Origin of the sequence: Sulfuracidifex tepidarius (assembly GCF_008326425.1) — an archaeon.
Lineage (GTDB): Archaea > Thermoproteota > Thermoprotei_A > Sulfolobales > Sulfolobaceae > Sulfuracidifex > Sulfuracidifex tepidarius.
On sequence record NZ_AP018929.1, the window covers coordinates 2,455,085 to 2,512,755 of the forward strand.

The window sequence follows — 57,671 nt, forward strand, 5'->3', positions numbered from 1 at the left end:
GGATCGATCTGAGAGTTAACGCTAAGGTAAGAGAGATAGACGTCTCTTCCAGGGTAGCTAAGATAGGGGATGAGAACGAAACCGTTGAGTTCGATTACTTGATCATTGCAACAGGGTCAATTCCGTCGGAAATCAAGACTGATGGAAAGGACAAAGTGTTCTTCGTTCACCATCCTGCACATGCAGAGGAACTCCGAAAGGCACTTTGGTCCCTCGAAAAGATTGCGGTTATAGGAGGAGGGATTCTAGGAGTTGAGACGTCCGAGGCGTTGGTGTCAAAAGGAAAGAAGGTAGTCATGATACACCACGGAAGCCGTCCCCTCAACAGGATGTTGGACGATGATATGGCGTCTTTCATTTCTCCTAAGATAGCGAGAGACCTAGACATGAGGCTATCTGAGTCGGTGCTGGAAGTAAGAAATGGAGGAAGAACTGTGATCACTAACAAAGGAGAATACAAGGTGGACGGAACAGTTGTAGCAATAGGAGTAAAGCCTAACTCTTCCCTTGTGAAAGGACAACTAGAACTGGGAATTCATGGATCAGTGGTCGTAAACGATAAAATGGAGACATCAGAGAAGGGTATCTACGCTGTCGGAGATGTAGCACAGTCGACAAACGTGATCACTGGGAAACCAGATTGGGTTCCTTATGCTCCAGTGGCTAATAAGATGGGTTTCGTAGCAGCGTTTAACGTAGCAGGTTTGGAAAAGAAGTTCCCTGGGGTTGTCGGTACTATGATCACTAAATATAAAGAGACCCAAGTAGGCAAAGTAGGTCTAACCTACGAAGAAGCTTTGAAGACTAACATGAAGGCAGTAGAAGCTAAAGTTCAGCACAAAACTAGAGCTAGATATTACCCGGGTTCTAAAGACATATGGGTGAAGCTGATAGCTGAGGAGAGTTCCGGCAGAGTGTTGGGGGCTCAGATAGTTGGTGACGAAGAGGTATTAGGAAGGTTAGACGTTCTAGCCTTAGCAATGATGAAAGGGCTAACTGTAGAGGACTTATTCTTCATGGAGAACGCTTACCTTCCAGCTGTAGCCAGGGTATGGGATCCTATAGTTCTAGCTGCGAGGAAGATATACGCTGGAGACTAGGAAAAAGAGGTATTACCGACTTTAATCGCACCATATTTAAATATTTCGATCATTAAATATGTTTTGTACAATGACGTTGCAGAGGCTAGACTTAAGGACTGTCTTGTATGACGTGGTAGAAAAATACATTGCGGGGTACTTCGATAACGACGTCCTTGAGAAAGGAGAGACCGAATGGTATGAAAGTGAAGTTTCGATCCCAGCTACTGACGTAGATGACCTCATCAAAGAGGCGTCTATTTCTTCGATCCCTGACGTGTTTGCTGTTGATGGGAGTAGCAGGACGTTCATTTCCTCAAAGGGAGTAGTAAGTATAGCCTCTGTATCGATCTCTTCAAACCGTTACCCTTTAGTAGGAGTTTACCCATCCGTCTCGGGCTTACCTAATTTAGATCTCTCGGTTCCATTCATAGCCCTCGCATCGTCATTCAAATATCCCGGAATAACGCCTTTCCTTTACTGTAACAACATGATTTCCACTGTCTCCATCGACGGAACTCCATTCAGCTCATTCCAGAACCCCGAAACTATAGAAGCTGAGATAAGATTGGCTCTGGAGACCGAAGCTATTTTGTCAAGTAAAATAAACAGCGGTTCCCTCCTGATTGTAGATGGACCTATTTTCCCTCCTTCAATCTTCCTGAGATATCAGGTTAAGGAAAAGTTAAGTCGAAGGAGGAAAACTATATTGAACGACAAGAAAGTTGTAGGCATAGTGAAGAGGCTAGACAAGTCTCAGTTCTTGAGGTCGTCCCTTAGGGAAGATTTCAGAAAAGAGTTCGTCATTAGGTACAAGGTTGATCCGTTAGCGTTCCTGAACGATGAGGCATTCCTTTTGAGACTTTACGATACTGTAGAATCAAGACCTTACAAACCTATAGTCGTGGGACCTTTCAGAAAGGAAGATGAGACCGAGGTGTTCATTAACTATTTAGTGTACCCTTTTCACCCTTACGTTAAGAGGTTCTCAGTCCTGAGGATTGAGACCACCACGAAGGACATGGAGGTTCCAAACATAATCTCCTCGTTAGACTTCACAAAGGACGGAATACCCTCTGTCCTAGCTATGGCAGACTCTTCGGCTAAGGCTGTAACTTCCGGTATACTGAGAGTCATTTCAACGATCATGGAAAGAATAGGGGTACAAGCGAGTTTCAGCTCTAGAATAGGGGTGGAGACGTGAACGATGAATCGCTATTCAACGATATAAAGGAGAGGATATCTCAGGCTAACACTCTAGCTGTGACCCTCGGATCTCAGGTCATAGGAAAAGTAGCACGACACATGCCTTCCAAAGTATCTCCAGAAGATATAACTGTGAATGTTTCAGTTGACCCGGTAACATACTACAAGCTACCATTTCTAGGTAGGGTTGGTCTATTCCTGGGTGCTGTAGATATAAAAACTCTGTACTTCGTGTTGCTCAGAATAGTTGGTTATGAAAGGACTGATGCGACGTCTCTTTTTGTAGGAGACTCTAGCGTATTGAGTGCGTCCTCTACCAACGAGGACGAACCTGGCTCGCTCATCACTAACGTTACCGTAAAATGCGAACCCTTGACGAGGATGGACGTCCTCTCAGGAGGAGAGCTGGAAGTAGCTGACTTAGTCCTCGAACCGCAGTCTCCAGTCTTTCTTCCTTACTCCGACATTATAGAGAAAGCCTTAGACACAAAGAGGGGGAAACTATATCTAGGCTATCTGGATAACGCTTACACGAAAGTCAAGGTAGGGATTTCCCCTGAAGACCTCAACTTTCACGTTTCTGTGCTCGGAACTACTGGTGCAGGAAAGACCTCTTTCATCAAGGACGTAATCGGAGGAGTTTACCTGACCGAGGCCGACTCCAAGACCTTCGTCCTTGATGCCACTGGAGACTATTATAACGTGTTTTTACCGCCTAACATGAGAGACGTAGCTGTCTCGAGAGGGATCTCGGAGTTCTCAAGTCTTTATGGTTCATCAATACGTGACTTGAAGGTCAACATAGTGTTCCCGTTGACTTGGAAATGGAGAAGGAAGAACCAAGTGAAGACAGTTGAGGACATCACAAATCTGTACTTCAACACTTACGTGAAACCCCTAGTAGATTTCATTCAATCCAGGGGGATATCTCTGAAGACTAAAGTTGATGGGAACGAAATAACGCTGAAAACAGATTACTGGGAAGCCTCTGCATCAATTCATCCATTCTTCTTCAGGTTTTCAGAAATAAGAGGACTTTTCCATAGGTTAAATCCGTACTTCACAGAACAAGCTTCTCAGTTCCTGAGGCAATACATTTCAACCCATAAGGATATAAGAACACTGGACCAACTAGCGGATTCATTGGATGATGAGGAGTTCGAGAATTACAGCGTTCATAAAAGTACTAGAGACAATATAAGGAGAGGACTTTATATCCTACGTGATACGGGTCTATTCGACGTCCCCGCTGAGAAGGATAAGTTCAAGGACTTCCTGGAGGGGAGCCAACGGCTTGTAATAATAGACTTATACAATAGCGAAATAGATGAGTTCTCTCAAAAGATCTTGGCCTACTTTTTCTTGGACAGAATCTTCGATCATAGGGAAAAGCAAATGCGTACCGGAGCAGTAAAAGGGAGGTTCCTGATTGTAATAGACGAGGCACACAGATTCTTTCCGTCAGGTAAAGGCGGAGACGACGACACATATTACGTGAGGAGGGTGGCCGGGAAAATAGCCACCATGATGAGACTTGGCAGAAGAAGGAAACTGGGTTTCATGTTCGCAACCCATAACCCTATGGACCTAAGCGATATTGTCATTCAGCTCTCAAATACCAAAGTACTCTTCAGGATTAAGCAAGAGGTAGGTGAAGAAATGGGGCTCTCTAGATCAGAAGCTAAAGCTCTCTCATGGGAGAAGAACGGAGTAGCTTACATACTTTCGCCTTGGTTCAGAGAGGGGAAGGTAAAGCTCAAGGTTCCAGTGCCTCCTCCTTTGGGTCACTATGACATTTCTAGAACGTAAATGGAAAAAGGAAGCATGATTAATCGCGTTTTTACTCTGGAAATATCTCTATACCTAGTAGGACCTGCTCTTTGAAATGCAATTTAGATCTAAAACCAGTAACACGGAACGCTAGATTCTTCCGATCAGATTTTATCGTGTTTCAAGTATTTTTTTATCCCAGTCAAGATTCAAACTAGTATAGCAGCGAACTCTTGAATTTTTAGACATTACATATTTTTCAATCTTATAAAAATTCATATGAAGATTGAGAAGAATTTAAAATTTATTTCTAATTTTCTAAAATTAATATAAAGATGAATTAGCCTTGCCTCTCACATGAGATTAAGACGATAAATAGGTGAAGTTAAAAACTGATTAAGTGAATTGTGAGCATGCTAAACGAGGCTATACGTAAATTCTTGAAAGAGAAAAACAAAGACAACGCTATACTCTTCATGAAAGAGGTCTCAAGTCTAATACCACCTTCAGATGATTTTTCCATCTTCCTGGTGAAGAGAGGACCTCACGAATACCATCTCGACAGGAAGGGCTTATTCATACAGAGTATAAGCGAGGATGAATACCTACCTTTTTTGTCCGGTACTGAGAAGAGAGTGGATTTCTCCTCATTTCCTGAAGATGCAGTAAAGAAAATAGATTACATAGAGATCCTCAAGCAGCTGAGGGACATCCTCCTGGACTTCTCTCGAAGAGGAGGAGAAAAATATACTAAGATGGCTGAGGAAATTAATGCTCTGATATTTGAAAACTTGAAGTAAAACGGACGGTGATCCTAACGAAGATCTGCGACACTGAGGTCACAGTAGTGAAGCTGATACATTACGGAGACACTAACTTCATGGGCAGACTCCACGGAGGAGATATGTTGAGTTTCCTCGCTGAGGCAGGCATGCTCTCAGCCAGGAAAGTGACCAGAGGTTTGACTCTCCTAGCTTCCCTTGATGACGTGGAGTTCAGGAAACCCGTCAATCTAGGAGACATGGTAGAGATAAGGGCTGAGACGCTCCACAAGGGAAACACGTCAGTTGAGGTATCAATGAGAGCCATCGTGATGGGCGAAGAGGTAGTATCGGCGTCAGGATCTTACGTCAAGGTCGATGACCTGCTCCGGCCTATACGCATTATTGAAGACATCGACGTGTCCCCTTCCTACCAAAAAAGGGTAGAGGAGGCCTTGGAAAGACGAGCGAAGAGACTTAAGCAGTTGAAAGGGGACATGAGGTTCAACGTCCAGGATCCAACATCGGGGCTCAGGTACAGAGTAACCACGTCTTTGCACGTTTCGCCTGATATGACTTACGACGGTAGAATAATCTCTGCAGGGAAATTAATGAAGCTCATGGACGATATGGGAGGTACATTAGGCCTCAAATTGATAGGATACACCCGTTACGATGACGACACATCAGACACAGTAGTGACTGTTGCAGTGAGAAACCTCTCTTTCTATTCTCCCGTGAGGCTCAACGATATCGTTACAATAAGGGCTGGGATCACTTATGTAGGAAAAACATCCATGGAGGCCGTGATCAACGTAATAAGAGAGGACCCCGGTTTCAACGTTACTGAAAACGTGAGCACTGCATACTTCTCTTATGTTAGGGTCGGAAGGGACGGTAAACCTAGGAGGATGCCTGAGTATACTCCTTCTTCTCCTGAGGAGAAACAGGCTTACTCTGAAGCCGTTTCAAGGAGAGATATGCAGAGAAAGAGAACATAGCTATTGCGAGAGCATAGAAACTCATCATATATGCTCCGAACAAAGTTTCAGCCACTCCTACTGCTAACCCGCCTATTATCGAGGCAATATCTTCAGCAGAGTTTAGCAGACCTAACATTGTAGCTCTATTTCTCTTCAAACCCTTTACTACCACTGAGAAGAACGCAGTACTATACACGGGAAATATTGGACCGAAAGCCATGAAGAAACCAACTATTCCTAAACCTATTTTCAGCTGAGACACTACCAGCAAGGCTAGAGCTAGAGATATAACTGCTCTTCCTACTATCGATAAGTAGATGTACTTGATTTCCTTACCTTTAATCATGGATACCGCCTTGTTGTAAACGAACTCGTCTACAAGGTAGAGAATGGTATAACTCAGGAATACAACGTATTCCGGGTTTCCCATGTCGTAATTCAGAGGGACGTAAACTGTAAAGAACAGTTCTGCAGAGAGGTTAAAAGCAAAGTAAGAGATTACTGGGTAATACAAGCCCTTCAAGTCATTCATCATTTCCTTCCTGTTTGCGTTCGTTCTGCCGTCATAGCTAGGGACGAAGAGCATGTTGAACACCAAGGAAACGAGGAAAAGTCCTATTACCACAAGCGGATTGGGGTAAACTGAGGCAAGGATGCTCCCTGCTATATTACCTGCAAGAGAAATCTCTGAAAGGACCGAATTTCCTCTCACTAGATCATCCTCGGTCATGGTCTCTAACAGGACGAGGGAGTAAAGTGGGGCATCTAGGGCAGATATGAAGCCTATCATGGAGTAACCTATGAGACCATTAAAGGAATACACTGCTCCCGACATTGCGCCCATGGAACTCAACACGATCAAAAGCCCCTTCCTTGTCTTCATACTGTCTAGAATCAATCCCCACAAATACGATCCAATTCCATTCAGCCCATTATATAGAGCAGTTATGAGACCTAGCAACAATAACGAATGATGAACTGCGTAAAAATGTACGGGATAAACCAAGCTAACCTCCGTCAAGGCCGTTGTTATAAAGAACTGGCCTATGAACTTCCTCACAAAGATAGGGCTAATCTAATTCCCTTTAAAAAGGCATAGAGCCTAGAACGTTACTTTACCTCATGGGATGCTAGAGACAAACGATGAAATGAGACTATATATACGTGCGGGTACATCGGAAAAATTCACAAGTAATATAGATCATTAATTCCTAAAAAAGGATGTTTTTTCTCTCTCATTTACTTTCTCTATCTCCAAATTTCAAGTATATCTTGATTGGAAAGTACTGGGAACATCATGGACATATTAGCTAAGGATCTCTCATGGGCTTCTTTGTTTCTCGAAGATACTGCCTCCTTAGCGATTACCGGGATGATGCCCAGATTGAAGGCGTGTCTGGCTGAACTTTCCACTCCTATTTCAGTAGCGATTCCGGTGAATATCATGGCTATCTTCCCTGCGTTTCTCATCAAAAGCTCTACATTGGTACCGACGAAAATGCTCGCTGTGTTCTTGTTTAGTATGTAGTCGCCTTGCTCAGGCTTCAGTTCTTCAACTATGTCACCTAAGTTCATCCTCCATCCTTTCCTGAGGGGTGATTCGAACTTCTCTGGAAAAGGAGTTATTTTAGTGTAAATTATTGGAATCCCCTTAGACCTAGCAGAGTGTATTAACTCCCTGGTCTTCGCGATAAATTCTTCTTTGTTAAATATCGAATTCACTAGAGCCTCTTGCACGTCCCACACAACCAAGACTGAATTATCTTTATTTACTAACTTTACCGTATCCGACGGATTGAACGACATGGTAAAGTGTAGTAAAGATATATCTTAAAACTTTCTTCAAATCAATGCGTTACAGAAAACTTCAATTTCTTTAGGTATTAAGCCTGGCTGATTCGCTTTAATCCTGGGTTTACCGTTTACTTAAAAGATAGTTTAACCTGAGCTCTAATAATAGTAGGAGTGATCCACGAAATATCAAATCAGCTGTTCAGTACCTTGTGATCTGGAATGAAAGAAGGAGAGAAGTTCTTTACCTTCACCGGCCCTCACTTCTATGCTCGATGGCTCTGTGACCTCGAAGAGTTCCCATTTAGTGAAAAGCTTGAACTTAACTGCCACATATGCGTGCCCTTCCATTGTAAACATTGATAAAAAGTCTAAAAGTTTTCTAATCTGAATTTCTCTTATTTTTAGTTTCGGTTCCCATGTGCTCTTCACCTCAAAGGCCAGCAAAGTATCTCCAAAAGTGGCGAAAACGTCAGGAAGAGGATTCGGTGAAGAATTCGAAGTCGGTATTCTAACAGCTTTAAATCCTAACGAAGTGAGCGTTTTCACCAGCTCCCTCTCCGCATTTCGTCCTATATCCTTGTTCACGAAATAAGGCTATAGGAGAACAATTAATAAGACTTTAGAGACATTGAGAGAACAGGGATTTCACCCTTATATGAAACGGTGCTTATAGATGAAGTTCTGTCCTAAATGCAAAAGCGTTATGACGCTGAGAAACGGTATTGCTTCCTGCAGAAACTGCGGATATAAGATCAAGGCTGATGAGGAAATGATCCTCAAAGAGAGATATGACCACTCCCACGACAAAATGATAGTAGCAGACGGTAAGAGGATTCAAGGTCGACTTCACTCTGTTCTCTGTCCAAAATGCGGATCTTCAGTCTCCATCCTTGTTAACCCGAGGAAGAGAACATACAAGTGCTCCCTTTGCGGTAATATATTCAGTGAAAACGGTTCCTTTACGTAGAAGTTGTGAACCATCGTTCTTACCTAGAAACCTTGTCTCTGGCTCATAAAGAGTTTTGGTAATAGGCACACGCTAAGTAAAGGTGTAAAAGCGACGTAAATAACATAGGTAGCTTAAATTTCCATATGAGTCAAAATTTTACATAAATCCCTGGCCAATCAATAATAACAACATACAATTATTTACATGCGGGAGGTGGGATTTGGACCCACGCAGGCCTACGCCACCGGAGCCTCAGTCCGGCCCCTTTGGCTTAGCTCGGGCACTCCCGCTCACTTTATTACTAAAATAAAGGGCATAAAAACGTTTTCTAAGCCAGGATCCTCATAATTAACCTTTAATAAGAATAAGACGAAATACATCTCGATTAGGGATGAGTCTTTGACAAGTACTCAATAAGTAGACAGGAGCTTAAAGTTCTCCTCAGAGAGCTAAAGAAATGGTCTGCACCAGCTACAGTACTTCTATCACTTTACGTTCCTGAAGGTAGACCAGTAGCTGATGTGGTGAACTTGTTAAGAGAGGAGGCATCCATATCCCAGAACATAAAGCTGAAGCGAACCAGAGATGCCGTGGAGTCAGCCATAACTGGAGCTATAGATAGGCTCACTCAATTGCCGAAGATACCCCCAAACGGGCTAGCTATGTTCTGCGGGGAGAACTTTGATAGCGGAGAGTATAAATGTTACATGTTCTCGCCTCCTGAGAAGGTTCTGGTCTTCTTTTACAGAACCGACAAGAACTTCCATACGGAATTCCTAGAAGACATGGTTGAAGACTCCGAAGCGTTCGGTCTAATAATAGTGGAGAGAGACCAAGCGACCATAGGTTTACTCAGGGGTTCCAGGATAGAAGTTCTAGAGGAATTCGAGGGTTACGTCCCCGGAAAACACATGATGGGTGGACAATCACAGCGACGTATAGACAGGCTAATAGAAGAAGCTTACGACCACTTCCTGAAAGAGGTAGGAGAGAAGGTCAATACATATTTCGTGCCTATAATTGAGGACAAGAAGATGCGTGCGATACTCCTTGGAGGCCCCGGTTACGCTAAAGAGGACTTCTATAAAGGCGACTACGTAGACTACAGAGTGAAGAAACTGATATTACAACCACTTTACGACCTTGCGGATCAGGGGGAGGTGGGGCTCCGCGACATGGTAGTGAAGGCTTCAGACATATTGAAGGAACAGAAGTACATAAAGGTCAACAACCTCATGGATGAAATAAAATACCACTTAGCGAAGGACGATGGAATGGTAATTTACGGAATAAATGAAATAAAGAAAGCCATAGAGCTTGGTGCTGTAGACTCACTAATTGTTTACGACGATCCTAACAACCAAGAACTTCAAAGTTTAATACAGAAAGCTGAAGGCTATGGGACAACAGTTTTCGTGGTGGGAAGCGAGTTACCTGATGCAGAATGGGTTGGGAAAACCTTCGGAGGCGCTGTAGGGAAATTAAGGTTCAAATTATTATAATATAAGTAATAATATCAACAAAATTCTTCTTTTTATTCTAAATTATTTTACTCGAATTTTACCTTTCTTTCAATTTGTATATTATAACTTCCCTCTGTATTTCATCTCTCTCAAAATTTCCTCTATAGAGATAGGGGGAACTGCACCATAGCTGTCAACGAATTCCTTCTCTAACTCTTCAGAGCTCGTCACCTTGCCTTTCTCGTTCATTATTTTGCTCACTAGGTTTATCATGTCTTCCCAGTAGTTCCATGGGTACATGAACCACGTCCATTCTTTCACTTCCTCCGCATAGAAGTCTGGAGTCGATTTGGAAGCAGTGACTATGTGTTGCATCGTGGCAGTCTTAACCACGGAAGGGGAGAAGTTCTTCACCACGAAGTCCTTAGCCAGATCCATGCTGTCCCCGGTGTCTGTTATATCGTCTATGACGAGAGCGTTCTTTCCCTCTAATGATAAAGTGTAGCTATATTTCACCTTAGCTTGAGGCGTGTGAGACGCTGTCTCCACCCAGTGTTCTATTTTTATGGATAGGACGTCCATGACTCCTAAAACGTCCGCAACAATTCTGGCAGGAACGAGACCACCTCTTGCAACTGCAACTATGACATCTACCTTGTATCCACTTTCTCTCACTTTTCTAGCTAAAGAAGTGGATAACTTAACTGCGTAGTCCCAAGTCACTACCTTGACGGGTATCTTCAAGACTATTACCATCACCTTAATCAGAAGGAAAGTTAAAAATCTTCTGACCGACGTCGTTCTTCGCGAAACAAATTTTTTTATTGAATTTAAGAAAGTTAGCCTGTGTTAGAGCAAAAAGAAAGAGCCTCGGTCGCAATAATAGGGGGTTCAGGAATTTACGATCTGTCATACATAAGCGACGTTAAGGAAATCAAGGTGTACACACCCTACGGCTCGCCCAGTGATTTAATCTCGGTAGGTAGGATGGGCAACGTTAAGGTAGCGTTCCTTCCCAGACACGGGAAGAACCATAGAATCCCTCCCCACATGATAAACTACAGAGCCAACATATGGGCATTGAAGGAGTTAGGAGTTAAGTGGGTCATTTCCGTTTCCGCTGTGGGAAGTCTAAGGATGGACTACAAACCTGGAGACTTCGTGGTTCCGGATCAGTTCATAGACATGACAAAGAAGAGAGAATACACTTTCTTTGATGGCCCGGTCGTAGCCCACGTCTCTATGGCAGACCCCTTCTGCAACTCGCTGAGAAAGAGGCTAATAGAGAAAGGTAATAGTCTGGGCATTGTAGTCCACGGCCAGGGAACATACATCTGTATAGAGGGCCCTAGGTTCTCAACCAGAGCTGAAAGCAGGGTTTGGAAGGACTCCTTTAAGGCAGACATCATAGGAATGACAGCAGTACCTGAGGTCAACCTAGCGTGCGAGGCCCAAATGTGTTATGCAACATTAGCTATGGTCACCGACTACGACGTTTTCGCCGACATCCCAGTGACTGCAGAGGAGGTAACTCAAGTGATGAAGAGGAACACCGAAAACGCGAAGAAGCTTGTGATGGAAGTCATCAAAGATTTACCCGAATCTCCAAACAGGGAAGATTGCTCATGCTGCAGTTCACTGGAGAACGCATTACTGTAAAGGAACTTGATATAGAAACCAAGCCGGATTACATAGTCTATGACGACGCGGGCTACCTCCCTGCATCCTCCTATGCCAGAGGACTTTCTTCCCTGCTGTTCTTTGCACCTAAGGTATACAACGTTCACGAGTTTACCTATACCGTAGCCCCTTATTGCGACCTTGGAAAGGTAGTGGCTTTCGTCGGCGACGAAGAGAACGTGGTGAGGATCACAGATACGTTAAGATACATCGAAGCTAGCTTGCAACTCTTCACGTGGAAACTTCCTCAAGGTTTAGAAAAGAAGGGAGGAGATGTTAATATCACCCTATTTGAGGGAAACAAGTACGGGTCCGTGTCACTGGCGTTCTCAATTCTAGCTTCATTATCTAAGTTAAAGAGAAATCCTAGGACTGAAAGAATACTCGAGCAACTTTCAGACTTCTCTGACCTCCAGCCGTGGCTGGACAGCCTAGGTCAAGGAATAGATGTTTCAAGGTATCAAGTTATACTTTCACCTATAATGGAACCAGCATCTTTCCACCTCAGGAAAGCTGGTCTTGATGTAAAAACCATGGCAAACTATAATATATTAATTAACTCATTAATAATATATAATGGTTCTGACATGATGTCTATGAGAAGAGTAATAACAATGATGTCAAGTAAAGGAGTAGAAACTAAACAGATTCTCCTAGATTCTGATCCACTTATGGCTCCTTCATATTTAACGATTAAAATGGGTGCTTGAAATGTCTTTGCTAGAGTTCTGGGGGAAAACTAAATCAACAATAGACTTGATGATAGAGGACTTCTTGAAAGGAGTGAAGGAATGGGAGGTTCTCGACATGTCGAACTATATCATGAAAGACGGGAAGAGGTTCAGAGGGACTTTAACTCTCTTCTTCACCGAAGCCTTGGGAGGTAGCTTAGAGTCTGCGTTGAAGGGAGCTGTGGCTACAGAAATACTTCATTCGGCGTCCCTGGCTCTCGACGACATAGTAGACTATGATGTGACTAGAAGGGGAGACAAGTCAGCTTGGCTCGTGTACGGGAACAGGAAAGTGATATTCGTAACTAATTTCCTGATACCTACAGCACTGAACATGATCTCCAGCTACGGCGAAATAGCCCTAAACACAAGCATCAATTTATGGAGAGACACTGCGGTGGGTGCGCTGAAAGATCTTTATGGTAAAAGTGAGGAATATGAGTTAACAATTGATCTAAAAACAAGCAGTTTGTTCAAGTTGTCTACATGCATAGCTTCTTTCGCGTCGAAGAGAGTTGACCTATTAGACTCTTTGCTGGAAATGGGGAGGTTACTGGGAGTGATGTATCAGATCATAGATGACTACATAGACATCAGGACAGTCAAACCGGGGCAGTTAGTAGGAAGCGCCAGACAACTTTACGATCTAACTGGAGATAAGGCAGAAGAGTACGTAAAGACGAACTTCACCAAGTATAAGGAAACCTACTTAAACATAACTAAGTCATTACCTTTCATCCAGAAATTCAGGAACGATATAGAGCAGATGCCGGACTTCCTTGTAACGGGACTTCTTAACGAGGCTGGCATAGATAGTTTTTAAATTAATGAAATTATGCGGAAACATGGTGAAATAATATTAAAATTGCTGTCATTCACGAGTCACAGAAAGTTACTGAAGCATCAAAGGAATTATTACAAGAGATAAAACTACAAGGACATTCAGCTTATTATATTAGACCATCTAAATTGAATGTAATTCTAGGATCCCAAGGGGAAGAGATCAATTATGCTGGGAGGAAATTCACGTTAGATGGAGCACTTCTGAGAAACGTTGGGACAATAACTACTACTGAACAGCTAGTGAAGAGGTTTGACTCTCTAAAGGTCTTGAGAAACGTTGGGACAGTCACAATTAACTCGCCGGAGTCTATTATGCTCGCTAGGGACAAGTTCGCCAGTCTGCTAGAACTGGCAAAGAATCACGTCCCAATACCTGAGACGGCAATGGTGGAAGACCCCAGAGAGGCGATGACGCTCACCGAGAGATGGGGAGAGGTGGTCATCAAACCGTTGATCGGAAGTCTAGGCCTTGGGTCTGTCAAAGTGAGCGACCCTGACATAGCCTATAGGGTGTCAAAGTCAATCCTTTCAGTAAACCAGCCCGTTTACGTCCAAAAATATGTGAAGAAGCCTGACAGAGACATAAGGGTGTTCGTGGTGGGAGACGAGGTGATAGGAAGTATTTTCAGATTTTCCAACGGAAGCTGGAAGACCAATGTGGCTCAAGGTGCGGTAGCACAGATGCTTACGATCTCATCAGAGATAAAGGAAATTGGGCTGAAGGTAGTTAAGGCGATGAAGATGGACTACGCAGGGATAGACGTGGTAGAGGACACTGAGGACAACAGCTACAAGGTATTAGAAGTGAACGCGTCTCCCCTATGGCACGGGTTCAAGACAGCAACTGGGATTAACCCTGCAAAATTTATAGTTAAACACCTCTTAGAAATGATTAAGAAATGAGGACTAACAAACCGACTGAATGGTGAGGATGAGCTCTCGCCCTGATCTATTCGAACTAAACTGAGAGTTAAGAAGAAATTTGAAGTAACTGAGCTGATTGAGATGAGGGTTAACTAGAAAATTTCTGCAAATAAGATTTAGATTAATAGCAAATACAAAACTGTGTGTCTATACACAATTATTGCTCTCCAATTGCAACATTTAAAAAAGCTTGACCTAGTCTACGTTTCTTTTCTCCTTGAGGACTCTCAACACTATCATGGTATAGGTCGACGTAACTCCCTCCAAATTCCCGAGTTTATCTAAAACCTTAGCGAGCTCTTCCCTTGTCTCTACCCTCACCTTCAACAACGCATAGTATTCCCCTGTAACGTCATATATCTCGAATATTTCCTTTTGCTTTATTAACTCCTCTATTACCTTTTCGTACTGTTTAGGCTCTGCCTTTATCATGACGAAAGCAACTACGCTTAACCCTATCTTATCGAAGTCTATGTCGGTGTAAAAACCCCTTATAACACCGTTCTCCTTTAGCCTCTTTATCCTCATGTATATCGTTGCTTCGCTTAAGTTCAACATCTTAGCTAGACGAGAAAAAGGAATCCTAGAGTCCTCTTGAAGTATGTTTAGTATTCTCTTATCTACATCGTCAAGATAGTATGAATTCAAAAGATTGTCCTCCCCAACAACTTTAGAAGATCAAAGTTGTTAAAGTCACCTAAAGCTACTTTCAGTACTAGCTTAGGATCCGACTTCATGAGCACTTTGGTCAGTCCTTTCAGTTGCTCTTTCCCTTTAGACTGAGCTACTATCTTGGCATGCACGTTAAGAGTGTTGTAAAGTTTGGATTTCTTAAATTCCTTGGAAAAATCTTTGTCGTTCAATAAGGAATCAGCGTAGATCTTAGCTGAGAGGATAGAAGGTCTTATTCCTTCCCCTGTCAACGCATAAACGGTACCTAAGGCTTCGCCTATGTATTGCCCGTTAAGTCTCTCCTCGACTATCCCTGTATCGGAGACCCTCGCCCCGTGGAAGAACAACGTCTTGCCCTTGACCAATGGCTTGAGCCTTTCGCGGAGGAAGTTAACGTCAGCGTATCCTCCTATGCCTATCTTTGCGCCATCTCTATCAGGAAATACCCAAGCGTAACCTAAAAGGTCACTATAGAAGTAAAAGTCAACGACTTCAGGATCCTGTTGAAAGTCAGTGACATACTGGATAGCGGGGACAGACCTATCCTTGGGTAATGAGTAATGACCGTTGGCGAAGACTATCTTATCGGCGTGTATTTCCTCCGATCCGACGTAAGGTTTGCCTTCACGTACAGACACGTTGGATTTATACTTCACGTCAAGCTTAGAAGCCATATCTCTGAGGAGCATGGGCTTATCTACAATGTACCCAAGTCTTTCCTCTCCCCTTATATCGTGGACTACTTTCCCGTCAAGGAAAATCCTGAAACCTTTTATTTCACTTACAATGTGTTCTTTCTTCAAGGGGACTATTTCCTCTACCCCATTCATGAGCCCCCATGCGCAGGGTTTATACCCAACGTTGTCCAGGCCCTCATAGACTGTGACTTCGTAGTTCCTTCTCCCCTTCATTGTCCACGCTAGGGAGAGTCCAGCAGGACCTCCTCCAACTACAGCTATGTTCATTGTATCGACCTCTCACTTTCTAAAATACATCATAGCTAAAATTCCCATTATTAGAAAGCCTGAATAAACTACTATAAGTTCATAGAAGTTGCCCATGAATCTACCTATAATTCCTCCTACGAAAACGAACAGGAGTAAAGCCAAGAATCCGTTTCCCATGGAAAGAAGTCTTCCTGCACTGACTGGCAAAATGTTCTTCAAAAATTTGAGCGAGAGAGCCAGTGATATTACAAACGGAATTGAATCAACCAGAGCCATTGCAGCGAAATATCTGGGAGCAGTAGGGAGTATCAAGAAGACTCCGAGACCAGCACCTAAAGCCAGAATGCCTGAAAAATAGAGGCTTGTAATGGAGGCTTTATACCCCGTCCAAGGTCTTTCCTTGTTTAGGAAGTAACCTACCAACGCTAAGCCTATGATAGACCCTACGATAAATGCGGGTAAACTGTGCACGAAACCAGGGACAGCAGTGAGGAGAATCACCACCACTGATATTGTGAGGATTGTTGAGTCCTTCATGTTCGAAGGAAGTTGTAAGTTAAAAATAAAAAATATATCTGTGATAGAAGAGTGTGATATCTTCTGCTCCAGTGATTATTTTACATGGAGGTGCAGGATACTGGGAAGGTAAGAATTTAGATAGTGTTAATTCTGCCTTGAGGGAAGCCTCCAGAAGGGGCTTCGAGGAGTTCCGGAGGGGTTCCTCTATAGAGGCTGTAGTTGAGGCAATATCGTTCATGGAAGATTCAGGAGTATTTGACGCGGGTAAAGGTAGTGTAAAGAATAGCGAAGGTGAGGTGGAGATGGATGCAGGAATTATGGATGGGAAAACATTATCTGCAGGGTCAGTGGTTCTGGTGAGGACGGGTAGCCCCATAAGGAAAGCTTTAGAGGTCATGAAGAAAGGTAAGCATGTCATAATAGCGGAAAGGAAAGGTAATTGGAATACCACGTTTAACTCAGGCAAAGGCGGTGATACCGTAGGGGCAGTAGCATTAGACCTAGAGGGTAGGATAGTAGCAGGTACTAGTACTGGAGGAATATCAGGAAAGGAGCCAGGGAGAATAGGGGACTCTCCTATACCTGGAGCCGGATTCTACGCTACAGAGAGGGTAGGTGTCTCGTCAACCGGGATAGGAGAGGTTATTCTAAGGGTACTTCCAGCAAAGGAAGTAGATACACTGGTCTCCATGGGGATCCTCTTAGACGACGCACTAAATTCCGTGGTAAACAAGGTAAGTCGCATGTTCGGTAAAGGAAATATAGGAATGATAGGAGTAAGTAAATATGGTGATGTTTCTGCTCATTTCAACACTAAAGGCATGCCAAGATGTTATCAAAATAAAGAGAAAATCCAATGTTTGGTATTCGATGGGGATTTCTCATGAAGACTCTCGTCTTGAGTAACATAAGGTTCCCTGAACCTCATATAGAGAGCACACTATCGACCATAATAAAGAAGGAGGAACCGGAGACAATAGTCCTTGATGGGGATACCACACAGTGTTACTGGGACTACGAGTGTCCAAGAGTAATAGACGTGCTTTACGTGATAAGAAGCATAGCTCCTTGGGCACAAGTGGTTTACGTACAAGGCGACATGGATCCACATGCAGTGAAATGCATTACAGCAGAGCCCAGGTATAGGGAGGAGATAATAGGTACAACCATGTACATCACGGAGGCAGCTTCAGTGAAGTATTACATTTTACACGGACATCAGGGAGATTTGGATCAGCTAAGGAGGAGCATAGGTGCCGGACCTTGGGACTGGGTAGTCCTAGGTCAGCCCAAGAGATTGGAAGTCGACAAACTAGCGAGGGTCATTTACGTGGGAGGCATAACTAGGGAATATCCTCCTGAGAGTAGAGGTTACCTAGTTCTCACTGACTCGTCTCATTATATAAGAAGTCTCAAGGCGTGATAAAGTGAAAAATTATTTTATATGATAGTACCTTAATCTCTTCCATGTCAATAACGTATAGACCGATCATCATAATCTCGTCAACTAGACAGGACAAGATCCCAGACTTGATCAAGGACGTTTTCAGGAGCTCCAGAGCTAGCAGCGGTAAGAAGGTGTATCTGCATTACATTAACGACATACCTTTCCATGAGTTCACTTCATATGCTAGAGAACCACTCCTTGACAACATAGACCTCGGAGTTGAGATATACACATGGAAAGAAAATGAAATAGAGAAAATGTTCAAAGTAATTAATGAGGAGTTCTCAGACAACGTAGGGATAATATTTTACTGTGATGAGGATAAAAAGTCACTCATCAAGAAAATTTCTCAATCTTTACCTAATTCCTTCAAAGTTAACTTGGTTAAGGATATGTGTAAGTAGTTTTATAGCTACTGCAGGTTATTAATTAGACAGATAGTCTTGAAGGACTTAAAATACGACGTTCTTATTATTGGGGGCGGAATAGCAGGCTCTTCAACTGCTTGGCATTTGGCAGGGAAGGGAATAAAGATTCTATTAATTGATAGCAAGCCTTGGAATAGGATAGGAGACAAACCTTGTGGAGACGCTGTAAGTAAGGAACATTTCGATAATCTAGGTCTACCTTATCCCGAGGGAAACCAACTTGAAGGAAAGATAGAAGGCATAAAACTGTATAGTCCTGATATGAAGACCGAGTGGACGGTCAAGGGAGAAGGGTTCGAGCTGAATGCTCCAGCTTACACTCAACGCTTATTGAAGGAAGCAGAGAACAGGGGAGTAGAGGTCATGGATAACACAACTTCCATGAAGCCTTTAGTCGAAGGAGGTAGGGTAGTAGGTTCAGTAATTTTTAACAGGAGAACAAACGAGACTTTAGAGGTAAGAGCTAACGTAACTGTGGATGCAACAGGGTACTCAATGAGTTTCAGGAGCAAGCTTCCTCAGCCTTTACCAGTAACTGAGCCACTCGACGATAAGGACACCGACGTAGCTTACAGGGAAGTGTTATACACCAAGGACGAAATTGAGGACTACAAGTACCTCAAGATATTCGTTTCCCAGAAAGCCTCTCCAGGAGGATATTGGTGGTACTTCCCGAAGGGTGCTGATAAGGTAAACGTTGGTCTTGGAATACAAGGAGGAATGGGGTATCCCAGCATCCACGAGTTCTACCACAAGTATCTTGACACATATGCCTCTGATGTAGATAAGAACAGACTAGTAGTGAAAGGAGGGGCTCTGGTTCCGACCAGAAGACCTTTAGCGAGCATAGTCTGGGACGGAATGGCAGTGATAGGAGACTCGGCTTTCACTGTCAATCCAGTACATGGAGGTGGCAAAGGATCAGCAATGATATCAGGATTCTGCGTTGCAAGGTCTATAATGAACGCAGTAGAGAAGGGAGATTACTCCAAGGAATCAATGTGGGACGCAAATATGTGCTATATACAGAGATACGGTGCTAAGCAAGCTAGTCTAGATCTCTTCAGGCGCTTCTTACAGAGACTGTCTGACGACGACATAGACTACGGCATGAGAAAGAAAGTAATAAAGGAGGAGGACTTGCTTACAGCAAGCGAAAAGGGAGATCTACAACTGTCGGTAGCTGAGAAAGCAACTAGAGTGATCGCAGGATTAGGTAGGCCATCTTTACTGATGAAGCTCAAAAGTGTAGCTGAATACATGAAAAAGATAAAGGAGCACTACGCCGAATACCCGAGCAACCCAGAGGATTTGATGAAGTGGAAGTCTGTAACTGATTCTCTAATCCTAGAATTTAATAAAACCATTTGAGAGAAGAAAAAGGACCAAGAACACAGAATAAGGTATGACCAAAGGTATCCAGAACGTTTTTGATGCGTACCTTCCAACTTTTTCTAAACCGTCTAACATAGATGATATTACCTTACCTACAGTTTTAGCTCTAGTTTTAACCACTGTGTAGCGAATCTCGTCTACCTCTTTCATAGAAATTAAAGACTTCTCTATGTGCTCTCTAACTATGTTCTCCATTCCTGTGCATGGTCTTGCAGGTAGGTAAGTTGTGATCGTTGAGGAGCCAGCACAAGAATGATCGTCAGGGGTTACCATGATAGTCCTATCTACGAGTCCACTTCCTGCTCTAATCACACATTCTCTAGTTTCATGTTCCGAGTTGTTAGCATAGAAATATACTATTGCTACCTTTCTTTCACCATCTCCTAAAGCTATAACTCTAAACCTTCTATTACAATATCCTTCGCATGTATGAGGTAACTCCCCTTCACTATATCCCAGATAGAGTTTCTTCTCTTCTCTCTTGCTTTTACTAAGGAGGAAATTCCTTAGCTCATTGATCTCAAACTTATCGAAGTCCCTTGTAAGGAAAGTGTTATGTGTATCGATAACGAAGTTGTGGTTCTTCATTATAACACTCCACAGATTACCTGGTAGGTCGTCTATGCCGTAAGTAGGTCTCTCAAGCAACGAAACTGAGAAGTCCGAGAAACGCAACGTAGTCACATCGAAGTTGGATACTTTATTGAATTCTATACCAGCAAAGAAAGATTTGTCCCAGATCTGGCTATTTTTTGCTTTTTCTTCTATTATCTTAACGATTCTATCAGTTTCTTTAGATGTGGCCAAGTTTATTTCATGACTTCCAGGTCCATGAAACACTATAGCGTCTTTGATCTCACCCTCGACCTTGTAAGGCAACCTAGCGCTACCCTGACTTCCGAAAATGCCGAAATGAATTTGAGGTAATACAAAGAGTTTATCTCCTAGTCTTATTAATACTATGCCAAGTTCTTTTTCCTCTCCTATCCTGTCGAACAAGTTATCTAAAGGAACTGAGTCCTTCTCCATTATTGCCTTCATAAACGGCCTCAATAACGTAAACGAGGTTATGCCTACAATTTTCTTTCCTTTCCTATTTATGCTCCAGAGGTAGGCATAATAAAGCGTTGACACGGCAATAATATAAACTAAATAAATTAGCAAATCTCTTGGAAAGAAGATTATAGGTAAAAGCGAAATTAGAAAACTAATCAATAGGGATCTCTTTTCTCCATATTTAACGAACATTGAAAAGGAAAGTATTGGTAGGGAAAAGCCGAACGCAAAGAAGGAGATCGAGAAGAAGGATAAGAGGAGATACGGAATGCCAGTAACGTCGCCTAAGAAGAGAGCGGTCTTTAGATTCCTCAAGAAGAGCAGAGATATAACGAGAAAATACAAAAGGAAAGCGTACAACATGGAGACTAAGCTAGCCTCTAGTAATCTTCCGAAAATTAACGCGTATTCGAATATGCTGAAAAGTGCCACCTTTTTAATGTCAGGCAAGCCTTTCAATTTGGAGTAATAGTGTCTGGTAAGTTCTTCAGAGTTCACGATATACAGCAACCAGCGGGGTGAAAAAAATTTTCCTAGACAAAAGTAAGCTTAAATCGTGTCTAAACGCAGAGAAAGTAATTGAAAACGATCTTGGTAGTTGCGAATTGTATGTTATAAAATTTCAGCAAGATGAAGATTACCTCGTTTTCGTCTTCCAAGGAAGGAATACAAGGTATTTCAAGATAATGAGACCTTTCATAGGAAAGTGGAACTGTTACGAAGCCATCTACCATGCAGAAGGTCTTTTCGGCTTCGCCGATGAGAACCTAGAGTTTAAAATAAAGGAGAAATTGGAGAGGTTGAAGGAAAGTGAACCTAGAGAGATATGAACTAATAATAAGCGACATTGACGGAGTTCTCTTGATGGAAGGTGAACCGATCTGGGAGAACGTGAAGGCTATAAGGGAGTTGGTATCTAATGGAAAGAAAATAGTTCTGATAAGCAACAACTCAGGTTTCAACAGAGTACTCCTGTCCAGACAGCTCTCATATTTAGGGATAAACATTGAACCTTCTATGATAATCACTAGTGCCGTCTCCACCGCGATGTACCTTAAGGAAAAGAAGGACGTTCATACTACATTCGTAGTGGGGGAGGAGGGACTTTCAGATGAACTCAGAGGTTACGGTTTTAGAGTACTCACCATGAATGAAGCTAACGTCCAGCTTCCTGACAGCGTCGTAATAGGCTTAGATAGGCTTAGCACTTACGACAAGCTTTCCCTTGCAATGAGGTGTATACATAGGGGTTCGCTGTTTGTAGCGACGAATATGGACAGGCTTTGGCCCTCTAAAGAAGGGTTAAAGCTCGGAGCAGGCTCTCTAGTTAAAGCAATATCTTTCTCCTTAGGTAAGGACCCAGATTTCGTCGCTGGTAAACCCAACCCTTGGATGCTCGAGGTAGCAATGGAAAGGGCAAACATCAAGGACGAAAAGAAGGTAATAATTATAGGTGACCAGTTGGAGACAGACATTAAGATGGGTAATGATAAGGGAATAGACACTGTCCTTACGCTTACAGGTATATCAACGATGGAGGAGGTAAATAGGAGCATGATAAAACCAACTTATACTGTAAGTAACCTCCTTGATCTGATATAACCTTACTAATGTTTTTAAACATCTTCCCGTAACTGTTGTATGAAATGGAGAAACTCTCTTATGACGCAGTAGTTTTAGGGGCTGGGCTATCTGGTCTGATGGCAGCACACGAGATAGGAAAGGAAGGTTTCAAGGTAGCTATAATCTCGAAGGTTTTCCCGACTAGATCTCACTCATCATCAGCTGAAGGCGGAATAGCAGCGTATATACCAGGTAACTCAGACCCTAATGACAATCCAGATTACATGACTTACGACACGGTAAAAGGAGGGGATTACCTAGTTGACCAAGACGCAGCTGAACTTCTCTCAATGAAGTCAGGAGACATAGCCACAGTGATGGAAAGATGGGGTACTCTATTTAACAGACAGCCAGACGGGAGGATAGCAATAAGATACTTCGGAGGGCAGACATATCCGAGAACTAGATTCGTTGGAGACAAGACTGGAATGGCTTTGCTTCATACTATCTACGAAAGGACTTCAGGCTTGGATGTAGATTTCTACAGCGAATGGTTTGCCCTCGATTTAATCAGGGATCAGGAGCGTGTGAGGGGAGTCATAGCGATGCAGATGAAGAACATGACACCTGTCTTCTTTGAGGCTAGGGCAATAGTAATGGCTACCGGGGGAATGGGAATGCTGTACAGACACTCCACTAACAGTTACATAAATACTGGAGACGGATATGCTATGGCTCTGAGAGCTGGAGTTGCGCTCAAGGATCCTGAATTCGTCCAATTCCATCCTACAGCCCTTTACCCTTCAGACATTCTGATAAGCGAAGCTGCAAGAGGAGAAGGTGCTGTACTGATAAACAACAAGGGAGAAAGGTTCATGAAGAGGTACGCGCCAAACAAGCTGGATCTGGCACCGAGGGACATCGCTTCGAGGTCAATACTGACAGAGGTGAAAGAAGGAAGAGGATTCCCAGGCGGGTTTGTAGGGCTAGATCTAACCCATCTAGGACCAGACTATATAAAAGAGAGGTTGGCTCTAGCCTATGAGGCTGCAAAAAGCTTTTCGGGGATAGATGCCACTGTAGAGCCAATACCAGTGAGACCGGCGCAGCACTATTACATGGGAGGCATAGATGTCGACATCACTGGAACTAACCATGACCTTAGAGGTCTATTCGCTGCAGGCGAAGCCGCATGTGTGTCGGTCCATGGTGCGAACAGATTAGGATCTAACTCGCTTCTGGAAACACTAGTGTTCGGAAGAGAGACCGGTAGGACGGTAGCCGATTACCTCAAGTCTACCTCTAAACCTTCCAGTTCGGTGGAGAACATAGAACTAGAGAAGATGTTAGATGAGGCATATTCTTTCGTTAAGAGCGAGAGTGGAGTCCACTTTGGAGAGGTCCAGAACAAACTCAGAGACATTATGTGGGAAAAGGTAGGCGTCTTCAGGGAGGAGAAAGGAATGCAGGAAGCTGTAAAGGAAGTGAAGGAACTGAGGCAACAAGTCACGAAAATGTACGTTAACGACAAGAGCAGGGTGTATAATACCGAGTTCTTCAATGCACTGGAACTGAGAAACATGATGGACTTAGCGATAGTGATATCGTCGTCTGCTTTAAACAGAAAGGAATCTAGGGGAGCTCACTATAGGCTTGACTACACCCAGAGAGATGATGAAAACTGGTTGAAGCATACCATTTCTTACCTTAGAGGAAACACGGTTGAGATAAGCTATAAACCTGTTAAGATGACCAAGTGGAAGCCAGAACCCAGAGTTTATTAGGTGATTAAATGCCAGAAGTCAAACAAGTGGAAGGAAAAAACGTTGAGGTAAACTCTCAACCCAAATCCTCAGCTATAAGGAATGAGGAGAAAGAAATAGTAGTAAAGATAAAGAGATTCTCTCCAGATAAAGGAGAGTGGTGGCAGGAATACAAGCTGAAGGTAGATAGGTTCACTCAGATGACAGAAGTGCTGAGGAGAATAAAGACAGAACAGGACCCGTCCCTCTCATATAGAGCTGCGTGTCACATGGCCGTTTGCGGAAGCTGTGGAATGAAAATAAACGGTGCCCCTAGGTTAGCTTGTAAAACCCTTGCCATAGAACTTACTAAAGAATACAACTCAAATGAAATAACCCTAGAACCAATGGATCTATACCCCAGAGTGAAAGACCTGGTAGTGGATCTGGACGACTTTTATGAAAGAATGTACAAAGTGAAACCTAGGCTTTACCCATCTGAGGAGATACTCGAAGGAAAAGCCGAGCATAGACTTGTACCAGAGGATCAAAGAGAACTGTGGAAGTTTGCTCAGTGTATATGGTGTGGTCTCTGTGTTTCATCATGCCCATCAGTGAGAAACGATGCGGAGTTCCTGGGTCCCGCTGCTCACGCTAAAGGGTACAGATTCTTGGCCGATCCCCGTGATACCATAACAGAAGAGAGAATGAAAATACTGGTAGATAGTTCGTGGCGTTGCACCTATTGTTATCAATGCTTCAACGTATGCCCGAGGGACATAGAGCCGGTGACCACGATAAAGAAGACCAGAGCATGGAGTAGCAAAATGAAGGACAAAACTAAGGTTATAGAGACTGGTGAAAAGCACATCAATGCTATAGCTGACACGATAAGGAAGTCGGGAAAGCTGTTAGAGGCAGAGGTTTACCTTAGAACTTACGGTTTGGTACAAGCGATGTCTGACATGTTGTACATGTTGAAGAGCGGTAGAATGAAGTATACACTGATCAAGGAGGTTCCTGTCAAAGACTTAAATGATATAGAGAAAGTAATGAAGGGTGACGAACAATGAAAGTAGCTTACTACCCGGGTTGTGCGACCCACGGTCTTTCGAAAGACGTCGATATAGCGACGAAGAAAGTAGCAGAGGTTCTAGGACTTGAATTGGTAGAAGTGGAAGACTGGAACTGTTGCGGCGGAGGTTTCTTAGATGAGAAAGACGAGGACGCCCACGTAGCATTGAACTTGAGGAATCTCTCCAACGTAGAGAAGATGGGATTAGATAAGATGGTAACTCCTTGTAGCGTCTGTTTAGGTAGCCATAGACTAGCCACTTACAAGTACAACGAGAACAAAGACCTTAGAAAGAGAGTAGACAAGAGGATAAGCGGAACAAGCATAAAATACGAGAACAAAGCCACAGCGGAGCACTTAGTTTGGGTTTTAGTTAGAGACGTAGGGCTGGAGAACATAAAGAAACATGTAAAGAGAAGCCTAAACGGGTTAAAGGTGGGGGCATATTACGGATGCCAAATGCTTAGACCAGAGCAGATCATGGGATTCGAGCTTTCGTTTAAACCACACTCCCTTCAGGATTTAATATCAGTTACTGGAGCAACACCAGTGATGTTCCCTATGGCAACAGCGTGTTGTGGTTTCCCACTGATGGGAAGCAACCCGAAGGGAGGTTTGAAACTCGCATTCAACGTTCTAAACTCAGCTAAAAGCAGCGGTGCCGACATCATGATACACCCATGCTCATTGTGTCATCTACAGCTAGATACACTCCAAGATAAGGTGAAAAACGAGTTTAACGTTGGATGGACTCTTCCTGCAATTTACATCACTCAGCTCTTGGGACTATCGTTCGGACTTTCTCCTGAGGATCTAGGTCTAGGAAACTACGCTAAGGGAGTTCTGAAGCAAAAAGGGGTGATTCAATGAATGTAAATGAAATAGCAGAGGTCATCTCCTCGATTGGAGGACAACTAAAAGGATGGAAAGAAGTCTCCGAGAGACCTGGAAAAGCACCATTTGCTAAGGAGAGCGAATACGAAATACCTAACTTGATTACAGGAAAGATACATTTAAGGAATAACGGAGATCTCTACGTCTTTGTGGTGTCTAAAGACGTCTTCAACTGGAAGAACAGAGTTAAAGAGTTGAAGCTGAAGGGAGAAGTTGTAGACGCGGCTGGAGGAATGATGTGGATAACTGAGAACAGAAAAGAAGATCTCTTAGATGACCTCAAATACCTTCGGAACTTCTTAGAGAATTTAAGAACTGCTGCTCAGCAGAAGCACTAAGTCCTTTCCATCTATTTCGTCATTGATTTTCACAATTATACAAAAAGGTATTTTTGAATATATAGATAGAATTTCTCTAGACTTTTCCCAGAAAGGTTAAGATAATTATCTTGTCGGTCTAAATTCTTACTTAACGCTAAAGACTATATGTAAAGCAAGGCATAACATTATCTACTACATCCATGCCGTATCAAGATAAGATAAAGAGAAGAGATAATCTCTAACTTAAGTCGAAGCTATCAAGAAATTGAGGCCTCAACCTCATTCTCCCGTGTGACTCACGGGCGTTAGTTGAGTATAGCCGTCGCCAATATATCTATATTTTCGCCTTTTAAAAATATGACTAGGCCTCCACAACCCTGAGAAGATCGTCATGATCAAGCTTATATGTAGCTAAATAGGTATCCGCAACTCTCCTCAAATCAGCGTTATCTCCCCTTATCATTACAGCTACTAAAGTAGAATTTGAGTCTCTGAGGGATCTCCTTACTGTCGTTTCTGCTATCTTGTCCTCTCCATCTGTGAGTAGGATTATCTCACTAACTCCCTTCACATGCCCTTCCTTTATATCCTCACATGCAGATATCACAGATCTACTTATGTCTGTACCGCCTCCTCCCCTAATCTTTCCTATATATTCAATCATCTTAATTACATCCTTGCTCTTTGCGTTACGCATGACCTTTATGAGAGGATAGGGAATGTTGTCAAAGAACCTGAGGTAAAAGTCTCTGTTTTCCCTTCTTGCCCTGCTGTATAGGGCAAGAGCTACAGCCTTAGCCCATATTATCTTTTCTCCGTCCATGCTTCCGCTTTTGTCCAGGAGGAGATATATAGGACCTACGCTTTCTTTAACTTGTTTCTGATAGAGAAGAACCTGACCTTCAGCTAGTTTCAGGTAAAAAAGCTCATCTGGCAATGCAAGCTCTGATGATACAACTCTCTCAATGTCGCTTCCCTCCTCGTAACCATATAACTCTCCTCTCGAATATCTAGTTGTTCTCTTCTTCGAAATTGAACCTAGCTTTGGTAAGCCGCTTAAGAACTCAAGTATTTTCCTAACCTCGGTATTCCTAGAAAGCCTAAGAACCTCGTGTATTTCTCCCTCGAAGTTGAGCATACTTCCCGTTCCAGCACCGTTTCCTCCCACTATCTTCTGCATGTTTTTAACAGCATTCGCGTCCTCCATCGCTTTCGACATGGCCTTTTCGTGAGCTTGCTTCAACATCTTCTCCAAGTTTTGTTGGCTAGTCTTGTCTCTTGACCTCTGCTCCCTTCCCTGACCTGAAGAGGTATTCTTCATTAAACCGTTAAGTATTTGGTCTGCAGCGTCCCTTTCTTCTTGGGACTGTGAAGTACGCTTTATCTTTTCTAACTCTTCAATTAAGTGTTGCATGTAACTTACAGTTAGGGCTACGCTCACAGCAGAGTTAGCTATTGAGTATTCCCTGTTCTTAATTACCAAATCAGAAGATACAATCGAGTTCAAAAGAGAGTACACTATCTTCTTGTCATCCGAGACTTCCGACTTAGTAGACATCAGTGGCAAAGGAAGGTAATGTATGTAGAAAGTATCTATTAGGAAGTTAGGTTCCAGCTGAAGTTCCCTACCTGAAACTTTCTTCAGAGTGTAAAGGATCCTCTCTCCCCTGAACTTTACTATGGGATCCTCGTAATCTACTCCTCTTAACATCCCCTCGCTCATGGATATATCCCCAGCTTACGGGCTACCTTCTCCATGAGTCTATCAATTTCGTCTAAGACCTCCTTGGAGAAGGACTCAACTTTCTCATCCCCACTTTCCTTACCTAAGGCTACAATTCTATCCCTAGTTGCCTTCAAGGTTCTTATCAGCTCAACTAACCTTGGATCGGTCTCGTTGGCAGCATCAACGTATTTAGCAGCTTCCTTTATGTTGTTATATATCTCATTGAGCTCTTTCATGTACTTGATTGGAGTCTTAAGTTCCTCTGACAGTAACGCAGATACCTTCTCAAAGTCGTCTAATTCCCTAGGTGCTATATACTTCAATACAATGAGATCTTCCTCGTTCGCCTTCAGCCTTCCGTTCAATATTGAATGGGCTGAAACTACCTTGAGAACTTTACCTTTCCTTCTATCCGTTAGATGAATTCCCTTCTCTTCTAACATGGCATAAATTTTCAATAATTTACTCTTTACACCAGACAAATCTACCTGAGATATGTAAGTGTAAAGTTTATCCAGATGTTCTATGGACATCACAGGTTCTTTCACCGCCCACTTTGATGTGAACTCTATTTCCCATGCCGAATCTACTAACTGCCTCCACATGTCTTCTCCTATTGGTTTCGCATAATGCCTGAGAAGCAACCTATCATATAATGCATCCAGCTCGGGTTCGTCTGGTATCCTGTTGCTTGCACTTATCAAAGTCCTTAAAGGTACTTTAATCACGTTATAACCGTCGTAAATTACCCTTTCGTTCAAAAGGGACAACAATGCGTTCAAGATAGCCGAGTTAGCATTGAAGATCTCATCGAGAAAGGCAACTTCGCTCTCTGGCAGTCTGTCTTTCGTTATCCTTCTGTATACTCCCTCCTTCAATGAGTTTATGTCCAAAGCACCGAAAAGTTCAGCTGGCTCAGTATATTTAGTTAACAAATACATGAAGAACTTTGCATTCATCAATTCTGCTGCTCTCCTAGCTAAAGCGGATTTAGCTGTTCCAGGCTCTCCTATCAATATTACGTGTTCCTTAGTTAATAGGGCTAGCGTGAGGACTTTTGCCTCCTCCTCTCTACCAACGAATGGCGTCATTAAGGATTCCATAAACTTTTTAGGAAGATCTAGAAAGTCTTTCTCGCTCATTTCTGTCCCTTCTAATCTCTCATTAACGGCTTATAAACAAAAATTAAGAATCAAAGATATCTTTTTAGTATGAGACGAAATTATTTAGACAAACTAATTTTTTTACCCTTTAACCAGCTAGATCTTAGCATTTTATGAAAATCTATTCATGTTCTTACATTAATCTACTATAAATTTCTGTTTTTAATGCAATTTTTAAAATAAAAATAAAAATATCATACTAGGAAACTTTAGACTAAATCAGAAACTTTAACTCAAAACAACGACTGCTAGTTCTTTAAAACAAACTTTTTAAATGTAGAAGACGAGGTATTTTAAATAAATCGTAAGAGTCGAGTAGTATGGTAGAAAAAATAGGTAATTTAAAACCTGGTATGGAAAATATTTCTGTAGTTGTAAGGGTTCTTCAGGTTTCTGAGCCCAAAGATATCCAAACCAAGAATGGTCCTAGGACAATAAGCGAGATAATGGTAGGAGACGAGACTGGTAGGGCAAAGCTAACAGTTTGGGGAAAACAGGACGAAGCACTAAAGGAGGGTTCAATAGTAAAAATTGATAACGTATGGACAACAGCTTTTAGGGGTCAGGTACAGTTAAACGCTGGAAGTAAATCCACTTTCTCAGAGTCAGACGAGCAGATTCCCGAAGCCTCTGAAATTCCTGAAACTGTTCCTGAAGCACCACAGGACTATTCTCCACCGAGACGCAACTTCAACAGAGGAGGAAGAAGATTTGGAGGTGGAGGATACAGACAAGGAGGTTTCAATAACTACGGAGGAAGGAGAGGAAGAGGAGAGGAAGAGGAAGAAGAGTAATGGATTTTAATGAAATGAAAGAAAGAAAGCCTAGTAAGAAAGGAGAATTTCTTGATATGGCAGAAGATGGGCAAAACTTCATTATAAAGCTCTCTGATGATAAGGTCTTCGAAGTCCATCCCGTAGCTTATTACGTTTGGTCTTTATGCGACGGAAACACGAGTGTTGAAACAATAGTAGACAAAATAGAGGAAGAAATAAAGAAAGAGCCTGAGGGAAGCCAATCTGAAATTACAAAGGATCAATTAATTGAGCCCGTAGTTACGATATTAAATGAACTCGAGAAAGCTTCTCTAATTATGTTTTAAAATGTTTTTTAGCACATTATAAACTCATGAGATCAATTCTGAGTGATTCTTCTTTAATTTCACAAGTTGAGGCTATAGACAAGTTATCTTCTATTTTAGGATCGTTAAAGGAGACTGAGATAGAGCTGTCCTCATCACTAGGCAAAATTTCATCAAGAGACGTTTTTTCTCCCATAGACCTACCTTCCTTTTCCAGATCTACAGTAGACGGTTACGCTGTGAAAAGCTTATGTACGCCCGGTAAATTCTCCTTAAAGGGTAAGGTAAACATCGGAGAAAGCCCTCAAATGAAAGTTGAAAGTTGTGAAGATGTAGTCGAAGTTGATACCGGTTCGGTAATACCTGAGGGTGCTGACGCAGTAGTCAAGATAGAGGATACTCGAAGCGAAGATGGGAAGATTATAATACCGTCTAAAGTGGACTTCGGATCGAATGTAGGATGGATAGGAAGTGATCTGCCCTCAGGGATTAAAGTGCTTAGAAGCGATTCCCTTATCACGCCAGAAATTATTGGTCTTCTTTCAGCCTTAGGCCTAACTAAGGTTCACGTGTATTCAACTCCTAAGGCGTTCATTGTAAGCACTGGAAATGAGCTCGTAAGTCCAGGTGAAATCATAGAGGAAGGAAAGGTCTACGAGTCCAACCTCTACTACCTGAAATCAGCCCTGATAGAGGACGGAATGGAAGTGATAGGGACAAGGACAGTGAGAGACGACTATGACGCGATTAAAGATGCAATCCTGAAAGGAGTTAAAACAGCCGACTTAGTAGTCACTACAGGAGGAACTAGTGCAGGAGAGAGGGACTACGTTTATAGAGTTGTGAAAGAGATGGGAGAGATGATATTTCACGGGATTAGATTCAAGCCGGGGAAACCAACGTTCGTGGGTAGGATAAATGATATTCCAATAATAGGTCTACCCGGAAACATGGTCTCCACAATCATGGTTTACAGGAAAATAGTCAGACCTTCTCTGGAAAGAAAATTCAAGATAAAGGCTAGAGAAAGGATCACAGTGAAGGCTAAATCTCTGCTAGAAATAAAAGCTGATAAAAAAAGGTTCACTTACATACCGGTGTTGCTCTTCAGGAAAAGCTCTGAATACTATGCGTTACCTCTGAAGTTCGATAGCTATATGATAGGAACCTTCTCCATGGCAAACGGTTACATAGGGCTGAGCGAGGGGTTTTTCGTAAATGAGGAAGATGAGGTCACTGTAGAAGTAACTAACCCTCCAGGGGATACAACAATAGTAGGAGAGGAAGATCCAGCTGTCCCTTCTACGGGAATCTATTATCCCCTTGGGAGTTTACCTGCCTTAAAAATGTTAGAAAAGAAAGTCGGTGATGTCCTAGTGCTGAGCTCTCTGGTGAAGGTACCAGATGATTTCGATCTGGAGATCAAAAGAGAAATACTCTCTAATGGACAAGGCGCTGAAATAGGTTACGATGAATGGGTGTCACTTTCAAAATATGTCAAAAATCCTTCAGTTAAGCTAAGATATAGGTCTTTAATAAAACGCTTCATAGGGAAAGCCAAAGTGATAGGCCCGTCTTCATATGTCCAGTCGGGTAACGAAGTTGGAACAGAGTCCCTCTTCGTTATAGCAGTAACAGAGATGGGAAAGCAATTGATAAAGTCGTTCAAGGTAAACAAGAGCACTTAAATTGTTAATAACATGTAGTCATTCGTGGACTGCAGGAAATCCTTTGCGTTTTCAAGTTCGGCAAACTTAGGATCTGGCTTTGACATACTCTCTGTGGCTCATGACGCTTTCTTTGATGAAGTAGAGGCTTGCATTTCTTCAGACGGAATAAGAGTTAGCGTTGTAGGAAATGAAGTCATGATTCCCGAGGATCCCCTGAGGAACTCTGCAGGATTTTCAGTGATTTCTCTTCTGAAGGATTATGGGATCAAAGATGGAGTAACACTAAAGATTAAGAAAGGTGTGCCGGCAGGGTTGGGACTAGGAAGCAGTGGAGCTTCTGCTGCAGCTGCAGTAGCTTCTGTAAATTCATTATTTTCCTTAGGTTTGTCTAAGGATTCTATGGTCAAGTACTCTATGCTGGGAGAAGGTGCTGTGGCTGGTACACCGCACCCAGACAATGTCGCCGCAAGTATATTTGGAGGTTTCGTAGCAGTTCTCGGGGAAAGAACTGTCAATCTTAGTCTAAAGTACGACGACCTGAAATTCATCCTCTTTATTCCGTCTCTAGCTTCAAACGATAAGACCAAGAAAGCAAGGGAGCTGGTACCTAAGATAGTAGAGACATCAAGTTACGTCAAGAATATGAAATATGGGTTATCTCTTGTTCTAGGGCTAGAGAGGGGAGATAGGGATCTCATTAGGCATGGCTTAAACGACGAAATAGTAGAGAAAGCGAGACTACCAATGTTCCCATACTATCCTAAGCTAAAGGAGATCGCATTATCTGGAAACGCTATAGGCTCATGCGTAAGCGGAGCCGGACCGTCTATAATCGTCTTTGCTGACAATGAAACCGATGTCAATCTAATTGAAACTGAAGGTGAAAAGCTAATGGAGTCTATGGGGTATTCAGTAAACATAAAACAAGCGAAAGTCGGAGGTGGTGTCAGAGTTGAATGATTCAACCAAGTCCGTGGACGAAAGAATCGACGAAAAGACGGGAGCAGTCACAACACCGATTTACCAGACTGTAGCCTTTGAGTTTCCTGAAGGAGAAAAATACAGATATTCCAGGGAAGCTAATCCTACTGTTTGCGAGTTGTCCCGTAAGATAGCTCAGATTGAAGAGGCTGAGATGGGAGTCTCATTTTCGTCAGGCATGGGAGCAATATCTACTACTATGTTTCATTACGTTTCACCAGGGAAGACAATTGTAATACATAAAGATATGTTCGGTAGATCGTTCAGATTTTTCAACGATTTCTTAAAGGGCTGGGGAGTTAACGTAAAAGTGTCTAACATAGGTACGGCGTCACTTCTCGACGAGATTAATTCTTTGCCTAGAGTTGATGTTGTATTCATAGAGAGCATTACTAATCCCTTGTTGAGAGTCCTCGACGTGGAAGAGATCTCAAAAGTCACAAAAGAGAAAGGAGGGTCTTTAATAGTGGATAATACATTCGCTTCCCCTATCAACATGAAGCCGATAAAGCTTAATGCTGACATAGTAATAGAAAGTGGATCCAAATTCATATCTGGTCACAATGATGTTATAGCGGGACTCGCAGCTGGACCGCGAGACGTAATGGTGAAAATTGATTTGATGAGAAGAACAATGGGTACTTCTATGGATCCGCACACTGCTTACTTAACTATCAGAGGAATGAAGACTCTTAAGATCAGAATGGACGTCATAAATAGAAATGCGTTAGCAGTAGCAGAGTTTCTCGAAGATCATCCAAAGGTTTCTAAGGTATATTACCCGGGACTAAAGTCACATGAAGATTTCAGAATAGCGTCCAGAATACTGAAAGGATTTGGAGGTGTAGTCAGCTTTGACGTTAAGGGTTCTGCGGAAGACGCGTTAAAAGTCATGAAATCTCTAAAGGTGATAATCGCAGCTCAAACCTTGGGCGGAGTTAACTCGATTATATCACACCCTCCTTCCATGAGCCATCGCACGTTGTCACCAGAAGAGAGGAAAGCTATTGGAATTAACGACTCCCTCCTTAGGCTATCAGTAGGAATAGAAGACCAAGAAGACTTGATATCAGATCTAGACTCGGCCCTTAAAGTGCTGTCCTAACTTCTCGCTTTATTTCTTCTTCTAGTAAAGCTTTTATTTCGTACCTATGGAGTCTGCTTAAATGCAGATATAAACCCTTTTTTGTGAATGGACCTTTATTACAGATCTTACAATAAAATACAGAGTTCTGAGAAAACGTTAGCCAATAAGATATGTTGTCTGTGGCCTTGAAAGCTATGTCTTTAGAAGAAATTCCCACCAGTTTAATTATTTCCTGATTATCAATCCTAATTTTACATGCCTTCTTTATTGTGACGTCAACTAGTTTTTCCGCTGTTATTGCGATTCCGGAGTCCATTTCCTATCACGAACAGAAGCTATACCTAAAGCTATGACCACGGCAGAGATGAGACCGTTTATTTTATCTCTCTCAATGAATTTGGCCAACTTATTTACGTCTACTCCTAAGGAATTAAGTATCCTTTCGCATCTAACCTCTATGTCTGCTTGATCAATAGAAAGAATGCCACTCTCAAACCTCCTCTTAAAGTCTAACAATAAATCGAGAGAATACCCAAGCTCATCCTCTGAAATATTCTCAAATATTTCAGTTATTTTCTTGGTAATCATATCGCCTAAAGCTTCTACCATTCCGGGTACATAAGATATTGGAGACATCTCGACTATCCAAAGGTCAACGTATTTTCTCATGGTCTCCTGAACAGTGTAATCGCATTCACCAAGACCCTCTACTATCGAGGAAGCACTTACTATATGAGCTACCGCTTCACCTATTCTTAATTCATCATAAGAACGAGAAGACCTTGAATCTATTCCTACGCTCACTCTGCTTTCACTAATCTTTTCTTTCTAGAGCTCTGTTTTTAAGAGTCGTGTAACAGATAATACGTTAGTATTTCTGAGAGAAAGCTACCTGAGTAATCCTCCTATGTTATCGAGAAAAATGAATCCAATAATTTATAAACTGACTTACACAGCAGTTAATGACTTCATATCTTGTCAGTTTGAAGCCCACATCTCTAATCTGATATTGGTTTTTAGAGAATTTATATTTTAATCTATTCTAGAAACATAATCAAAATTCATATTATTATCTTTTTCGTAATATATAAGCGTTATGTTCACCTTAATTACCTTCTCATTTAAACTTCATTTACATGGAACGAATATCCTTATAGTTAATGAGGATTATCCTGATAGTAATAATTACATGACATTTAGCTACCAAGCACGGTAAAAGGCTTATAAGGAGTTGACTAAGACTCAAATTTAAATTCAAAAATATGCTGGTTAAATTGTTTTTAACTCTAATAATTTTAAGTTTGTTAGAAAATATCTTTAGGGACTCCTAAGCTTATATTCTTTTGATCCCTTTATAATCTCTGTGAATACGCTAGATGAGTTGAAAACTGAGTACAACTTTAGCGAGGAAGAAATGGAATACGCTCTCTCGCGTGCTAAGGGGATAATATTTGGTTTCGCTATGGAATACAGGGCAAGGAGAATACTAGAGGACATGAATTTCACTAACATAAGATCTGTTGATATGCCAACGCATGACATAGAAGCAGAGAAGGACGGGAAAACTTTCTACATAGAGGTTAAGGCAAGCAAGAAGTCTCCCACAAAGGAATACAGCGCTTACAAGATAGCAATGATCGCCTCCCTAGACGGACCTCATCTGACTCTTTTAATGAAGCCAGAGCCAAGTCTATTAGTAACTGAGGACATATTGAGCGAGCCTAAGAAAATACTTCTCAGGTTCTTCAGGCTACTCTATGAGGGAAAAACCGAGGATGTTCTCTTATTTATAGAAGATTCTCACAATAGAGAAATAATAACTTCATACGGAAAGGTTATAAAAAGCGTAACGTCCAGAATGAAGGGGGTCGACGATTTAGATTTCATAAAACTTGTTACTTGACCTCTTTAGCTTCTCCATCTTGTATTGCATCAGCTCCTTCTCGGCCCTATCTAAATACTTATAGACAGATTGGTGTTCTCTACCTAAAATTATTAGCTCAACTGCTTTTCTTGCTACTGCGACCTGATCGAAAGGACCTATGAACGAAATGTGATTTTCGTGAATTGACATAATAACTCCAGTATATTCTTCAATGAACTTCTTTGTTTTCCCCTTTTCTCCAATTACTCTAGCCTTAACTCTCCTCATGTCGTCCTGGTCTTTTCCCATGGTTTCTTTCAAATCTATAGTTTCAAGTTCATATTCGTCGCTTAGCAACTTCAACGCATCAGTTACGTTAAAGCCAAGACCTATAGCCTTAATCACGTTTGTAGCTTTCATTGCATCATAAGGATTCCCTTTTGGGATCACGTTGTAAGTCTTGGTCTTCTCGTCAAAGGATATCTCGGAACTAGTCATGTCACTTAATCTCTGAATAATCTTGTTGACTTCCGGAATTTTTTGATCTTCCACCGTTATGAACATTTGGATCACCTAAAAGATTTGACAGGAAAGAGTTAGTTTCCTGCACTTCTATGCCTCTGTCTGCAAAGAACCTATTTATGTTTTCTACATCTTTTCTTAGCATTTCTATAGAATTCTCATTCTCTAATGGTGTGGATTGGCTTACATCAATGATGTAAGGAAGATTATCAAAGACTAAGATATTATATTCACTTAAATCCCCGTGCACTAGCTTAGCTCCCCTAACCATCTTAGTAATCTGTTCTAAGATGTCCAGATACATGCTTTCGGTTATCTCGTCCTCAGGGAGCTCTCGCAAAAGAGGTGCTCTTATTCCATTATCGCCTATGAAATCCATCACCAGGATGTTTTTATAAAAAATGTATGGCTCTGGAACTCTCACCTTAGCGTCATACATCTCTCTCAGGTTACGGAACTCTTTTTTCGTCCAGAGCTCAATTAGGCTTCTCGTGTTCCCAGTTTTAGCTTCTTCAAATCTGTAGTCTCCCTTAGTATATTTCTGAACGGCCCTCTTGCTCTGGGCTGTTGAAACATAAAATATCTTTATAGCATAAAATTTTCCCTTTGAGTCCTTCCCAGGATAAATTTTAGCTTCCTTCCCTGAAGATATGGATCCAAAGATCTCCTCTAGGTTGAGCTTTCGAGAAACTATCATAAGGTTATTGAAAGTCGTGTAATCTATTGTCGAATCTACTACTTTAAAAAGATCTTCATCTTTCCTTCTTTTCTCTTCCTTCTTTTTGAAGTCTGGGGGTCTCTTGGGCATAACTAACCTCTTAGCTGATCCAGAACTTCCCTTGAAACCACCTTCTCTTCAACAAGTCTCTTTATATCATCATTATTATATTTATAGGTTATATCACACTTGTTAGGTTGAAAGTCCCAGATCCCAACTAGTACTACGTCCCCCTCTCTCATCCAAACCTTTTTCCTTATTTTACCTGGTATTCTAGCCATCCTTTCTTTTCCGTCCAAACAACTCACAACTATATGATCACCTCCCAGCATCTTCTTAACTACACATATGGCTTCACCGTCTCCGGGCTTTGGTACATTTCTATTTGTAGGAACTTCTGGCTGCTTGACCTTTTTAGACAACTATTTAACCACCTTTCTGACTATCTATAGGAAATGCTACATAAAAGATTATTTATACTATCTTCAAACTTCTCTTTATATAGTATCAAATAAAAATAGATAAATAATACGTGAAGCAACAACTTGACCCTTCATTCTGAGTTGTTGTGTCTCCTCATTTCATTGATTCGGATTTGGGAGATCCAATTTAAAGAAAGTCAGAAGGAACTATAGATGTGATTAGAGTATTCTAAGGTTTACATGTCTAGCTCTCGAGAACTTTTTCCTATCTACTCATTGACCTGCTATTTGGGGATGAGTGCTGTAAAGCAGATTTTGCCCCTAATTCTAGATATAAGCTTCTCATGCATTTCGTCCTAATGATCCTCAGGCTTTATCACCTTGTTATCAGGTTATATTAAGATATCTATTCCATACTTTCCCATCTTCAATGTAAGCCTTGGTACGTCACGCCTTCAAGTAGAAATATGAGTGATAGAAAAACACAAAAAGAGTATAATGGTAAATTATTGTTATTGTACTGTTTATACAATATTTTTACTGTATCTTACATCTTCTTCAGAAGCTCTATAGCGATAGCTGTAGATCCTCCAGTTCCGTGACAAATACTTGCTATGCCTTTCTTTCCGTCCATTTTGCTTAGCACATCTATCAGAGTAGTGACTATTCTTGCTCCACTGGCGCCTATTGGATGTCCTATAGCTATTGCTCCGCCGAACACGTTGAGTTTGTCGTATGATATACCGAGATATCTATTTGCTAAAACGCTATTCACTGCAAAGGCTTCGTTGTTTTCAAAGTAATCGAAGTCCGTTATCTCAGCGTTAAGCTTCTTTAACAACTTTTTGACTGCGAAAATTGGAGCCTCAGTGAACTTCCAGCTCTCAATTCCAGCCCAACTGAAGCCTAGAACCTTAGCCAGCGGCTCTAATCCCCTCTCCTTGACTGCCCTTTCACTCATAATCACCATTGCAGATGCTCCGTCAGAGAGTTGGGACGAATTGCCTGCTGTGTGAAACCCATCTTCGCCAAAGGCAGGCTTTAACTTCTGGAGCTTTTCAATTGATGTGTCTGCCCTTATTCCCTCGTCGGAAGTTACCTTCTGACCTTTAATTTCTACTTCCACGAGCTCGGCCTTGTTTAAGCCCTTTGATGTCGCCTCATAGGCCCTTCTTTGGCTTTGATAAGCAACCTCATCAAGTTCCCTCCTGGTGAAATTATGCGATTTTGCTACCATATCTGCCTCTTGGCCCATGAGCTTCATATTGAAAGGATCGGTCAGTCCGTCCATCTGCATGGTGTCTATGAACTCCACCTTGTTTGGAGGCATTATAGTTTTGACACCCCACCTCAAATCGCTCTTCACAGCTAACATAGATTGGCTCATGCTTTCTACTCCACCAGCTACAACTACTTCGGCGTCCCCGCTCTTAACCATTTGAACAGCGTTCATGATGCTCATCATTCCTGAAGAGCAGACCATGTCTACCGAGTAACCGTCAACTTCCATGGGTATTCCTGCCTTCACTGCGGCTTGTCTGGCTACGTCCTGACCGTGACCGGCCCTAAGTATGTTACCCATTATAGTTATCTCAACTTCCTTTGGATCTACCCTGCCTCTTGCTAAAGCTTCCTTAATTGCAATTGCCCCCAAATCGGAGGGTGAGATATCTTTATAAGCTCCACCGAACTTGCCTATTGGAGTCCTCACAGCCGAGACAATATATACGTTCTCAGTCATCAATAGTAAAGAGGGCTTATACTATTTAAACTTTTTAAATTAAATGTCCCTTCAGATCAAAGAACGAGGCTTCATCAATCTTCGCGCTGACGCGGACGCCAAGCTCATGGTCACCTCTCACTACTACTGGTATGTAATTTACGGTTCTCCCTATCACGGATCCTTGTCTGCCGTTCTCTGTTAAAAGCAAGCTGGTTAGCTTGCCTTCATATTCCTTATGGATAGAAAGGGAAATATCCTCATAAAGTTTGTATGCCATGTTCATCCTCTGCTTCTTAACTTTATCAGGTATCTGAGGCATTGATGCGCTCCTCGTGTTAGACCTCATAGAGTATATTGCTAAATGAATCCTCTCAAATCTCATATCTTTCATTAATGATAATGTGTTCTCAAATGCTTCCTCCGTCTCTCCCGGATGACCCACTATTATATCCGTTGTCACATTCAGAAACGGTACTTTAGCCCTCAATTCCCCGACTATGCCCTTATATTGATCTATAGTGTATTTCCTGTTCATCAGTTTCAAAACTTCGTCGTCTCCGCTTTGTACTGGGAGATGGATGAACTTATAAACATTCTTGAGTTTCAGAACGTCTATTAGCTCATCTATTATGGAAGAAGCTTGTTCTGGGGTCATCATTCCTATCCTGATCATGAAATCACCTTCTAAATCTGCAACTTGCCTAACAACTTCTGGCAATCTTATGCTGGCTCCATAATCTAGCCCGTACGCAGCGGTATCCTGACCAGTAAGTTCTAACTCGACTGCTCCTTTAGATAAGGCAAACTTAGCTGACTCTATAATTGAACGGAGGGGGTAACTCCTCAGCTTGCGCCTAGCTAGTTTTGTAATACAGAAATTACAATTCCCAGCGCAACCGTCGGCGATGGGAATTATCCCTATTTTACCTTCCATCATATGAGGAGTTATAGAGGCTCTTTCTCCGTTCAGTGCAGTCTTTATGTTTCCATCGACTATATCTCTTACCTTCTCTATGGCTTGAGGTCCTATGAGCGATGCCTCTGGGGCTACGCTCATGACGGTTCCAGGCTCTGCTCCGCTTAAACAACCTGCAACGACAAGTTTTTTGCCATATTTCCTGAGTTCCGAAATCCTCTTCTTCATCCTCTCTTCTGTCTCCAACCTTACGGCACAAGTGTTTATCATTATCAAGTCAGCGTCTTTTGGATCATTCACGAACTCCCTGTCCTTAAGTAAGGTCTTCATGATCAAGGTATCTCCCTTATTTAGAGTACACCCATATGTTTCGATGTAGATCTTTTGCAACGCTAATCATCATTAATTTAAACCCGGACGTTAATAGGGTTAGTGTGAGTTCAGAAAAGGATTATTTATCGCTTTTAGACAGGCTTTATTCTAAGGTTCCAGAGAAGGCCAAAAAGCAGGGAATTCAAGCTTTACCAGAGCTCAATATATTTAACGTAGGAAATATGACTATAGTAAAAAACTTCGGAGAGTACTGTGATAGACTTAGAAGGGACCTAAAGGTATGCACTAAGTATTTGCTAAAGGAACTAGCTGCTCCTGGAACCATAGAAAATAATGGTCAACTAACAATACAAGGTAAATTTTCCTCACAAGTGATCAATACTCTCATGGAGAGATTCATACATTCTTACGTCCAATGTATGACATGTAAGAGTATAGATACTGTACTTAAAATGGATAAGAAGGTATGGATCATATCTTGCTTGGCATGCGGAGCTCAAACTCCAGTAAAGCCACTGTGATCTGCATGAAAGTACATCTCAACATCATAAGGGCGCAAGGATATGTAATGATAAATGTATGTGAAGAGGGTCTCTTGGGGAAGAGGTTCAAGGAAAACGATTTGGTTCTTGATATAAACGAAAAGTTCTATGGAGGTGATATTGTGGAGTCTGAGTATGCTCTAGGTCTTATAGATGAAGCCACTGTAATGAGCATAGTGGGATCTACATTAGTTGATGAGGCAATTAGGAAAGGTATAGTCCATAAGGATGGAGTAAGAGAAATAAGCGGAATAAAGATAGCACAAGTATACAACTTGTGAAAAAGTGATGCTCTTGAACACGAAGAAGTTCTGCGTCTCGTGTGGAAGGGAAGACGTTGAGCTCATAGATCTTCTATGTCCTTCTTGCTACTCAAAACGAAAAGAAATATTTTCCATACCAAGGTCAATAAACGTAAAGATATGCAAGATATGTGGGTCTCAATGGTCATCTGGAAAATGGGTGAAAGCAGGAGACCTTGAGGATACTGTATATGCCGAGATCATGAAACATGCTAACATAGATGAAAACGTTAAGGAGTATAAGGCTGATGTAGGACTAAGTAAAGATAAAAACGGCAAAGATATAGCAGTAGTAATTTTTACTGGAAAAATAGGAAATGAGGCAGTCTCGGTCAGGAAAGACGTATACATAAATATTGAAAATTCGTTATGCGACTCATGTATGAAAAAAAGAGGAAGGTTTTACGACGCTATAGTTCAGCTGAGAAGCAAGAACGGTAACTTGAATGAAAAAAGAGTATTCTTTGAGTCATTTTTTTCAAGGGAAATAGTAGATAATCTCTCTGACGTGAAAATAGGAAGAGAAGGAATAGATTACTACTTCATTAATAGGACTGTGGCAAAGAGGTTGGTTTCAAACATAATTTCAATGGTGAAAGCTGAGGTAAAGGAAAGCTTCGAGGGAGAATCCCTTAAAAACGGCAAGAGAAGCGGAAAGTTAGTCATATCGCTAAGGATCTAGAAAGCGAAAACGCGGAATTAAGGTGAACTAGACGATCATAGGAATAGATGAAGCTGGAAGGGGTCCTTTAATAGGACCCATGGTGATCGCTGGCGTCGCTCTTGATGAAAGTACATTGGGCTTCCTTAAGGAAATAGGAGTGAAAGACAGCAAGAAGCTATCCAGAAAAAAGAGAGAGGAGCTCTTCGATGTCATACTGGAAACCTCGTCTGGGTTCTCAGTGGTGAAAGTTGAACCAGAGCAGATAGACAGAGAAAATTTGAATTCTCTTACTTATAGAGCTGTAAACAAAATAATCTCTTCTTTAATCTATCTAAACCCTACCAAAGTCACGGTAGACAAGGTTGGACAGGAAAGTGAGGTGATAAACTATCTAAATTCCTTAGGGATCACCTCTAACGTTGTACATGAAGCTGACGTTAACTTCGTGGAATGTAGCGCGGCCAGTGTTGTGGCCAAAGTAATAAGAGATAGAGCCATAGATGAGATCAAAAGGACTTACGGCGATATTGGATCTGGCTATCCTTCAGATGAGAGAACTGTAACATGGGTTTCTGAAATCCATCGCAGTAATGAGCCTCCTCCCCCTTTCTTGAGGAGGTCATGGAAGATATTAAAACGCATTGCTCCTACATATTATGTTGAAAAAAGAGGGGTCCTGAATTGGTAACTAACCTTCCGGCTGAGGCAAAGGCAAAATGGATGAAAGTAATGGATGCGAAGACCCCAGAAGAGAAAATAAAGGCGATCCAGGATTTCCTCAGCTACGTTCCGAAACATAAGGGAACTGAAAACCTGGTTTACTGGGCTAAAAGAAGGCTATCCGAACTGAAGGAAGAGGCAGAGAAGGAAAAGCGAAAAGGAGGAGGAAAAAGATCCTTCTCTATATTTGTCGAGAAAGCGGGAGCAGGCCAGATAGTGCTCCTTGGAGATGCGTTCATGAGGACTGAACTGTTAAGGAGTTTGACTAATGTGAAGTCCATACCTAGAGACGTTCCAGTACCAGGGATGGCAGTTTTTGAAGACATAAAGCTTCAACTCGTAAACCCTCCTCTCACAGTTCCGTTGAGTAGAATAGTGGGATTGGCCAGAAATGCCGATGCAGTAGTCATAATAGCTAACGACCCGCAAGAGTATGAGTCAATAAAGAAGTTCTTGGAGGACAACAACGTCCTCTTGAAGAGACCTAAGGGAAAAGTGATACTGGAAAGATCCAGATACGGGAATTCGGGCATAAGGATAGTTAACCTTGGAAAGATAGTAGATTCGAGCGAAAGTGAAATCAGGAAGTACCTCGAGGGATTCGGAATAAGATCAGCTATAGTAAGGATCCTCGGTGAGATAACCATGGACGACGTAGAGAAAGCCATTTTTGAGTCTGTCACGTTCAAACCAGGAGTCCTAGTTTCTCAAACACCATTCAAGAGCGACATATTGTCTATTTCCTTTGATGAAGCTGTGAAGACCCTGCCTAAGGTCCTCTTCGAGAACCTCGACGTTATAAGGGTTTACACTAAGGAACCTGGAGAAGATGCTACAGGAGATCCGCTAATAATGAAAAGGGGTTCGACAGTGATGGACGTAGCTAGAAGGCTTCACTCCTCTCTCGCTGAAGGAATGAAGTACGCACGTGTATGGGGAAAGTCGGTGAAATTCCCTGGACAAAAAGTAGGTGGAGAACATGTTCTTGAGGACAAGGATATAATAGAAATCCATGCGAAATAGATATAGCCTAGCAGATTTATGATATTAATGTGAGCAAACAGAAATTTAACTTTAGAAAAGGAGGAGAAAAGAAGAAAGAGAAGAAAACTGACGTTATTCCCTCTTCGACACATTACGGTGCTTTCGATCTCTTGTTTTACAACTCTGGCTTCGCTAAATCCCTTTCAAAGAAGTTCGATGAAAAATTAAAGAAAGCAGGTCTTAGTGACGATCCCAGAATTTACGCTTCGAGGCTAGTTTCATTCCTTTTGATTTCAGGCGTGATGGCCGTAATGATGGTCGCATTTGGTGGGTTCCTCTTCTTAGACTTCCTTAGGTTCCACATGGTAAAGTACTTGGCTGTAGGTTTGATGATGCTAGTTTTCGGGATAATAATACCCCCTCTAGTTTATCTAGTATATACTGTAAACGTCTCCCAAAGGATTGAGAGCAGAAGAGTAGGAATTGACAGCGAAACCCCGATATTCTCTTCCATCTTCCTAGTGTTCTTGAAGGCAGGTCTAAACGTAAGATTCGTCTTTGATTACCTTGCACGTTCTAATGCGCTCTCTAACATAAGTCAGATATCAGCTTATATCTCGAAAAGGATGAAATTCCTCGGGGAAAGCACTGAAGAGGCAATAGTCAACTCTTTCCCGATATCTCCGTCAAAACTCTTCAATGACTTTCTTACCACATACGTAACCGCAATAAGGACTGGAGCTCCGGTTGTAGATACTATATACAGTAAAACCAAAGACCTACTTAAGGCTGTAGAACTAGCGGCAGCAGATGCGGCGTCAAAGCTTGAAGGAATAGGGGAAGGTTACGTTATATGGTTATCGTCTGGATTCATAACCTTCTTCCTCGCCATGATTATAGAGGCGCTCTTTCCTTCCTTCGGTGGAGGAAGCTCCTTCAAGATGCTGGGGGCAATGGCAGTGTTGCTTATACCTATGGTGAATCTATTATTTGTTTACATCGTAGATTCTACTCAGTTCAAATTCCCAGAAAGACCTCTGAAAGCGAACAAGCTATTTTACATTACTTTACCTGCAGGTCTTCTAGTAATGTTTGTGCTCCTAGCAATAGTTAATAGAATTCCCCCATTCACCTCGGCTCCAAATCAACTTGTAGCTTTCCTCACACTTAGCGGATCGTCCTCAAGTATAAACCCTAGCGTCTTTGCAATAGCTATCGGTCTTTTGATAGCATCCATACCTCCCGGAATAGTAGCAATGAAGGAAGTAAGAAAGGGCACTGGATACGATATATACGTAGTGTCTTTCCTTAGAGCTGTATCTGAAGGTTTAAGAGCAGGCCTATCTCCGGAAGCTGTAATTAGGAACTTGAGAGGTAGCAAAGAGATGGGTAAATTCAACACAGTCCTTGAAACTATAGATATTTACAATAGATTGGGATATCCTCTAAAAGATTCATTTAAGAGGGCCGCAGACCAAATAATGGACTTCTCTAGCAAGGTATCACTAATAAGCTTAGCTGATATGATAGAAATAGGAAGCCTAACTCCAGAGACTGTGGAATTCCTGGCAGACCAGATTTCAACTCATATAAGAATAAGAAGAGAATACAACTCCAGAATAAAGGTTCTACTCTATACTCCATACGTAGGTATAATATTAGCTCTAATAGCTTCAGTATTGCTAGGAAACTCTATGGTTTACGTTCTATCGCATGAAACTACAAGCTCCAGCTTAAGCTACGGTCCGCTTGCAGAGGCTCAGGTTTTACTACCTAATGCACTTTACATCATCTCTGTATCATCTCTCTTCAATTCGTTCTTAGCAGGACTCCTGGTAGGCAAGTTGAGCAGTGGAAGGACTTCTGTAGGACTTATACATTCAGCCATACTAATAGTGATTACTGTAATACTGTTAATAATAGCCCAACATATTACATTAGTATCGCCTGCCAAACCAACATTCTAAAAGTTAATATACCTCTTTTTCTATTTATAATCTTATGCCAAAGCTTCCTGCTATTAATCTCAAGACAAAAGATAGCAAGCCAAAAACTGAACATTCAATATCAATTAAAGATCTTCCAGTTACTCTTTATCCCGTTTCTGTAACTTCTCAGGATATCACTGAGGTAATATCGGACTATGATATTGACCTTAAGACAATAATTCCTGAAAAAGTTAGAAACACTCTAACTGAAAATAATATTGAATTCAACGTTGTGAACCCACATGTTTTCATTACATATGATAAGGAAAAGGGAATTTACAAGTACAACTTATTCGAGCCTCCAATTGATCAATCCACTTTTTCTTTATACATGCAGATAATTGAAGAGATAGAGAGAGAACTTCTGACTAAGTCAGTTGATATAAACATCGGAAAAGTTCTCGTAGATCTAGACACCAAGAGAAAAGACCTAGGTATAATAGGAGGACAGAAGGGAACTCTTTACCAGCTTTCCACTAGAGCTAACGTAGCTCTGTATTACCTTCTGAGAAACATGTTCGGCTATAACGTTCTAACTTCCCTTATAGCAGATAGCGAGGTTGAAGATATTTCTTACTCTGGTCTCAATTTGCCAGTTTACGTTTATCATAGGAGCTTCGAATATGTCCCTACTAACGTAGTCTTCACTAAAGAAATGAAGATACTTGATTACGCCATTGATGGTAATGAATTAAGTGATCAGATAGTACTCCGTCTGCTTTCCTTGACTGGTAGGACTATCTCCATAGCTGACCCAATAGCTGATGGAATGTTACCAAAAGGAGATAGAATAGCGGCGACATTCAGGAACGAGGTCAGCGCCAGAGGTTCAAGCTTCGTGATAAGGAGATTCGCTGATAAGCCAATAACTATCCTCGATTTAATCAACTCTGGAGTTCTTTCAGCAGATGCTGCTGCCTATTTATGGTATGCAATAGACATGAAAATGTCGTTCATGGTAATAGGAGTTACTGGAGCGGGAAAGACGACCGTCCTAGGATCTCTTCTGAACTTAGTTAAAGAATCAATGAAGATAGTTTCCATTGAAGATATCCCTGAAATAAGAATAGCAAACGACAACTGGGTTCAACTGTACTCGAGGTCAGCATACGGAGGAACAGGGAAGGAGATTTCTCTAATGGACTTGCTGAAGCTGTCCTTAAGATACAGACCTGATTTGATAGTTGTAGGAGAAATAAGGGGGCAAGAAGCATACGTCTTGTTCCAAGCAATATCTACAGGTCACGGAGGAGCTACCACTTTCCACGCTTACGATACTGCTTCTGCAATAAAGAGGCTGATGAATAACCCACTTAACATTCCTCAAGAATGGATATCCATGATGAACATCGTAGTTAACGTAAGAAGGCTTCCAGTTTTCGTTGGAGATAAGGTAGTCCTAAGGAGGCGTGCAGTAGGGATTGATGAGATTGTTTCTCCAAACGACTATAGGAGGGTCGTAAGCTGGGAGCCCAGATCCGACGTTCACCTCTTAGAACTGGACTCAGCAAAGGTCCTAAGATCCAGGATAGAGGAGATGGGAAGAAGCCTAGATGAAGCCAAGACAGAAATAGAGAAGAGATCTATGTATCTCAAACTATTGGCGTCAGCTAAGCCAGTAGTCCAAAGCCCTGAAAGCTACAGAGAAGTAAAGAAATACATCATCAAGTACAGCATAAGACCTGATGAGTCGATAAGAGAAGTGCAGGCAATGAGCAACCTAAAGGTAGCTCCACAGCTAAGAAGGTAAGTTGTTAATAATACCATTTCCCCTCTCTATTCTAAGTCAAGAGATTAGATCCTCTTTTTGTAATATAGATTTTCTAATTATTTTACCCTTAAAGAAAATCTTTTCTCTTACCATTAATATAGGGGAAAATGACATTTACCTAGATATAACTATTCTTTATTGTAAAATTATTATTATTGATAATAAAAATAGTTTTTCCTGACTTCCTCTAAGTTATTGAGAAATTCTATTATTTCGATTCCAAAGGTGCTCTTCGCACTAATGAAAGTGAGAATAACATAACTTTCATGTTTACATCTTCGCAAAAGATTTAAAGTAAATAAGATGTATCTAAATCTTATGAGCGTCTGGAGAAAGATATTCAGGTGGTACATCCTTCTAAGACTGCTGAAAATTCTGTCGAAGAGGAGGAGCATGAAATGATGGAACCGATCAAAAAGGAACTGAGTAAAAGAATCGAAGAGGCATCCAGAGAATTTTATGAAAATGTACTGCCTCCAATGGATATATATGAACAAGAGGGCTATCTCTTTATCGTTGCAGATCTGGCCGGGTTTCAAAAAGATAATATTAAGGTCAGGTTAGTATCAGAGGATTATATCGAAATAAAGGCAGAAAGAGAGAACAAAACCGAAGGAACTAAGTACCTTTCGCAACGTCCATCTAAGATAGAGAGAGGGATAAGATTACCACTTAGGATTAAGACCGATCAAGGGATATCCGCAAAATACGACAACGGAGTGTTGACAATAAAGGCACCAGTACAATCAGGCGGAGTGACCATTAAAGTCGAATGAAGGAGAGACCCAGTAAAGCAATCAGTATGGAAAGAACTGCGTTGTGAGTAAAGAAGTATACTGCTATTGCAAAAACTATAATAACCTGAGGTACTACTCTCCTGTTTTTCCTATCGTCTACACGCAAAGGAACGACTGGTTTTTTCTTCCTTCCTATTAGAAAGTCAACAACTTTTTTCTTTATGTTATCGAATACCTCTTTCCCTTGTTCCACAACTACCTTCGTTTTGTATCCTTCTTCATCAAGTAATTTCTCGGAGAACTCTAGAAAGTTGAAATCGGGATAGATCTTCCTGCAAGTCCCTTCTAACACGCTTATCATCCTCAAAGGAAGAACTAACTTATAGGGCAAACGTAAAGGAAACTTATAGAAAACTTGGTTAGATATATCGAGGAAATCCTCCACCTCCATCTGGTCTACCTCTATGCCTTGTAGGTTTTGCATGAACAGATCTATTCCTTGGGTGAGAACGTCCCTATCCGCATAGGGATCTATTGCTCCAAGTTCATCTAACACTCCTACTAAAGCATTAGCGTCAAAGGAGGTAAGCGCAAAATACGCCCTTACAAGTAAGCTCCTAGTTCTGGAATCTATCTTTCCTACCATTCCGAAATCGTATAAGACCAACCTACCTTGTTCATCTATTCCCACGTTTCCTGGGTGAGGATCTGCGTGGAAGTAGTCATTATCGAGAAGCATAGTCATGAAGAGTTTGAATACCTTGTAAGAGAGATATCTCCTATCGCTCACGGAGACATCGTCGGAAGTTATCTTGGTCGATTTGACATACTCCATCACTAGCACATGTTTAGTAGACTTGATCAGTGATGGAACCTTGATTCCATCATAACCCTTTAAAAACTCACTTATCTTCCTTAAGTTATTCGCTTCCTTGTTATAATCCATCTCATCGAAAATTCTAGAAGAGAACTCATCAACAAAAGTCTTCATTAGATCTACAAAAGCTTTATCTAAAACCAAACCTAGTAAGGGGAGAAGTCTTCTCATTATCTTAACGTCGTTCGCGACTAACTTATCAACGTTAGGTCTAACTACTTTTATCGCTACTTTCCTCCCATCAGAAGCCGTACCTAGATACACCTGCCCTAGGGAAGCTGAAGAGATCGGGTTCACATCGAGTATCTTGAACTCTTCGCCTAGATCTTTCTTGAGAGTTTCTTCAACTTCCTCATATGGTGCTGGCGGAACTTCGTCCTGAAGCCTTGAAAGCTCCTTTATGTAGGCTTCTGGCATTATATCGGGCCTTACAGACAGGACTTGTCCAAACTTAATGAAGGTAGGTCCGAGATCTATTATCGCATCAGTAAGTTTCTTAGCTTCCTTCTCTATCTCCTCTTCATCTATCTTTTCATCTTTCATTATTTTCCTTCTGAACTCTCTATAAGCTAGAATTCTAGGAGCTAATTTAAATATTATTTGGATTTCTCTCTTCATTATGTTATCATCCTTCTAATTCAAAGATAGTTCAAATAGTCAAGCTTGATGACATTCACTTTACCTGCTGGCTGGGTTTTCCTGAACCGTCGTGAGGGATATTCTCGTTCTGAATCTCTTTAACCGTATCCATTATTCTCAAGATTATCTCGTGCCTTGGAGGCTCCTCATATTGACCTCTACACATTGCCTCTACTACTATCACGTAAGAGCTCATGGTTGTTTCAATTATCCTTATTGAAGGGTCTCCTACTATAAAGTCCAAGGTCTTGATATTCCTCGTCAACCTGGGTATCAGAATTCTGGGGTCTATTGAATTGGATATCTCATATCTTGTTCTAACCCTCCTGAAGTCCTCATTGTGAGCGAAAACTGCTGCCTGAATCATTATACTGTTGGGTATTTTGAGGGGGACGCCGTCATCAGTTATTATCGTGGTGTAGAAGAGTGATATGTCAGTTACCACTCCTGTATATCCAGGAATTAGAAAGTCATAGGAGTAATACTTAGGAGGATAGGTAGCTAAATCTAAGCCGTATTGCCATGTTGATACGGTTATCCTATCTCCAACAGAGAAAGGCCTGGAAGTGAATATAACTATCCCACCGAAGATGTTGGAGAGCATATCTTGACTTGCAAGACCTAACACTAGCCCGGTTACAGTCCCACCGAAGAGTATGCTCGTTATTCCTATTCTTACAAGGGAAAACACTGCTATTATAGTTACAGTATATCCTATAATTTGAACGAGCACCTTAAGTCCTTCTCCTACAGTGGGGCTTATTGACTTAGTCGTTGTCTTCTTTACGACATTACCTATAATAGAGGTTAAAATCACACCTCCAAATAGAATCAGCACAGCATAAATAATATTTAGAATTGTAACGTTATCTATGATATGGAGAACGTCTCCCAAGATGAATGCAGCTATTCCCGTCACTACAATGATCACAAATGCAGAAACCAATATTCCTAATGTTATTCTTACTCCTGAAACCTTCATACATTTAAAGAGTAATACTTCGGTAAAAAACATTCATCCTGCTAAAGGCCACGTGGTCTATGTATGCACAAAAACGAAAACAAGCTTGTTGTTATTATTTTAATAATTATAAAATCCTTTACCGGACTTCTTACCTACCCTTCCATCTTTTACCATTTCCTCCAGTAAATGAACCGGCTGATAGGCCTTGTAACCCTTAGAGTTTATGTCTTGTAAATTCTTCACAATTTCGTCTATACCAATTTCGTCCGCAATCCTCATCAGACCTTTTGGAAAGTTATAGCCGTATATCATCACGTTGTCTACATCCTCTGCATTGACTATTCCCCTCTGGATTAGGTAAGCTCCTTCATTTACTGCTAATGACATGACTCTGGCTGGTTCCACTTTGCTCTCCTGCGGAAGATCAGGCTTCTTGTATTTTCCAGGGGAGGGATAACTGTAAAATCCTTTACCGGACTTAACTCCCAGTTCCTTTGAAGATACCTTCTCCTTATACATCGAACATGGCACGTCATCTGCAGAACCACTATTGACTATAACATTCCATAAATCTAATGAGACGTCCAATCCTACGTAGTCTGCCAGCTCAAATATCCCCATGGGTAGACCTACCTTATACCTTAATGCACTGTCCACTTCCTCCATTGTAGATTCCTTGGCTTCCACCTCTCTGCAGCCTTCCTGCATCATCCTCAGGTAAATCCTGTTCCCTACAAAACCAGGAATTTCCTCCTTAAGTCTAACAGGGACCTTATCTAAGAATTTAGCTAACTCTACTGTTTCATCTATCACTTCAGGCTTAGTGTATTTGCTAGGTATTACCTCAACTAGCTTCATTATAACTGGAGGGTTGAAGAAATGCATTCCAATTACTCTATCTGAGTTCCCTATCCCCTCTGCTATTAATGATATGGGAATTGAAGATGTGTTAGTCGCAAGTATTGCGTGGGACGGGGCGTTTTCCTTAATAGACGAAAAAACCTTTCTTTTAAGGTCAACGTTTTCTGGTACCGCCTCTAAGATTAGGTCTTTGTCTTTGAACACTTCGTATGATGTAGAGAACGTAACTCTAGACATGACTTCTTCTGGACTCTTTTTTATTCCCCCTCTACTGAAAATTTTTTGTAAAGAGTCGGTCATCTTTTCCTTGGCTCTGTTCAGAAAGTCCCATGAGATATCCACTATTGAAACTTCCAGACCTTTCATAGCTGCAACTTCAGCTATTCCGTGTCCCATGGTACCTGCTCCCACAACTCCTATCCTTTTCACGTGCATGGGTTAATCTCTATCTAAAGGTATTTAGGCTTTAAGGAACATATTATTCTTAATATAATAATTAAATTACTGTAAAAATATTTTTAGATAATATTATGGGTATGGCTCCAAACTTATAAACGGTTTACCTCTAACTAGGACATTGTGGCCAGAAGAAAGTGTCCTTCTTGTGGTAAAGTGGACGAAATACTAGTAATTCATGATAAGGACTCTGTAATAAAGAAATGTCCTAATTGTGGATATGTTTACATAACATATAGAGCCGCAATGAAACCAAGCTAGTTCTTTTTATTTTTTAAAAAAAATTAAATTATTTTACATCTCTATTATTTTTCATAATACTATATATTATGAAAAATTAAGATGAAATACCTTTATTGAAAGGATTCTCTTATATTACGCTATATTTTTAAATTAATTGAAGATAAGATATTAGAATTATTAAAATTCTATCTACATTTCTACAAGAATAGATTATAAATTTCATCAAAAAATCGTAAGCCTAGATTTTTAAAAAATGATATTTATGGCTTCGTTTCCTCTATAGCCAGTAGTTCACGATAAGTATAGTTGAATTTCACTCTTATCTAAAGACTTTTATAGAATTATAAAAAATGAGATTAAATCTGAGACCATCTAGATTTCTTTATAGACAGGACGTAAAATATTGCAGTTTCAACCAAAAGGGGTAATATGAAGATATCTTTAGTTTCAGCTAGCCCGGCAATCCCTTGTGAAAGAATGGAAGCAGAAGTGGTCGGTATTATCGAAAGAATCATTACCTCCCATGATTTGAGGACGAAATAAGGATAGAATACTGGCGGTATTGTAATAAATAGTACTGGAAGTATCGAAGATATACCCCAACTATATCTAACATGAGGAAGATAACTGGCGATAAGAAAACCCAGACCAGAAGTCGTAACTAAGAGAAGAGCTGAGATCCCCAGTAATATCAACAAGCCCAACAAGTTAACTACATGATAAAGGATTGCTAAGGCAGAGTAAAGGAATAATCCAGGCAAGGAGAAAATTAGATTTGATAACACTAAACCCAGAATGTACTCTTGAGGTCCTATCCCGGTAGTTACTAACAGGTCCTGAAGATGGAGTTCCATCCTAAGAAAAGCGAAGTCACTGAGGGAGATGAGCCCGTTCTCCGCTACAACGGAGAGAAGTCCCCCGACTATGGCATAGTCTAGAAGAGACCCTTTGGATATGATAAAGATAAGGAAAAGTAACGCTAGGGGCGAAACTAGGTATCCAAGAACATATATCCATCCCCTTCTCACATTCGAAATACCATAAAACCATACGAAGGTTAAGATGAATCGTAAGTTAATTCCTGATCACCTGCATACATTATGAATAAGTCCTCCAATGAAATTGGCTTGATGATGTATTTCCCCACATAGTATGAGGCTTCATCCTTCCTGACGTACTTTATCATCGTCCTACCTACTCTGATTTCGCCCGTTCCCTCAACTCTCACCATTCCCTCAAATTTCTTCAAGAGGGAAGAAGGCGATCCGCTCATCACAAGCTTGCCTCTATTAATCATTAACAATTCGTCTGCAAGTTCTTGTGCTTCCTCCATGTAGTGCGTGGTGAGGACAAGCTTACTTTCCATTGACTTGAGAATTGACCATACCTCCATTCTGGACAAAGGATCCAATCCAGTTGTGGGTTCATCAAGGAAAACTACCTCTGCATCTGAAGCCAGCGCCATGGCAACAAACACCTTCCTCTTCATACCGCCTGACAGGGAATCTGTAGGTTTATCCTTGACTTCCCATAGACCTACATCCTTAAGTACGGACCTGCTCCTAGATATAGCCTCGCTTATAGAAAGTCCTCTTGAGGTCAGGTACATGGCCACGTGCTCATAAGGTGATGATATGCCTACCGGTTTAGCTTCTTGTGGTATAGAAGAGACTATTTTCCTAACTTTTTTTGCATCCTTCACTACGTCATAACCCTCGACCAGAGCACTCCCTGAAGTTGGCATGAGCTGAGTGGAAAGAATTCTCATGAACGTGGTCTTTCCTGCTCCGTTTTTGCCTAGAAGGGTGAGGGATTTAGATGAGGACGAGAAAGTTAAGGAATCTAAGGCCTTGGTTCCGTCACCGTATACTTTCGTAAGGTTCTTGGCTTCGATCATATCCTTTGTTGAAAAGTTAAGGTTAAAAAATTAGATTTCACTTTACGATAAGCACTGGTATCTTAGACATTTCAACGACATTGAATGAGACGCTACCTATTACAGCCCTCTTCAGTTTACTTAATCCTCTATTTCCAGTTATTATCAAATCGGCATTAACTTTCTCTGCAGTCTCTACCAAAACTGATGCAGGATCCCCCTCAGTCACAATACCCTCGGCGTTGATTCCCTCATTCTTAGCCTGTTGCACTGCAGAATTAACGTCATTTTTAGCTTTTTCTTTTAATTTATCTATAGTATCATTAAGCGGGACTGTCGATGAATCATATGCAAAGCATACGTTAACTACGCTTACTATGTAAAGTTTAGCTGATGAAAACTTAGAAATTTCCTTTCCTAGCTTAAGAGCTTTAGCTGCCTGCTCAGATCCATCATAGCCTACTACTATGCTCCTGAACATATGAAGAATTAATAGAGTCCTAAACTAAAATACTTATAGTTGTATTATTTCTTTTTATCTTTTTAAAAAACTATAAAATCAGAAAAGATGTCCATTTCTTCTATTTTAGACAACCTTAATTAAATAATTTCTATTGTTCGGATTGCTTTGGTAGACGAAATCCCTCTGCAGAACAGAATAGCACGAGCGTTTATTAATGAGAAACATAGGTTTCAACACATGAGAAGTAAGGTTGCTGATGTGCCTCTAATGGGAGATAAGTATACTATAACTAACGATAAAGATGGGTTGAGGTTCATAAACAGCTCTGGCGAGGCAGTAAATCCATCCTTACTCGAAGTGGGCAATGAAATAGGAGATGAGATTGTTAAAAATAGATCGTTGTACTATAAGCTATTGCCTCTCTCTAAGTACCCAGATATTGTAACATTTAAACTGATTGATTCAATCATAAACATAGGAGGTTTCGCTGACGATATGCTGGAGGCATCGTGTAAGAAAGGAGAAAATTATTGTAGGTATGCCATGTCGAAGATAAAAGAAGCTAAAATCCCGTTATTCAAAATAAGCGACCCAACCCTTGAGATGATATATAAAATAGACAGGAGTATTTTATTTCTTTATCATGATATTAAACAGGTCTATAAAATAGATCCGAATTTGGCTTTTGAAATTATAACCTCCAAACACGAGTTATCATTAAGTGATCTCGTGGTTCTTCTAAGAATGGGTAAACTAAAAGATGTTCTAGAAGAAAGCGTGATTCATGTGGACCAGAATTTCCCTTCGAGATACGTTATACTTCTCAATACTCTTCTAGTGAAGAATAAAGACGCTGTAGACGTTATAAGCAGCCTCCCTTTTGTTAGGATATCAGAATGCTCGTTTGTACATCCGGAGGCTACTGATTTCCTTCAAATGTATTCCGAGGATTTCAGGAAAATGTTAAACGAGAAAGGCATAGTTTTCCTGACTGATATTAATAAGGGTATTACAACTAATAGAAATGAGATAAACATTGATTTAACAGATTTCCTAAGAGAGAATAATATCATCATTTTGAAACAAGCCAAGACGTGCGAATCGTAGGGATACATTAAGCTAAAATTCCTTGGTTACAGTGGAGACTATAATCATCCTTGATCTAGAGTAAAGTTGTTAAAGATCCGTGTTAGCTGAACAAAATTAATTTCTCGTTACTATAGTCACACATTTTATTTATTTGATTAGTTATTTATATATATATACAAAAATAAAAATCTGGTAACAGAGGCTACTGAATGTACTAACTTTACTTTATTTACGTGTTTCTCAAATAAAATTACGTAATTTTATCGAGAGATAAAAAAGTATAAAAACAAAAGAAAATTTTTAAGAATGCGTGAGTTATGTAATTATTAGGTGAAAAGTTGGTTATGCTCAAAATTTATAAAACGCTTGACTTAACGGGGTCGACGTGCGCTGGACCTATTGGTGAATTGCTCGGAGTCATGGGTGAAATAAACGAGGATGAAGCTGTGGAAGCCATAATAGGAGACGCAGAGACTGCAAGGCAAGTGAGGGAATGGGTGAAAGCCACGGGATACAAGCTTGTAAGCGAAACGCAGGAGGGTAACAAGTTCAAGTTTGTTATAGGAAGGTGATACGCATGAAGAAAGTGGTAATTGCAGGAGGAGGAATAGCAGGCACTATAGTAGCTAATAGGATAGCGCAAAAGCTAAGTCAGGAGCTAGACAAGGGAGAAGTAGAAATAGAAGTACTTACGGAGAGCGATGAGCATGTTTACTTACCTGGTCAATTACTTTTGTCTTTCGGTGTTGAGGACAGTTCTTCTTTAGTGAAGAAGGAGAAGTATCTGCTTGACCCCAGGATCAAACTTTCAACTGGGCTATCAGGGAAAATGAAGAAAATTGACGTAGGGAATCACGAGGTAGTAACCGAAGACGGGAGGAAACACAGATACGACGACTTGGTAATAGCCACGGGAGTGGAATACGCATGGAATGAGATCAAGGGGTACAGGGAAGGTTCATTCACTCCCTTCGAGATGGAATCTGCCATCAAATTGAGGGAGAAACTGGCTGATTTCTCAGGAGGTACCGTGGTAGTTAACGTTTCAAAGTTACCCCACAGGTGCCCGGTGGCTCCCCTTGAGGTCACCATGCTCCTGGAGGACATGGCAAAGAAACGTGGAATAAGAGAAAAGACTAGAGTGATATACACTTTCCCTGTTGGGAATCCGTCTGGCAGAGTATTCGGAATAGATTCAACTAACAAAGTGATTTCTAAAATATTCGAAGATAGAGGAATAGAGGTAATCTCTCCTTTCAATGTGACTTCAGTAGACCCAGAAAAGAAAGTCATAGAGTCCTCAGAGGGAGAGAAGATAAATTACGACCTACTAATATCTGTACCACCGAACATCGGATCTAAGATAATAGAAGATTCAGAGATCGGCGACAGGAGAAGATGGGTACCCACTGACAAGTTTACGCTGAACATGAAGGGTCACTCCGACGTTTACGTGATAGGTGACACTACAGACCTACCTATTTCTAAGGCAGGGTCTACAGCTGACTTTGAGTCATACATCATTGCCAATAACGTCGCAAATGACGTTAGAGGGAACATAGAGAAGAAGAGCTTCGATGGGTCAGTACTGTGCTATATAGCAACCGGACTTGATAGTGCTACGTATATAAGGTTCAATTACAACAGACCTCCAGTTCCTCCACCGCCGTCCTACATACATTGGTGGGGCAAACTGATGTACAACAAGATGTATTGGAACGTAACTGCCAAGGCGATAGTATGACCAAATCTCAGCAGGAAATTAAAGGAGACGGAGTCTCACAGCAACTGTTTGAGGATATGGCAAACGGTTTCAACTTCTTAAAGGATATCATGACCGATGACGTCGCGGAGAACTTAGCTTCTTCAATATCCGGCATACTTACCATAGGGAAGGAGATCTCTGATGAGAAGATAAATTCATACGTTATAAATGTGCTCAGGAGAGCTGACGTTCTAAGCGACGTTATTGATGAATATGAGGAGCTAAAAGAAGATGGAACCTTAGAGACCTTAAAGGGGATCCTTTACGGTATGAAGAGCCTCAA

Annotated in this window: 63 protein-coding genes and 1 tRNA gene (2 of these 64 running past the window's edge); 40 read left to right on the forward strand and 24 right to left on the reverse strand. The window is 41.3% G+C overall.

Annotated features, from left to right (window positions below):
* The 5 genes from IC007_RS12510 to IC007_RS12530 all read left to right on the forward strand — a co-directional run.
* Positions 1-1,100: the 3' portion of an FAD-dependent oxidoreductase gene (locus tag IC007_RS12510; RefSeq protein WP_054845230.1), read on the forward strand. Its footprint begins 214 nt before the window's first position; the window shows 1,100 of its 1,314 coding nt (coding positions 215-1,314); the start codon falls outside the window, past its left edge; the stop codon is at positions 1,098-1,100.
* 70 nt (positions 1,101-1,170) lie between these two features.
* Positions 1,171-2,283, forward strand: a complete 1,113-nt coding sequence (locus IC007_RS12515; RefSeq protein WP_054845231.1) for a DNA double-strand break repair nuclease NurA — start codon at positions 1,171-1,173, stop codon at positions 2,281-2,283.
* Positions 2,280-4,094 carry an ATP-binding protein gene (locus IC007_RS12520; protein WP_149528852.1) on the forward strand — a complete coding sequence of 605 codons (1,815 nt, stop codon included), beginning with the start codon at positions 2,280-2,282 and terminating at the stop codon, positions 4,092-4,094. Before IC007_RS12515 ends, IC007_RS12520 begins: the two co-directional genes overlap by 4 nt.
* A gap of 374 nt (positions 4,095-4,468) precedes the next feature.
* On the forward strand, positions 4,469-4,855 hold the full coding sequence (locus tag IC007_RS12525; protein WP_054845232.1) for a hypothetical protein: 387 nt from the start codon (positions 4,469-4,471) through the stop codon (positions 4,853-4,855).
* Between the two features lie 8 nt (positions 4,856-4,863).
* Positions 4,864-5,817, forward strand: coding sequence for an acyl-CoA thioesterase (locus tag IC007_RS12530; protein ID WP_149528853.1), 954 nt, complete (start codon positions 4,864-4,866; stop codon positions 5,815-5,817).
* Here IC007_RS12530 and IC007_RS12535 read toward each other — a convergent pair.
* The 3 genes from IC007_RS12535 to hjc all read right to left on the reverse strand — a co-directional run bounded on the left by IC007_RS12535 (position 5,720) and on the right by hjc (position 8,178).
* Positions 5,720-6,859 (reverse strand): MFS transporter, encoded by a 1,140-nt coding sequence (locus IC007_RS12535; RefSeq protein ID WP_162204969.1) that lies wholly within the window; start codon positions 6,857-6,859, stop codon positions 5,720-5,722. The two genes, IC007_RS12530 and IC007_RS12535, sit on opposite strands and share 98 nt — an antisense overlap.
* 188 nt (positions 6,860-7,047) lie before the next feature.
* Positions 7,048-7,605 carry a cysteine hydrolase family protein gene (locus tag IC007_RS12540; protein ID WP_149528854.1) on the reverse strand — a complete coding sequence of 186 codons (558 nt, stop codon included), beginning with the start codon at positions 7,603-7,605 and terminating at the stop codon, positions 7,048-7,050.
* 174 nt (positions 7,606-7,779) lie between these two features.
* Positions 7,780-8,178 carry a Holliday junction resolvase Hjc gene (hjc, locus tag IC007_RS12545; protein ID WP_054845233.1) on the reverse strand — a complete coding sequence of 133 codons (399 nt, stop codon included), beginning with the start codon at positions 8,176-8,178 and terminating at the stop codon, positions 7,780-7,782.
* Positions 8,179-8,266: 88 nt separating this feature from the next.
* Here hjc and tfs4 point away from each other — a divergent pair, with 88 nt between their 5' ends.
* A complete protein-coding gene (tfs4, locus tag IC007_RS12550) occupies positions 8,267-8,560 on the forward strand; it encodes a transcription factor S4 (protein WP_084739611.1) in 294 nt (97 codons plus the stop codon).
* Positions 8,561-8,747: 187 nt separating this feature from the next.
* On the opposite strand, the gene IC007_RS12555 is transcribed toward tfs4, so the two are convergent.
* Positions 8,748-8,832, reverse strand: a tRNA-Leu gene (locus IC007_RS12555).
* A gap of 123 nt (positions 8,833-8,955) precedes the next feature.
* Here IC007_RS12555 and prf1 point away from each other — a divergent pair.
* Positions 8,956-10,044, forward strand: a complete 1,089-nt coding sequence (prf1, locus tag IC007_RS12560) for a peptide chain release factor aRF-1 (RefSeq protein WP_054845235.1) — start codon at positions 8,956-8,958, stop codon at positions 10,042-10,044.
* Between the two features lie 81 nt (positions 10,045-10,125).
* On the opposite strand, the gene IC007_RS12565 is transcribed toward prf1, so the two are convergent.
* Complete coding sequence (locus tag IC007_RS12565; RefSeq protein WP_149528855.1) at positions 10,126-10,761, reverse strand: phosphoribosyltransferase; 636 nt, start codon at positions 10,759-10,761, stop codon at positions 10,126-10,128.
* 90 nt (positions 10,762-10,851) lie between these two features.
* Between IC007_RS12565 and IC007_RS12570 the strand changes: the two genes are divergently transcribed.
* The 4 genes from IC007_RS12570 to IC007_RS12585 are packed head-to-tail and all read left to right on the forward strand — an operon-like array spanning position 10,852 to position 14,162.
* Positions 10,852-11,664 carry an S-methyl-5'-thioadenosine phosphorylase gene (locus IC007_RS12570; RefSeq protein ID WP_054845236.1) on the forward strand — a complete coding sequence of 271 codons (813 nt, stop codon included), beginning with the start codon at positions 10,852-10,854 and terminating at the stop codon, positions 11,662-11,664.
* A complete protein-coding gene (locus IC007_RS12575; RefSeq protein ID WP_054845237.1) occupies positions 11,631-12,395 on the forward strand; it encodes a hypothetical protein in 765 nt (254 codons plus the stop codon). The genes IC007_RS12570 and IC007_RS12575 overlap by 34 nt, the downstream gene beginning before the upstream one ends.
* Before the next feature lies 1 nt (position 12,396).
* A complete protein-coding gene (gene gdS-2 / locus IC007_RS12580) occupies positions 12,397-13,239 on the forward strand; it encodes a hexaprenyl pyrophosphate synthase (RefSeq protein WP_149528856.1) in 843 nt (280 codons plus the stop codon).
* 50 nt (positions 13,240-13,289) lie between these two features.
* A complete protein-coding gene (locus IC007_RS12585) occupies positions 13,290-14,162 on the forward strand; it encodes an ATP-grasp domain-containing protein (RefSeq protein ID WP_232049063.1) in 873 nt (290 codons plus the stop codon).
* A 216-nt stretch (positions 14,163-14,378) separates the two neighbouring features.
* On the opposite strand, the gene IC007_RS12590 is transcribed toward IC007_RS12585, so the two are convergent.
* The 3 genes from IC007_RS12590 to IC007_RS12600 are packed head-to-tail and all read right to left on the reverse strand — an operon-like array spanning position 14,379 to position 16,339.
* Positions 14,379-14,831, reverse strand: a complete 453-nt coding sequence (locus tag IC007_RS12590; RefSeq protein ID WP_054845239.1) for an Lrp/AsnC family transcriptional regulator — start codon at positions 14,829-14,831, stop codon at positions 14,379-14,381.
* Positions 14,828-15,820, reverse strand: a complete 993-nt coding sequence (locus tag IC007_RS12595) for an NAD(P)/FAD-dependent oxidoreductase (protein WP_149528858.1) — start codon at positions 15,818-15,820, stop codon at positions 14,828-14,830. The genes IC007_RS12590 and IC007_RS12595 overlap by 4 nt, the downstream gene beginning before the upstream one ends.
* A gap of 12 nt (positions 15,821-15,832) precedes the next feature.
* Complete coding sequence (locus tag IC007_RS12600; RefSeq protein WP_054845240.1) at positions 15,833-16,339, reverse strand: hypothetical protein; 507 nt, start codon at positions 16,337-16,339, stop codon at positions 15,833-15,835.
* A 53-nt stretch (positions 16,340-16,392) separates the two neighbouring features.
* On the opposite strand from IC007_RS12600, the gene IC007_RS12605 reads away from it, so the two are divergent.
* Genes IC007_RS12605 through IC007_RS12620 form a run of 4 tightly spaced genes read left to right on the forward strand, consistent with a single transcriptional unit; the run spans position 16,393 to position 19,567 of the window.
* Positions 16,393-17,208 (forward strand): isoaspartyl peptidase/L-asparaginase, encoded by an 816-nt coding sequence (locus IC007_RS12605; protein WP_149528859.1) that lies wholly within the window; start codon positions 16,393-16,395, stop codon positions 17,206-17,208.
* Positions 17,205-17,744, forward strand: a complete 540-nt coding sequence (locus tag IC007_RS12610) for a metallophosphoesterase family protein (protein WP_149528860.1) — start codon at positions 17,205-17,207, stop codon at positions 17,742-17,744. The genes IC007_RS12605 and IC007_RS12610 overlap by 4 nt, the downstream gene beginning before the upstream one ends.
* A 44-nt stretch (positions 17,745-17,788) precedes the next feature.
* Positions 17,789-18,172 (forward strand): DUF5751 family protein, encoded by a 384-nt coding sequence (locus IC007_RS12615; protein ID WP_054845241.1) that lies wholly within the window; start codon positions 17,789-17,791, stop codon positions 18,170-18,172.
* A gap of 39 nt (positions 18,173-18,211) precedes the next feature.
* A complete protein-coding gene (locus IC007_RS12620; RefSeq protein WP_149528861.1) occupies positions 18,212-19,567 on the forward strand; it encodes a digeranylgeranylglycerophospholipid reductase in 1,356 nt (451 codons plus the stop codon).
* Here IC007_RS12620 and IC007_RS12625 read toward each other — a convergent pair.
* Positions 19,544-21,145, reverse strand: a complete 1,602-nt coding sequence (locus IC007_RS12625; protein ID WP_162302183.1) for a DUF2070 family protein — start codon at positions 21,143-21,145, stop codon at positions 19,544-19,546. The genes IC007_RS12620 and IC007_RS12625 overlap by 24 nt on opposite strands.
* 20 nt (positions 21,146-21,165) lie before the next feature.
* On the opposite strand from IC007_RS12625, the gene IC007_RS12630 reads away from it, so the two are divergent.
* The 6 genes from IC007_RS12630 to IC007_RS12655 are packed head-to-tail and all read left to right on the forward strand — an operon-like array spanning position 21,166 to position 26,259.
* Complete coding sequence (locus IC007_RS12630) at positions 21,166-21,477, forward strand: hypothetical protein (RefSeq protein ID WP_054845244.1); 312 nt, start codon at positions 21,166-21,168, stop codon at positions 21,475-21,477.
* Complete coding sequence (locus tag IC007_RS12635; RefSeq protein WP_084739617.1) at positions 21,458-22,249, forward strand: HAD-IIA family hydrolase; 792 nt, start codon at positions 21,458-21,460, stop codon at positions 22,247-22,249. The genes IC007_RS12630 and IC007_RS12635 overlap by 20 nt, the downstream gene beginning before the upstream one ends.
* A 44-nt stretch (positions 22,250-22,293) precedes the next feature.
* Positions 22,294-23,994, forward strand: coding sequence for a succinate dehydrogenase flavoprotein subunit (locus IC007_RS12640; protein WP_149528863.1), 1,701 nt, complete (start codon positions 22,294-22,296; stop codon positions 23,992-23,994).
* Between the two features lie 8 nt (positions 23,995-24,002).
* The gene (locus IC007_RS12645) at positions 24,003-25,025 is read left to right on the forward strand and encodes a succinate dehydrogenase/fumarate reductase iron-sulfur subunit (RefSeq protein ID WP_084739619.1); all 1,023 of its coding nucleotides are present in this window, start codon (positions 24,003-24,005) and stop codon (positions 25,023-25,025) included.
* Positions 25,022-25,897: a CoB--CoM heterodisulfide reductase iron-sulfur subunit B family protein gene (locus IC007_RS12650; protein ID WP_149528864.1), complete on the forward strand. Its 876-nt coding sequence runs from the start codon at positions 25,022-25,024 to the stop codon at positions 25,895-25,897. The genes IC007_RS12645 and IC007_RS12650 overlap by 4 nt, the downstream gene beginning before the upstream one ends.
* Positions 25,894-26,259, forward strand: coding sequence for a hypothetical protein (locus tag IC007_RS12655; RefSeq protein ID WP_054845246.1), 366 nt, complete (start codon positions 25,894-25,896; stop codon positions 26,257-26,259). The genes IC007_RS12650 and IC007_RS12655 overlap by 4 nt, the downstream gene beginning before the upstream one ends.
* A 343-nt stretch (positions 26,260-26,602) precedes the next feature.
* Here IC007_RS12655 and IC007_RS12660 read toward each other — a convergent pair whose 3' ends face one another.
* Entirely contained in the window at positions 26,603-27,970 is a 1,368-nt protein-coding gene (locus IC007_RS12660; protein WP_054845247.1) for a vWA domain-containing protein, read from the reverse strand.
* Entirely contained in the window at positions 27,961-29,109 is a 1,149-nt protein-coding gene (locus IC007_RS12665) for an AAA family ATPase (RefSeq protein WP_054845248.1), read from the reverse strand. The genes IC007_RS12660 and IC007_RS12665 overlap by 10 nt, the downstream gene beginning before the upstream one ends.
* Before the next feature lie 341 nt (positions 29,110-29,450).
* Here IC007_RS12665 and IC007_RS12670 point away from each other — a divergent pair, with 341 nt between their 5' ends.
* Genes IC007_RS12670 through IC007_RS12690 form a run of 5 tightly spaced genes read left to right on the forward strand, consistent with a single transcriptional unit; the run spans position 29,451 to position 33,967 of the window.
* The gene (locus tag IC007_RS12670) at positions 29,451-29,924 is read left to right on the forward strand and encodes a single stranded DNA-binding domain-containing protein (RefSeq protein ID WP_054845249.1); all 474 of its coding nucleotides are present in this window, start codon (positions 29,451-29,453) and stop codon (positions 29,922-29,924) included.
* Complete coding sequence (locus IC007_RS12675; RefSeq protein ID WP_054845250.1) at positions 29,924-30,232, forward strand: PqqD family protein; 309 nt, start codon at positions 29,924-29,926, stop codon at positions 30,230-30,232. Before IC007_RS12670 ends, IC007_RS12675 begins: the two co-directional genes overlap by 1 nt.
* 26 nt (positions 30,233-30,258) lie before the next feature.
* Positions 30,259-31,899, forward strand: coding sequence for a molybdopterin-binding protein (locus IC007_RS12680; RefSeq protein WP_149528865.1), 1,641 nt, complete (start codon positions 30,259-30,261; stop codon positions 31,897-31,899).
* 24 nt (positions 31,900-31,923) lie between these two features.
* A complete protein-coding gene (locus IC007_RS12685) occupies positions 31,924-32,841 on the forward strand; it encodes a homoserine kinase (protein WP_149528866.1) in 918 nt (305 codons plus the stop codon).
* On the forward strand, positions 32,834-33,967 hold the full coding sequence (locus IC007_RS12690) for an aminotransferase class I/II-fold pyridoxal phosphate-dependent enzyme (protein WP_054845462.1): 1,134 nt from the start codon (positions 32,834-32,836) through the stop codon (positions 33,965-33,967). The genes IC007_RS12685 and IC007_RS12690 overlap by 8 nt, the downstream gene beginning before the upstream one ends.
* Here the strand turns inward: IC007_RS12690 and IC007_RS12695 are convergent.
* Positions 33,951-34,265: a hypothetical protein gene (locus IC007_RS12695; RefSeq protein ID WP_054845253.1), complete on the reverse strand. Its 315-nt coding sequence runs from the start codon at positions 34,263-34,265 to the stop codon at positions 33,951-33,953. The two genes, IC007_RS12690 and IC007_RS12695, sit on opposite strands and share 17 nt — an antisense overlap.
* Positions 34,244-34,753 (reverse strand): hypothetical protein, encoded by a 510-nt coding sequence (locus IC007_RS12700; protein WP_054845254.1) that lies wholly within the window; start codon positions 34,751-34,753, stop codon positions 34,244-34,246. Before IC007_RS12700 ends, IC007_RS12695 begins: the two co-directional genes overlap by 22 nt.
* 559 nt (positions 34,754-35,312) lie before the next feature.
* Here IC007_RS12700 and IC007_RS12705 point away from each other — a divergent pair.
* Positions 35,313-35,852, forward strand: a complete 540-nt coding sequence (locus tag IC007_RS12705) for a hypothetical protein (RefSeq protein ID WP_054845255.1) — start codon at positions 35,313-35,315, stop codon at positions 35,850-35,852.
* On the opposite strand, the gene IC007_RS12710 is transcribed toward IC007_RS12705, so the two are convergent.
* From IC007_RS12710 to IC007_RS12730, 5 genes are all read right to left on the reverse strand, one after another.
* Positions 35,826-36,377, reverse strand: coding sequence for a KH domain-containing protein (locus IC007_RS12710; RefSeq protein WP_054845256.1), 552 nt, complete (start codon positions 36,375-36,377; stop codon positions 35,826-35,828). The genes IC007_RS12705 and IC007_RS12710 overlap by 27 nt on opposite strands.
* Positions 36,313-37,143: a serine protein kinase RIO gene (locus IC007_RS12715; RefSeq protein ID WP_084739620.1), complete on the reverse strand. Its 831-nt coding sequence runs from the start codon at positions 37,141-37,143 to the stop codon at positions 36,313-36,315. Before IC007_RS12715 ends, IC007_RS12710 begins: the two co-directional genes overlap by 65 nt.
* A 2-nt stretch (positions 37,144-37,145) precedes the next feature.
* Entirely contained in the window at positions 37,146-37,475 is a 330-nt protein-coding gene (locus IC007_RS12720) for a translation initiation factor aIF-1A (RefSeq protein WP_054845257.1), read from the reverse strand.
* A 547-nt stretch (positions 37,476-38,022) separates the two neighbouring features.
* Positions 38,023-39,216 carry a thiolase family protein gene (locus tag IC007_RS12725; RefSeq protein ID WP_054845258.1) on the reverse strand — a complete coding sequence of 398 codons (1,194 nt, stop codon included), beginning with the start codon at positions 39,214-39,216 and terminating at the stop codon, positions 38,023-38,025.
* A gap of 34 nt (positions 39,217-39,250) precedes the next feature.
* Positions 39,251-40,504, reverse strand: a complete 1,254-nt coding sequence (locus IC007_RS12730; protein WP_149528868.1) for a tRNA (N(6)-L-threonylcarbamoyladenosine(37)-C(2))-methylthiotransferase — start codon at positions 40,502-40,504, stop codon at positions 39,251-39,253.
* A 44-nt stretch (positions 40,505-40,548) separates the two neighbouring features.
* Between IC007_RS12730 and IC007_RS12735 the strand changes: the two genes are divergently transcribed.
* The 8 genes from IC007_RS12735 (at position 40,549) to hsp14 (ending at position 48,194) form a co-directional block, all read left to right on the forward strand.
* On the forward strand, positions 40,549-40,968 hold the full coding sequence (locus IC007_RS12735; RefSeq protein ID WP_054845259.1) for a translation initiation factor IF-2 subunit beta: 420 nt from the start codon (positions 40,549-40,551) through the stop codon (positions 40,966-40,968).
* 5 nt (positions 40,969-40,973) lie between these two features.
* Entirely contained in the window at positions 40,974-41,270 is a 297-nt protein-coding gene (locus IC007_RS12740; protein WP_054845260.1) for a DUF424 domain-containing protein, read from the forward strand.
* A gap of 7 nt (positions 41,271-41,277) precedes the next feature.
* A complete protein-coding gene (locus IC007_RS12745; protein WP_054845261.1) occupies positions 41,278-41,973 on the forward strand; it encodes a 60S ribosomal export protein NMD3 in 696 nt (231 codons plus the stop codon).
* 34 nt (positions 41,974-42,007) lie between these two features.
* Positions 42,008-42,643 (forward strand): ribonuclease HII, encoded by a 636-nt coding sequence (gene rnhB, locus IC007_RS12750; RefSeq protein WP_269472372.1) that lies wholly within the window; start codon positions 42,008-42,010, stop codon positions 42,641-42,643.
* Positions 42,637-43,698, forward strand: a complete 1,062-nt coding sequence (locus tag IC007_RS12755) for a TGS domain-containing protein (RefSeq protein WP_054845262.1) — start codon at positions 42,637-42,639, stop codon at positions 43,696-43,698. The genes rnhB and IC007_RS12755 overlap by 7 nt, the downstream gene beginning before the upstream one ends.
* A 29-nt stretch (positions 43,699-43,727) precedes the next feature.
* On the forward strand, positions 43,728-45,626 hold the full coding sequence (locus tag IC007_RS12760; RefSeq protein ID WP_232048934.1) for a type II secretion system F family protein: 1,899 nt from the start codon (positions 43,728-43,730) through the stop codon (positions 45,624-45,626).
* 34 nt (positions 45,627-45,660) lie between these two features.
* Positions 45,661-47,397, forward strand: a complete 1,737-nt coding sequence (locus tag IC007_RS12765) for a type II/IV secretion system ATPase subunit (protein ID WP_084739622.1) — start codon at positions 45,661-45,663, stop codon at positions 47,395-47,397.
* A gap of 365 nt (positions 47,398-47,762) precedes the next feature.
* Complete coding sequence (hsp14, locus tag IC007_RS12770; protein WP_232048935.1) at positions 47,763-48,194, forward strand: archaeal heat shock protein Hsp14; 432 nt, start codon at positions 47,763-47,765, stop codon at positions 48,192-48,194.
* Here the strand turns inward: hsp14 and IC007_RS12775 are convergent.
* From IC007_RS12775 to IC007_RS12785, 3 genes are all read right to left on the reverse strand, one after another.
* The gene (locus IC007_RS12775; RefSeq protein ID WP_232048936.1) at positions 48,181-49,650 is read right to left on the reverse strand and encodes an ABC1 kinase family protein; all 1,470 of its coding nucleotides are present in this window, start codon (positions 49,648-49,650) and stop codon (positions 48,181-48,183) included. The two genes, hsp14 and IC007_RS12775, sit on opposite strands and share 14 nt — an antisense overlap.
* A gap of 55 nt (positions 49,651-49,705) precedes the next feature.
* A complete protein-coding gene (locus tag IC007_RS12780; RefSeq protein WP_054845265.1) occupies positions 49,706-50,653 on the reverse strand; it encodes a mechanosensitive ion channel family protein in 948 nt (315 codons plus the stop codon).
* Positions 50,654-50,752: 99 nt separating this feature from the next.
* Positions 50,753-51,931: a 3-hydroxyacyl-CoA dehydrogenase gene (locus IC007_RS12785; protein ID WP_054845266.1), complete on the reverse strand. Its 1,179-nt coding sequence runs from the start codon at positions 51,929-51,931 to the stop codon at positions 50,753-50,755.
* Positions 51,932-52,075: 144 nt separating this feature from the next.
* Here IC007_RS12785 and IC007_RS13505 point away from each other — a divergent pair, with 144 nt between their 5' ends.
* Complete coding sequence (locus IC007_RS13505; protein WP_167747992.1) at positions 52,076-52,213, forward strand: hypothetical protein; 138 nt, start codon at positions 52,076-52,078, stop codon at positions 52,211-52,213.
* 338 nt (positions 52,214-52,551) lie between these two features.
* On the opposite strand, the gene IC007_RS12790 is transcribed toward IC007_RS13505, so the two are convergent.
* Genes IC007_RS12790 through IC007_RS12800 form a run of 3 tightly spaced genes read right to left on the reverse strand, consistent with a single transcriptional unit; the run spans position 52,552 to position 54,552 of the window.
* Complete coding sequence (locus IC007_RS12790) at positions 52,552-53,223, reverse strand: ABC transporter permease (protein WP_232048937.1); 672 nt, start codon at positions 53,221-53,223, stop codon at positions 52,552-52,554.
* Positions 53,224-53,252: 29 nt separating this feature from the next.
* Positions 53,253-54,092 carry an ABC transporter ATP-binding protein gene (locus IC007_RS12795; protein WP_054845268.1) on the reverse strand — a complete coding sequence of 280 codons (840 nt, stop codon included), beginning with the start codon at positions 54,090-54,092 and terminating at the stop codon, positions 53,253-53,255.
* Positions 54,093-54,129: 37 nt separating this feature from the next.
* A complete protein-coding gene (locus IC007_RS12800) occupies positions 54,130-54,552 on the reverse strand; it encodes a universal stress protein (protein WP_054845269.1) in 423 nt (140 codons plus the stop codon).
* A gap of 219 nt (positions 54,553-54,771) precedes the next feature.
* On the opposite strand from IC007_RS12800, the gene IC007_RS12805 reads away from it, so the two are divergent.
* The 4 genes from IC007_RS12805 to IC007_RS12820 form a co-directional block, all read left to right on the forward strand.
* Entirely contained in the window at positions 54,772-55,641 is an 870-nt protein-coding gene (locus IC007_RS12805) for a hypothetical protein (protein ID WP_149528871.1), read from the forward strand.
* Positions 55,642-55,967: 326 nt separating this feature from the next.
* A complete protein-coding gene (locus tag IC007_RS12810; protein ID WP_054845271.1) occupies positions 55,968-56,195 on the forward strand; it encodes a sulfurtransferase TusA family protein in 228 nt (75 codons plus the stop codon).
* A 5-nt stretch (positions 56,196-56,200) separates the two neighbouring features.
* Positions 56,201-57,367, forward strand: a complete 1,167-nt coding sequence (locus IC007_RS12815; RefSeq protein WP_054845272.1) for an NAD(P)/FAD-dependent oxidoreductase — start codon at positions 56,201-56,203, stop codon at positions 57,365-57,367.
* Positions 57,364-57,671, forward strand: partial view of a helical membrane plugin domain-containing protein gene (locus IC007_RS12820; protein WP_054845273.1) — the 5' portion only. 277 nt of this gene lie beyond the right edge of the window; the window shows 308 of its 585 coding nt (coding positions 1-308); it begins with the start codon at positions 57,364-57,366; its stop codon lies off the right edge, out of view. The genes IC007_RS12815 and IC007_RS12820 overlap by 4 nt, the downstream gene beginning before the upstream one ends.

Coding starts and splice junctions, on each gene's coding strand:
- IC007_RS12650 (WP_149528864.1), top strand. CDS start 25,022: ATGAAAGTAGCTTACTACCCGGGTTGTGCGACCCACGGTCTTTCGAAA.
- IC007_RS12805 (WP_149528871.1), top strand. CDS start 54,772: ATGAGAAGTAAGGTTGCTGATGTGCCTCTAATGGGAGATAAGTATACT.
- IC007_RS12565 (WP_149528855.1), bottom strand. CDS start 10,761: ATGGTAATAGTCTTGAAGATACCCGTCAAGGTAGTGACTTGGGACTAC.
- IC007_RS12740 (WP_054845260.1), top strand. CDS start 40,974: ATGAAAGTACATCTCAACATCATAAGGGCGCAAGGATATGTAATGATA.
- IC007_RS12725 (WP_054845258.1), bottom strand. CDS start 39,216: ATGACTGAGAACGTATATATTGTCTCGGCTGTGAGGACTCCAATAGGC.
- IC007_RS12595 (WP_149528858.1), bottom strand. CDS start 15,820: ATGAACATAGCTGTAGTTGGAGGAGGTCCTGCTGGACTCTCCCTAGCG.
- IC007_RS12640 (WP_149528863.1), top strand. CDS start 22,294: ATGGAGAAACTCTCTTATGACGCAGTAGTTTTAGGGGCTGGGCTATCT.
- IC007_RS12675 (WP_054845250.1), top strand. CDS start 29,924: ATGGATTTTAATGAAATGAAAGAAAGAAAGCCTAGTAAGAAAGGAGAA.
- IC007_RS12780 (WP_054845265.1), bottom strand. CDS start 50,653: ATGAAGGTTTCAGGAGTAAGAATAACATTAGGAATATTGGTTTCTGCA.
- IC007_RS12810 (WP_054845271.1), top strand. CDS start 55,968: ATGCTCAAAATTTATAAAACGCTTGACTTAACGGGGTCGACGTGCGCT.
- IC007_RS12785 (WP_054845266.1), bottom strand. CDS start 51,931: ATGCACGTGAAAAGGATAGGAGTTGTGGGAGCAGGTACCATGGGACAC.
- IC007_RS12600 (WP_054845240.1), bottom strand. CDS start 16,339: ATGAAGGACTCAACAATCCTCACAATATCAGTGGTGGTGATTCTCCTC.
- tfs4 (WP_084739611.1), top strand. CDS start 8,267: ATGAAGTTCTGTCCTAAATGCAAAAGCGTTATGACGCTGAGAAACGGT.
- IC007_RS12775 (WP_232048936.1), bottom strand. CDS start 49,650: ATGAAGAGAGAAATCCAAATAATATTTAAATTAGCTCCTAGAATTCTA.
- IC007_RS12680 (WP_149528865.1), top strand. CDS start 30,259: ATGAGATCAATTCTGAGTGATTCTTCTTTAATTTCACAAGTTGAGGCT.
- IC007_RS12525 (WP_054845232.1), top strand. CDS start 4,469: ATGCTAAACGAGGCTATACGTAAATTCTTGAAAGAGAAAAACAAAGAC.
- IC007_RS12645 (WP_084739619.1), top strand. CDS start 24,003: ATGCCAGAAGTCAAACAAGTGGAAGGAAAAAACGTTGAGGTAAACTCT.
- IC007_RS12815 (WP_054845272.1), top strand. CDS start 56,201: ATGAAGAAAGTGGTAATTGCAGGAGGAGGAATAGCAGGCACTATAGTA.
- IC007_RS12710 (WP_054845256.1), bottom strand. CDS start 36,377: ATGTTCATAACGGTGGAAGATCAAAAAATTCCGGAAGTCAACAAGATT.
- IC007_RS12540 (WP_149528854.1), bottom strand. CDS start 7,605: ATGTCGTTCAATCCGTCGGATACGGTAAAGTTAGTAAATAAAGATAAT.
- IC007_RS12670 (WP_054845249.1), top strand. CDS start 29,451: ATGGTAGAAAAAATAGGTAATTTAAAACCTGGTATGGAAAATATTTCT.
- IC007_RS12695 (WP_054845253.1), bottom strand. CDS start 34,265: ATGGACTCCGGAATCGCAATAACAGCGGAAAAACTAGTTGACGTCACA.
- IC007_RS12800 (WP_054845269.1), bottom strand. CDS start 54,552: ATGTTCAGGAGCATAGTAGTAGGCTATGATGGATCTGAGCAGGCAGCT.
- IC007_RS12515 (WP_054845231.1), top strand. CDS start 1,171: ATGACGTTGCAGAGGCTAGACTTAAGGACTGTCTTGTATGACGTGGTA.
- IC007_RS12615 (WP_054845241.1), top strand. CDS start 17,789: ATGTCAATAACGTATAGACCGATCATCATAATCTCGTCAACTAGACAG.
- IC007_RS12765 (WP_084739622.1), top strand. CDS start 45,661: ATGCCAAAGCTTCCTGCTATTAATCTCAAGACAAAAGATAGCAAGCCA.
- IC007_RS12795 (WP_054845268.1), bottom strand. CDS start 54,092: ATGATCGAAGCCAAGAACCTTACGAAAGTATACGGTGACGGAACCAAG.
- IC007_RS12665 (WP_054845248.1), bottom strand. CDS start 29,109: ATGAGCGAGAAAGACTTTCTAGATCTTCCTAAAAAGTTTATGGAATCC.
- gdS-2 (WP_149528856.1), top strand. CDS start 12,397: ATGTCTTTGCTAGAGTTCTGGGGGAAAACTAAATCAACAATAGACTTG.
- IC007_RS12575 (WP_054845237.1), top strand. CDS start 11,631: ATGCTGCAGTTCACTGGAGAACGCATTACTGTAAAGGAACTTGATATA.
- IC007_RS12610 (WP_149528860.1), top strand. CDS start 17,205: ATGAAGACTCTCGTCTTGAGTAACATAAGGTTCCCTGAACCTCATATA.
- IC007_RS12715 (WP_084739620.1), bottom strand. CDS start 37,143: ATGCCCAAGAGACCCCCAGACTTCAAAAAGAAGGAAGAGAAAAGAAGG.
- IC007_RS12655 (WP_054845246.1), top strand. CDS start 25,894: ATGAATGTAAATGAAATAGCAGAGGTCATCTCCTCGATTGGAGGACAA.
- IC007_RS12745 (WP_054845261.1), top strand. CDS start 41,278: ATGCTCTTGAACACGAAGAAGTTCTGCGTCTCGTGTGGAAGGGAAGAC.